The organism is Chryseobacterium sp. TB1-D10 (assembly GCF_059803555.1).
The window spans coordinates 115,344-173,014 of record NZ_JAPFHB010000007.1; the positions used below are offsets into that span (position 1 = coordinate 115,344).

52 protein-coding genes and 1 tRNA gene (2 of these 53 cut by a window edge) are annotated in these 57,671 nt (G+C 36.1%); 30 read left to right on the forward strand and 23 right to left on the reverse strand.

Going from position 1 to position 57,671, the window contains the following annotated elements; all coding sequences use genetic code 11:
- The 5 genes from nusA to OPU68_RS10990 form a co-directional block, all read left to right on the forward strand.
- A protein-coding gene (gene nusA, locus OPU68_RS10970; RefSeq protein WP_274275565.1) for a transcription termination factor NusA crosses the window boundary here: on the forward strand, nucleotides 1-1,165 show its 3' portion. Its footprint begins 71 nt before the window's first position; only the last 1,165 of its 1,236 coding nucleotides appear in the window; its start codon lies beyond the left edge, outside the window; it ends in the stop codon at nucleotides 1,163-1,165.
- A gap of 109 nt (nucleotides 1,166-1,274) precedes the next feature.
- Complete coding sequence (gene infB / locus OPU68_RS10975) at nucleotides 1,275-4,145, forward strand: translation initiation factor IF-2 (protein WP_498474026.1); 2,871 nt, start codon at nucleotides 1,275-1,277, stop codon at nucleotides 4,143-4,145.
- Between the two features lie 297 nt (nucleotides 4,146-4,442).
- Complete coding sequence (locus OPU68_RS10980; protein WP_498474027.1) at nucleotides 4,443-5,783, forward strand: T9SS type A sorting domain-containing protein; 1,341 nt, start codon at nucleotides 4,443-4,445, stop codon at nucleotides 5,781-5,783.
- A gap of 956 nt (nucleotides 5,784-6,739) precedes the next feature.
- Nucleotides 6,740-9,673: a SusC/RagA family TonB-linked outer membrane protein gene (locus tag OPU68_RS10985; protein WP_498474028.1), complete on the forward strand. Its 2,934-nt coding sequence runs from the start codon at nucleotides 6,740-6,742 to the stop codon at nucleotides 9,671-9,673.
- A 13-nt stretch (nucleotides 9,674-9,686) separates the two neighbouring features.
- Nucleotides 9,687-11,267, forward strand: coding sequence for a RagB/SusD family nutrient uptake outer membrane protein (locus tag OPU68_RS10990; RefSeq protein WP_498474029.1), 1,581 nt, complete (start codon nucleotides 9,687-9,689; stop codon nucleotides 11,265-11,267).
- 84 nt (nucleotides 11,268-11,351) lie between these two features.
- On the opposite strand, the gene OPU68_RS10995 is transcribed toward OPU68_RS10990, so the two are convergent.
- Nucleotides 11,352-12,023: a hypothetical protein gene (locus tag OPU68_RS10995; RefSeq protein ID WP_498474030.1), complete on the reverse strand. Its 672-nt coding sequence runs from the start codon at nucleotides 12,021-12,023 to the stop codon at nucleotides 11,352-11,354.
- A gap of 130 nt (nucleotides 12,024-12,153) precedes the next feature.
- Between OPU68_RS10995 and OPU68_RS11000 the strand changes: the two genes are divergently transcribed.
- The 6 genes from OPU68_RS11000 to pckA all read left to right on the forward strand — a co-directional run bounded on the left by OPU68_RS11000 (nucleotide 12,154) and on the right by pckA (nucleotide 21,539).
- Complete coding sequence (locus OPU68_RS11000; RefSeq protein ID WP_498474031.1) at nucleotides 12,154-14,076, forward strand: putative porin; 1,923 nt, start codon at nucleotides 12,154-12,156, stop codon at nucleotides 14,074-14,076.
- 157 nt (nucleotides 14,077-14,233) lie between these two features.
- Complete coding sequence (bshC, locus tag OPU68_RS11005; RefSeq protein ID WP_498474032.1) at nucleotides 14,234-15,808, forward strand: bacillithiol biosynthesis cysteine-adding enzyme BshC; 1,575 nt, start codon at nucleotides 14,234-14,236, stop codon at nucleotides 15,806-15,808.
- 37 nt (nucleotides 15,809-15,845) lie between these two features.
- Nucleotides 15,846-17,822, forward strand: coding sequence for a LysM peptidoglycan-binding domain-containing protein (locus OPU68_RS11010; RefSeq protein WP_498474033.1), 1,977 nt, complete (start codon nucleotides 15,846-15,848; stop codon nucleotides 17,820-17,822).
- A 33-nt stretch (nucleotides 17,823-17,855) separates the two neighbouring features.
- Nucleotides 17,856-18,731: an ACP S-malonyltransferase gene (fabD, locus tag OPU68_RS11015; protein WP_498474034.1), complete on the forward strand. Its 876-nt coding sequence runs from the start codon at nucleotides 17,856-17,858 to the stop codon at nucleotides 18,729-18,731.
- Between the two features lie 173 nt (nucleotides 18,732-18,904).
- Nucleotides 18,905-19,807 carry a GYDIA family GHMP kinase gene (locus OPU68_RS11020; RefSeq protein ID WP_498474035.1) on the forward strand — a complete coding sequence of 301 codons (903 nt, stop codon included), beginning with the start codon at nucleotides 18,905-18,907 and terminating at the stop codon, nucleotides 19,805-19,807.
- Between the two features lie 118 nt (nucleotides 19,808-19,925).
- Nucleotides 19,926-21,539, forward strand: a complete 1,614-nt coding sequence (pckA, locus tag OPU68_RS11025) for a phosphoenolpyruvate carboxykinase (ATP) (RefSeq protein ID WP_498474036.1) — start codon at nucleotides 19,926-19,928, stop codon at nucleotides 21,537-21,539.
- Between the two features lie 389 nt (nucleotides 21,540-21,928).
- On the opposite strand, the gene OPU68_RS11030 is transcribed toward pckA, so the two are convergent.
- Nucleotides 21,929-22,333 (reverse strand): OsmC family protein, encoded by a 405-nt coding sequence (locus tag OPU68_RS11030; protein WP_498474037.1) that lies wholly within the window; start codon nucleotides 22,331-22,333, stop codon nucleotides 21,929-21,931.
- A gap of 117 nt (nucleotides 22,334-22,450) precedes the next feature.
- Nucleotides 22,451-23,299 (reverse strand): hydroxymethylglutaryl-CoA lyase, encoded by an 849-nt coding sequence (locus OPU68_RS11035; RefSeq protein WP_498474038.1) that lies wholly within the window; start codon nucleotides 23,297-23,299, stop codon nucleotides 22,451-22,453.
- Between the two features lie 328 nt (nucleotides 23,300-23,627).
- On the opposite strand from OPU68_RS11035, the gene pepT reads away from it, so the two are divergent.
- From pepT to OPU68_RS11055, 4 genes are read left to right on the forward strand one after another with little or no spacing between them, the layout of a single operon-like run.
- On the forward strand, nucleotides 23,628-24,878 hold the full coding sequence (pepT, locus tag OPU68_RS11040) for a peptidase T (RefSeq protein ID WP_498474039.1): 1,251 nt from the start codon (nucleotides 23,628-23,630) through the stop codon (nucleotides 24,876-24,878).
- A 29-nt stretch (nucleotides 24,879-24,907) separates the two neighbouring features.
- Nucleotides 24,908-25,327: a SufE family protein gene (locus OPU68_RS11045; protein WP_498474040.1), complete on the forward strand. Its 420-nt coding sequence runs from the start codon at nucleotides 24,908-24,910 to the stop codon at nucleotides 25,325-25,327.
- Complete coding sequence (locus OPU68_RS11050; protein ID WP_498474041.1) at nucleotides 25,328-26,293, forward strand: glycosyltransferase family 9 protein; 966 nt, start codon at nucleotides 25,328-25,330, stop codon at nucleotides 26,291-26,293.
- Nucleotides 26,290-27,195: a glycosyltransferase family 2 protein gene (locus OPU68_RS11055; protein ID WP_498474042.1), complete on the forward strand. Its 906-nt coding sequence runs from the start codon at nucleotides 26,290-26,292 to the stop codon at nucleotides 27,193-27,195. Before OPU68_RS11050 ends, OPU68_RS11055 begins: the two co-directional genes overlap by 4 nt.
- On the opposite strand, the gene OPU68_RS11060 is transcribed toward OPU68_RS11055, so the two are convergent.
- Nucleotides 27,167-27,634, reverse strand: a complete 468-nt coding sequence (locus tag OPU68_RS11060) for a VanZ family protein (protein ID WP_498474043.1) — start codon at nucleotides 27,632-27,634, stop codon at nucleotides 27,167-27,169. The two genes, OPU68_RS11055 and OPU68_RS11060, sit on opposite strands and share 29 nt — an antisense overlap.
- A 378-nt stretch (nucleotides 27,635-28,012) precedes the next feature.
- On the opposite strand from OPU68_RS11060, the gene OPU68_RS11065 reads away from it, so the two are divergent.
- Nucleotides 28,013-28,378, forward strand: a complete 366-nt coding sequence (locus tag OPU68_RS11065; RefSeq protein ID WP_498474044.1) for a CoA-binding protein — start codon at nucleotides 28,013-28,015, stop codon at nucleotides 28,376-28,378.
- 7 nt (nucleotides 28,379-28,385) lie between these two features.
- Here the strand turns inward: OPU68_RS11065 and OPU68_RS11070 are convergent, their stop codons facing one another.
- Together OPU68_RS11070 and OPU68_RS11075 are read right to left on the reverse strand one after the other, a co-directional pair.
- Entirely contained in the window at nucleotides 28,386-29,267 is an 882-nt protein-coding gene (locus tag OPU68_RS11070) for a helix-turn-helix domain-containing protein (RefSeq protein ID WP_498474045.1), read from the reverse strand.
- A gap of 97 nt (nucleotides 29,268-29,364) precedes the next feature.
- Complete coding sequence (locus OPU68_RS11075; RefSeq protein WP_498474046.1) at nucleotides 29,365-30,273, reverse strand: alpha/beta fold hydrolase; 909 nt, start codon at nucleotides 30,271-30,273, stop codon at nucleotides 29,365-29,367.
- Nucleotides 30,274-31,035: 762 nt separating this feature from the next.
- Here OPU68_RS11075 and OPU68_RS11080 point away from each other — a divergent pair.
- A complete protein-coding gene (locus tag OPU68_RS11080) occupies nucleotides 31,036-32,226 on the forward strand; it encodes a condensation domain-containing protein (protein ID WP_498474047.1) in 1,191 nt (396 codons plus the stop codon).
- A gap of 82 nt (nucleotides 32,227-32,308) precedes the next feature.
- Here the strand turns inward: OPU68_RS11080 and OPU68_RS11085 are convergent.
- The 8 genes from OPU68_RS11085 to OPU68_RS11120 all read right to left on the reverse strand — a co-directional run bounded on the left by OPU68_RS11085 (nucleotide 32,309) and on the right by OPU68_RS11120 (nucleotide 37,211).
- Nucleotides 32,309-32,383: transfer RNA gene (locus tag OPU68_RS11085), tRNA-Val, on the reverse strand.
- 47 nt (nucleotides 32,384-32,430) lie between these two features.
- Nucleotides 32,431-33,669, reverse strand: a complete 1,239-nt coding sequence (locus tag OPU68_RS11090) for a bifunctional folylpolyglutamate synthase/dihydrofolate synthase (RefSeq protein WP_498474048.1) — start codon at nucleotides 33,667-33,669, stop codon at nucleotides 32,431-32,433.
- A 124-nt stretch (nucleotides 33,670-33,793) separates the two neighbouring features.
- Complete coding sequence (locus tag OPU68_RS11095) at nucleotides 33,794-34,438, reverse strand: hypothetical protein (protein ID WP_498474049.1); 645 nt, start codon at nucleotides 34,436-34,438, stop codon at nucleotides 33,794-33,796.
- A gap of 64 nt (nucleotides 34,439-34,502) precedes the next feature.
- On the reverse strand, nucleotides 34,503-35,144 hold the full coding sequence (locus OPU68_RS11100) for a MotA/TolQ/ExbB proton channel family protein (protein ID WP_498474050.1): 642 nt from the start codon (nucleotides 35,142-35,144) through the stop codon (nucleotides 34,503-34,505).
- Between the two features lie 92 nt (nucleotides 35,145-35,236).
- Nucleotides 35,237-35,377 (reverse strand): hypothetical protein, encoded by a 141-nt coding sequence (locus OPU68_RS11105; RefSeq protein ID WP_498474051.1) that lies wholly within the window; start codon nucleotides 35,375-35,377, stop codon nucleotides 35,237-35,239.
- Nucleotides 35,378-35,436: 59 nt separating this feature from the next.
- Nucleotides 35,437-35,736, reverse strand: a complete 300-nt coding sequence (locus OPU68_RS11110; RefSeq protein WP_498474052.1) for a TlpA family protein disulfide reductase — start codon at nucleotides 35,734-35,736, stop codon at nucleotides 35,437-35,439.
- A gap of 14 nt (nucleotides 35,737-35,750) precedes the next feature.
- Complete coding sequence (locus OPU68_RS11115; RefSeq protein WP_498474053.1) at nucleotides 35,751-36,680, reverse strand: ferric siderophore ABC transporter substrate-binding protein; 930 nt, start codon at nucleotides 36,678-36,680, stop codon at nucleotides 35,751-35,753.
- 72 nt (nucleotides 36,681-36,752) lie between these two features.
- Entirely contained in the window at nucleotides 36,753-37,211 is a 459-nt protein-coding gene (locus OPU68_RS11120; protein WP_498474054.1) for a hypothetical protein, read from the reverse strand.
- A 219-nt stretch (nucleotides 37,212-37,430) separates the two neighbouring features.
- On the opposite strand from OPU68_RS11120, the gene OPU68_RS11125 reads away from it, so the two are divergent.
- The 3 genes from OPU68_RS11125 to OPU68_RS11135 are packed head-to-tail and all read left to right on the forward strand — an operon-like array spanning nucleotide 37,431 to nucleotide 40,062.
- On the forward strand, nucleotides 37,431-39,230 hold the full coding sequence (locus OPU68_RS11125) for a DUF885 domain-containing protein (RefSeq protein ID WP_498474055.1): 1,800 nt from the start codon (nucleotides 37,431-37,433) through the stop codon (nucleotides 39,228-39,230).
- Between the two features lie 7 nt (nucleotides 39,231-39,237).
- The gene (locus tag OPU68_RS11130) at nucleotides 39,238-39,834 is read left to right on the forward strand and encodes an HPP family protein (RefSeq protein WP_498474056.1); all 597 of its coding nucleotides are present in this window, start codon (nucleotides 39,238-39,240) and stop codon (nucleotides 39,832-39,834) included.
- Nucleotides 39,835-39,840: 6 nt separating this feature from the next.
- Nucleotides 39,841-40,062 carry a hypothetical protein gene (locus OPU68_RS11135; protein ID WP_498474057.1) on the forward strand — a complete coding sequence of 74 codons (222 nt, stop codon included), beginning with the start codon at nucleotides 39,841-39,843 and terminating at the stop codon, nucleotides 40,060-40,062.
- Here the strand turns inward: OPU68_RS11135 and OPU68_RS11140 are convergent.
- Both OPU68_RS11140 and OPU68_RS11145 read right to left on the reverse strand, forming a co-directional pair.
- The gene (locus OPU68_RS11140) at nucleotides 40,034-40,456 is read right to left on the reverse strand and encodes an SDR family NAD(P)-dependent oxidoreductase (RefSeq protein WP_498474058.1); all 423 of its coding nucleotides are present in this window, start codon (nucleotides 40,454-40,456) and stop codon (nucleotides 40,034-40,036) included. The two genes, OPU68_RS11135 and OPU68_RS11140, sit on opposite strands and share 29 nt — an antisense overlap.
- A 22-nt stretch (nucleotides 40,457-40,478) precedes the next feature.
- The gene (locus tag OPU68_RS11145) at nucleotides 40,479-41,459 is read right to left on the reverse strand and encodes a quinone oxidoreductase family protein (protein WP_498474059.1); all 981 of its coding nucleotides are present in this window, start codon (nucleotides 41,457-41,459) and stop codon (nucleotides 40,479-40,481) included.
- 156 nt (nucleotides 41,460-41,615) lie between these two features.
- On the opposite strand from OPU68_RS11145, the gene OPU68_RS11150 reads away from it, so the two are divergent.
- Together OPU68_RS11150 and OPU68_RS11155 are read left to right on the forward strand one after the other, a co-directional pair.
- On the forward strand, nucleotides 41,616-42,212 hold the full coding sequence (locus OPU68_RS11150; protein WP_498474060.1) for a Crp/Fnr family transcriptional regulator: 597 nt from the start codon (nucleotides 41,616-41,618) through the stop codon (nucleotides 42,210-42,212).
- 116 nt (nucleotides 42,213-42,328) lie between these two features.
- Complete coding sequence (locus OPU68_RS11155) at nucleotides 42,329-42,691, forward strand: hypothetical protein (RefSeq protein ID WP_498474061.1); 363 nt, start codon at nucleotides 42,329-42,331, stop codon at nucleotides 42,689-42,691.
- Nucleotides 42,692-42,713: 22 nt separating this feature from the next.
- On the opposite strand, the gene OPU68_RS11160 is transcribed toward OPU68_RS11155, so the two are convergent.
- Nucleotides 42,714-43,337, reverse strand: coding sequence for an endonuclease III domain-containing protein (locus OPU68_RS11160; RefSeq protein WP_498474062.1), 624 nt, complete (start codon nucleotides 43,335-43,337; stop codon nucleotides 42,714-42,716).
- Nucleotides 43,338-43,370: 33 nt separating this feature from the next.
- Between OPU68_RS11160 and bcp the strand changes: the two genes are divergently transcribed.
- Nucleotides 43,371-43,817 carry a thioredoxin-dependent thiol peroxidase gene (gene bcp, locus OPU68_RS11165; protein ID WP_498474063.1) on the forward strand — a complete coding sequence of 149 codons (447 nt, stop codon included), beginning with the start codon at nucleotides 43,371-43,373 and terminating at the stop codon, nucleotides 43,815-43,817.
- Nucleotides 43,818-43,956: 139 nt separating this feature from the next.
- Here bcp and OPU68_RS11170 read toward each other — a convergent pair whose 3' ends face one another.
- The 5 genes from OPU68_RS11170 to OPU68_RS11190 form a co-directional block, all read right to left on the reverse strand.
- Nucleotides 43,957-44,424 (reverse strand): GyrI-like domain-containing protein, encoded by a 468-nt coding sequence (locus OPU68_RS11170; protein ID WP_498474064.1) that lies wholly within the window; start codon nucleotides 44,422-44,424, stop codon nucleotides 43,957-43,959.
- Between the two features lie 3 nt (nucleotides 44,425-44,427).
- A complete protein-coding gene (locus tag OPU68_RS11175) occupies nucleotides 44,428-44,940 on the reverse strand; it encodes a GNAT family N-acetyltransferase (protein ID WP_498474065.1) in 513 nt (170 codons plus the stop codon).
- A gap of 28 nt (nucleotides 44,941-44,968) precedes the next feature.
- Complete coding sequence (locus OPU68_RS11180; protein ID WP_498474066.1) at nucleotides 44,969-45,472, reverse strand: GNAT family N-acetyltransferase; 504 nt, start codon at nucleotides 45,470-45,472, stop codon at nucleotides 44,969-44,971.
- A 38-nt stretch (nucleotides 45,473-45,510) separates the two neighbouring features.
- On the reverse strand, nucleotides 45,511-46,581 hold the full coding sequence (locus OPU68_RS11185) for a calcium:cation antiporter (RefSeq protein ID WP_498474067.1): 1,071 nt from the start codon (nucleotides 46,579-46,581) through the stop codon (nucleotides 45,511-45,513).
- A gap of 109 nt (nucleotides 46,582-46,690) precedes the next feature.
- Entirely contained in the window at nucleotides 46,691-48,826 is a 2,136-nt protein-coding gene (locus tag OPU68_RS11190) for a S46 family peptidase (RefSeq protein ID WP_498474068.1), read from the reverse strand.
- 89 nt (nucleotides 48,827-48,915) lie between these two features.
- Here OPU68_RS11190 and OPU68_RS11195 point away from each other — a divergent pair, with 89 nt between their 5' ends.
- Together OPU68_RS11195 and OPU68_RS11200 are read left to right on the forward strand one after the other, a co-directional pair.
- Nucleotides 48,916-49,356, forward strand: a complete 441-nt coding sequence (locus OPU68_RS11195) for an META domain-containing protein (RefSeq protein ID WP_498474069.1) — start codon at nucleotides 48,916-48,918, stop codon at nucleotides 49,354-49,356.
- 81 nt (nucleotides 49,357-49,437) lie between these two features.
- Nucleotides 49,438-49,851, forward strand: coding sequence for an OsmC family protein (locus OPU68_RS11200; RefSeq protein WP_498474070.1), 414 nt, complete (start codon nucleotides 49,438-49,440; stop codon nucleotides 49,849-49,851).
- 5 nt (nucleotides 49,852-49,856) lie between these two features.
- Here the strand turns inward: OPU68_RS11200 and OPU68_RS11205 are convergent, their stop codons facing one another.
- Nucleotides 49,857-51,416 carry a tetratricopeptide repeat protein gene (locus OPU68_RS11205; RefSeq protein WP_498474071.1) on the reverse strand — a complete coding sequence of 520 codons (1,560 nt, stop codon included), beginning with the start codon at nucleotides 51,414-51,416 and terminating at the stop codon, nucleotides 49,857-49,859.
- 244 nt (nucleotides 51,417-51,660) lie between these two features.
- Here OPU68_RS11205 and OPU68_RS11210 point away from each other — a divergent pair, with 244 nt between their 5' ends.
- The 5 genes from OPU68_RS11210 to OPU68_RS11230 form a co-directional block, all read left to right on the forward strand.
- A complete protein-coding gene (locus OPU68_RS11210; RefSeq protein ID WP_498474072.1) occupies nucleotides 51,661-53,805 on the forward strand; it encodes a T9SS type A sorting domain-containing protein in 2,145 nt (714 codons plus the stop codon).
- A gap of 168 nt (nucleotides 53,806-53,973) precedes the next feature.
- Complete coding sequence (gene hflX / locus OPU68_RS11215) at nucleotides 53,974-55,188, forward strand: GTPase HflX (RefSeq protein ID WP_498474073.1); 1,215 nt, start codon at nucleotides 53,974-53,976, stop codon at nucleotides 55,186-55,188.
- Nucleotides 55,188-55,817 carry a DUF4919 domain-containing protein gene (locus OPU68_RS11220; protein WP_498474074.1) on the forward strand — a complete coding sequence of 210 codons (630 nt, stop codon included), beginning with the start codon at nucleotides 55,188-55,190 and terminating at the stop codon, nucleotides 55,815-55,817. The genes hflX and OPU68_RS11220 overlap by 1 nt, the downstream gene beginning before the upstream one ends.
- A 31-nt stretch (nucleotides 55,818-55,848) precedes the next feature.
- The gene (locus tag OPU68_RS11225) at nucleotides 55,849-57,120 is read left to right on the forward strand and encodes a cation:proton antiporter (protein ID WP_498474075.1); all 1,272 of its coding nucleotides are present in this window, start codon (nucleotides 55,849-55,851) and stop codon (nucleotides 57,118-57,120) included.
- Nucleotides 57,121-57,130: 10 nt separating this feature from the next.
- Nucleotides 57,131-57,671 carry the 5' portion of a CatA-like O-acetyltransferase gene (locus OPU68_RS11230; protein WP_498474076.1) on the forward strand. The gene runs 89 nt beyond the window's last position, so 541 of the gene's 630 nt are visible here — the first part of the coding sequence; the start codon lies at nucleotides 57,131-57,133; the stop codon falls past the right edge of the window.

Below are 57,671 nucleotides of genomic sequence, written 5' to 3' on the forward strand. Positions count from 1 at the left end.
AATGGCTATTATCGAAGATTCTCTAAAGACTCTTCTTAGAAAAAGATATGACTCTGATGACCATTTTGATGTGATCGTAAATCCTGACAAAGGGGATTTTCAGATTTTCTTGAACAAAACTATTGTTGAGGACGAGATGTCTGAAGATGATGACTTGGAAATCGAGATTTCTGAGGTTAGAAAAATCGATTCAACTTTCGAAGTTGGTGAGGAATATACACAGGAGATCGAAGTTGCAAATCTTGGTAGAAGAAGTATCTTGACTTTGAAGCAAATCTTGGCTACGAAAATTCAGGAGCATTTCAATGCTTCTTTATATGAGCAGTTCAAAGACAGAATCGGAGAGATCATCATTGGAGAAGTGCACCATATTCGTCACAAACACGTGATTCTTTTGGATGATGAAGACAATGAATTTATCCTGCCTAAGGAAAATCAAATTCCTTCCGATTTCTTCAAAAAAGGAGAAACGGTTAAAGGTATTGTAGAAAGTGTTGATTTCAGAGGTTCAAAACCGCAGATCATCGTTTCCAGAACAGCACCGAAATTCTTAGAAGAATTGTTGGAGCTTGAGATTCCTGAGATCCAGGACGGAACTATTATACTTAAAAAGGTTGTAAGAATTCCTGGTGAGAAAGCGAAAATCGCAGTTGATGCTTATGATGACAGAATTGATCCTGTCGGCGCTTGCGTCGGTGTGAAGGGTTCAAGAATCCACGGCGTTGTAAGGGAACTTAAAAATGAAAATATTGATGTTATCCAATGGTCAAAAAACCCTGAGATCTTTGTAAAGAGAGCTTTGGGAAATATTATCATCAATAAAATTGAAATAAACGAGGAGTCAAACTACGCATTGGTTTACACACCAGTTGAAGAGATTTCCAAAGTAATCGGTAAACAAGGACAAAATATCAAGTTGGCATCATGGTTGACAGGTTATGAAATTGATGTTTACAGAGAAACTTCTGATGACGATGATGTTGAATTGAGAGAATTCTCAGATGAGATCGAAGCTTGGATTATCGACGAGTTTAAAAAAGTGGGGCTTACGACTGCAAGAAGCGTCTTGGACAAAGATACAGATGCATTGTTAAAAATCGTAGATCTTGAAGAAGAGACAATCGATGATGTGAAAAACATTCTGAGAGAAGAATTAGAAGGATAATAGAATGAAAGATAGTTGTCTGGAGTTTCCGGAGAATTAAAAATTTAATAAAAAGAAAAAAAATAAAGCAAAAGCTTAAAACGCTAAAGCCAAAAGCAAATTTATATTTATGCCAAAAATAAGATTAAATAAAGCCGTTAAAGAACTTAACATTTCTATCCCAAGAGCTGTAGAATATCTGCAGGGAAAAGGGATTGATGTGGACAGTAATCCTAACGCTCTATTGGAAGAACAGGCATTTTCTGCATTGGAAGCTGAGTTCCGAAAAGATGGAGAACAGAGAAAAGCTTCTCATGAGGTGGTTATTTCTAAAGTTCCTGACGAAAAATTAGCGATCGAAGAAAAAGCACCTGAGGTTATAAGAGCCAAATCAAACGCAAGACCCGAAACAAGAATTTTGGGAAAAATCGACCTAAATCCTACAGCTAAGCCTGTGGAAGAGGTTGCTCCTACGCCAGAACCGGCAGTAGAAGAGAAAAAAGAAGTGCAACCAGAGGTTGTAAAGAAAGAAGAAAAACAAGAGTTCAAAGTTTTAGATAAAATTGATCTTTCTACAATAGACACCGGACGACCAAAAGTTTCTGAAAAACCTAAGGAAGAGGCAAAACCTGTTGCAAAGGAAGAGCCGAAACCTGAAGCTAAACCAGAACCTAAAATTGAGGCAGAAACAGCGAAACCGATGGAAATCGTTCAAGGTCCGGATTCTGAAGACTCTCAAAAAATAGAAACTGTTTACCAAAAATTAGACGGTCCGAAAATCGTAGGTGAAAAAATAGATCTTGCACAGTTCGCCAGAAAACCATCTGCAAACTCTAATAATAACGCGGCCAAAAAGAAAAGAAAGCGTATTACTAAAGATGTTCCTGGTCAAACCAATACCAACCAAACTGGAAACAACCAAGGTGGTGCCAACAGACCTGCAGGGCAGGGTAACCAAGGTAACAGACCGTCAGGACAAGGAGGTGGACAAAACCGTCCGGGAGGAAACAACAACCGTCCGGGAGGGAATAACAATCGTCCGGGCGGAAACAACAGAGGTGGACAAGGACAAGCTCGTACAATGCCAGTTGAACTGACAGATGAGCAAGTTAAAAATCAAATTAAAGAAACTTTAGAAAAACTAACCAACAAGGGTGGTAAATCTAAGGGATCTAAACATAGAAAAGACAAAAGATCTTGGAGAAGAGAGCAGGACGAAATCCAGCAGGAAATCGATGCACAAGACAGAACTCTTAAAGTGACTGAGTTCATCACCGTTAGCGATCTAGCTAGTTTGATGAATGTAAGCGCAACAGAGGTAATTTCTGCTTGTTTCTCTCTGGGTGTAATGGTTACGATGAACCAACGTTTGGAAGCTGATACCTTATTATTGGTAGCTGACGAATTTGGTTTCAAAATCGAATTCTCTGATGCCGACGTTGAGGAAGCTGCGGCCGATGATGTAGAAGATTTGGCAGAAGATCTATTACCAAGAGCAGCCGTTGTAACAGTAATGGGACACGTAGATCACGGTAAGACATCATTACTGGATTATATTAGAAAAACAAATGTTATCGCTGGGGAATCCGGAGGTATCACACAGCACATTGGTGCTTATAACGTGAAATTGGAAAGTGGACAAAGAATTACATTCTTGGATACACCAGGTCACGAGGCCTTTACAGCGATGAGAGCCAGAGGTGCTCAGATTACGGATATCGCAATTATTGTGGTAGCTGCCGATGATGACGTAATGCCACAGACGAAAGAGGCTATTGCTCACGCACAAGCTGCTGGAGTTCCAATGATTATTGCAATCAATAAGGTTGATAAGGCTGGAGCAAACCCTGATAAAATCAGAGAGCAGCTTTCTGCAATGAACGTTTTGGTTGAAGAATGGGGCGGAAATGTACAGGCACAGGAAATCTCAGCTAAATTTGGTAACAATGTAGAATTGTTATTGGAGAAAGTTTTACTTCAGGCAGAAATGTTGGAATTAAAAGCAAATCCTAACAAGCAGGCAAGTGGAGTCGTAATAGAAGCAGCCTTGGACAAAGGCCGTGGATATGTTGCAACAATGTTGGTTCAAAACGGAACTTTAAAAGTTGGAGATTATGTACTTGCTGGTAAAAATCACGGTAAGGTAAAAGCAATGCTTGACGAACGTGGTAAAGCTATGGAAAGTGCAGGACCATCTATTCCGGTTACAATTTTAGGATTGGACGGTGCACCAACTGCTGGAGATAAATTTAGAGTTTTTGCTGATGAAAAAGAAGCTAAAACCATTGCAAATAAAAGAGAACAGCTTCAAAGAGAGCAGTCTATCAGAACTAAGAAACATCTTACTCTTGATGAGATCGGTCGTCGTATCGCTTTAGGTGATTTCAAAGAATTGAATATTATCTTGAAAGGTGACGTGGATGGATCTGTGGAAGCATTGGCAGATCAATTACAAAGATTATCAACTGAAGAGATTCAGGTTAACATTCTCCACAAAGGTGTTGGTCAGATCACGGAAAGTGATGTGTTATTAGCTGCTGCGTCTGATGCGATTATGATTGGATTCAACGTAAGAGCAAGTGTAAATGCAAAAGATATTGCTGATAAAGAAGAGGTTGAGATCAGAACGTATTCTATCATCTACCGAGCTATCGACGAAGTGAAAGAAGCAATGGAGGGACTACTTTCTCCGGAGATTCAGGAACAAGTTATTGGTAATGTTGAGATTAGAGAAGTTTTCAGAATTTCCAGAGTTGGATCTATCGCAGGTTGTATGGTTCTTACCGGTAAGGTTACCAGAAATTCAAATATCAGACTTCTAAGAGACGGTATTGTGAAATTTGATGGCCAGCTAGAAAGTTTGAAACGTTTCAAAGATGATGTGAAAGAAGTGACCAAAGGTTACGAATGTGGACTTAACATCAAAGGCTACAACGATATTGAAATCGGCGATATTCTTGAAGTTTACGAAGAAGTAGCTATTAAGAAGAAACTTAAATAAAATATTTACATTTAAAACCGCCAATGAGGCGGTTTTTTTATTGTTAAAATAATTATTTATATCAATTATAAATAATTATTTTTGTATTAATTATTTTTTGCATAATTAAAGATCTAACTATTATAATATTCTTATTAATTAAAATAAATATTCAAATAAATCATAAAATTATTAGCATTTTTTGATTCTTTATTTCGATATTTAATCAATTTGGTAATTAATAGTTCCTGCATTTCTTTGCTGTGTTAATATTTTTTAACATATTTGCATAATATAATTACAATTAAAAAAAATATTATGAAAAAAGTTTTACTTAGTTGTGCAACTTTAATGTTAGCAAACAGTGCAATTGCACAGTATTGGACACCTCAATTTACTGGTTTTACAGAAGATAGTAGGGGTTTGTCAAGCATCCATATTAAAGATAAAAACAACGTATGGGCGATTGCTTACGACGGGGTAGCGGGGGCTGATATTCAAGAATTTACTAAAACAAGTGATGGAGGATCATCTTGGACGGCTGGTTTGATAGAATTGGGAGATCCTGGATTAGCAATCCAAACCATTGTTGGAGTTGATGCAAATACTGCTTGGGTTATGGCTTCTAGAGAAGCTGATGGGTCGGGAGGTGTATACAAAACTGCAGATGGTGGTGAGACGTGGGATTATCAAGATGGTGGTACAGTTGCAGGTGAATCTTGGAACAATTGGGCTCATTTCTTTGACGCTAATAACGGTGTATATATGAGCGATCCTGTAGGAGGTTTTTTTGAAATTTATACAACATCTAATGGCGGAAATAGCTGGACTAGAACGCCATCCTCAAATATTCCTGCACCATTAGCTTCCGAATATGGTTATACAGGAGGTTATACTTTTGTAGGTGACACTGTTTTCTTTTATACAAATAAAGGGAGAATTTTAAGATCTACTGATAAAGGTGTCACTTGGACAGTAGCATTGCCTGCGGGGTTTGTAACTGATTTTGGTTCTGCTGCAAATAATGGATTAATGGCCTTTAGTTCACCAACACAAGGCTTAGTTTTTAGAAAAACATTTAGTGGAACTACTCCAACAGCATTATCAATTTTTAGAACAGTAGACGGAACAAATTGGACACCCGTTACTTTTTCAGGAATTAGTGCAGCAAGCAATATTACAGCTATCACTTACGTTCCTAATACTAATATTTTGCTTGCTACAACAGCTGCAACTGCAACTGCGGGATCATGGAAAAGTGTTGATAATGGTACAACTTGGACGGCTATTGATGCTGGTGTACAGCATGTTGGTGTGAAGTGTTTTGATGATATTACTTGTTTTTCAGGAGGATTTTCAGATCCTGTAAATGGAACCGGTATATATAAATCTTCGCAATCGTTAGCTGTTAACGAATCTTCTTCTACTTTAAATACGCTTAATGTGTACCCTAATCCTGCAAATGATTTCTTCAAAGTAGATTCGAAAGGATTCGATTTGTCAAAAGTTAAAATTACAGTTACTGACACTTCTGGTAAAATTGTAAAAACATTTAATTCTCAAGATTCTTATAATGTTTCAAATCTTGAAAAAGGTATTTATATTATTAACGTACGTGATAATAATAAGTCTGAATCTAAAAAATTAATAAAAAAATAAATTATTTTTATTATTTAAATTCCAAAATAGATTACGGGACAGAATTAATTAACCAAAGCAAAATATTTTTTGCTTTGGTTTTATTTTTACAGGTTTTCCTTATTAGTACTTCTTATTCGTGCGTTTGATATTAGAAAATAATTTGAAAAATAAGGTATTATTTTTCAATAAATATTAATTCGTTTTATCAAGCCCAATTTATTTCTATATCGTATATTTTGATGTCAAAATATTTTCAAATATATATTAATTCTTTTTGCTAAAGCATTCTTATCATGATCCAAATAAATTCCATAATTTTATGTTGCTTCGATTTCTGAGCCAATTGATCATGGTGAAACGGAAATCACATGTTATTTCAACATTCCGTAATTCCCAATTTATCTGCTTGATTTCTTTAAAATCTTAAGAGCTTCAAAATCAAACAAATTATAATGTTGCTATGTATCCTTTAAATAAAGTGGCTATAATGGGTTTTTACATATAATTTTTTTTATCAGAAATAGGATAAGTAAAATTCGACACTTGTAAATCAGGAAAATATCATTAACAAGCTAAGCAATTATTTGTCGATATACAACTGTTTATTTATTTATGAGTGAATTAGGTTTTGCTATTTATACTAAAAAATTGAAAATTATTTGCTTTAGTACAAAACCTTAAGAGAGAAAATTTGAGAGAAGTAATATTTGTTTTGTTCGTAAATAAAATTTTACCTAAAACAGTAGCCCCCAGTTCTAAAAACTTTTTTAATATATATTTTCTCTGTTAAATTTTGTTATTACTGATGTATTGTAAAGAATCAGTAATGAGTTCATACTGATAAATATTATTAATATGGTAATAAAACATATCTAATATTACTTATATTTTTTTTTTAAATAATAATTGTTAAAAATTTGGTAATATTAGGATTTATTAACATATTTGCAGAGAATAATATAAATAGTGTTAATATGAATGTAAAGTTACAACTTTTGACTGTAGGAGTTTTGTTTTTTTCGGGACAAACTGTTATCGCTCAAAAAACAAAAGGCGACACTGCTACCGTTAAAAACATTGATGAGGTCGTAGTACTAGGCTATAGTAAAATTACTACTAAGCCTAAGGATGTTTCAGCAAATACAACAATATCTTCTGAAATGTTAGAGAATAGACCAAATGTTTCGTTCTTGAATTCCATTCAAGGATCTGCTCCTGGAGTCACTATAGCATCAGGATCTGGATCTCCAGGGTCTGCAAAAATTGATGTTGTTATCAGAGGTGTTTCCTCGTTAAATGCTAGTACAGATCCATTAATTGTTATTGACGGAGTACCGACAAATGCAAATCAATTTAGAAACCTTAATGCTGATGATATAGATGCTGTGAGCATTTTACGAGATGCTGCTGCAACATCAATCTACGGTAATAGGGGAGCAAACGGTGTTATAATAGTTAAAACAAAAGGTGGAAAATTTAATGCACCTCTCGCTTTTAGTTATAGTAGCACTACAGGTGTGAGTGTTTTACCTCAAAACAGATATCATCTGGCAAATGCTAAAGAATTTTTAACTATTCAAAAAAACTTAGGCGTTACTGAGGCGGCAGCAATGACTGATGAGGAAATCGCTAACTATCCAATAAACACTGACTGGAATAAAGAATTTTTCAAACCGGATCTAGTACAGCAGCATAATCTTAGCGCGACTTTCGGAGGGGAAAATGTAAGTGTTTATACATCTTTAGGTTATTTGAATCAAGGTGGTATGATTCCTAACACCAATTTTCAAAGGATGACTTTTAGAAATAATATCACTGGCAAGTCAAAAAATAACAGATTTACCTTCACTACGCAATTAGGATTAGCTTATTCTAAACGTAATCAGTTGAATCAGGAGACTCAAGATATTAACAATTTTATTTTGCAAAACCCATTGCTAGGAGCCTTAATGGGTAATCCTGCAACACCAGCATCAATAGCAAATACTGGCCAGGAACTATTTAATATTCTTACTGAAAATCAAACAATTACGCCAAATTATAATAGAGGCGATTTTGTTTACGTTTTACAAGATATTCTTAAAAATAAAAGTGTATTTCATCAAATACAGGATACCAATGTTTTCACTGGTGCAACAGTTTCTTACAAATTAACAGACAAGTGGAGTGTGACAAATAGATCCGGTTTAGATTATAAGGTTACTAATGGTGATGCTGGACGTGATCCTAATGGCTTTTTATCTTTAATTGTCGCATATACAAGCAAACTTGCAAATGGAGATATGCCTTTTGGTGGTAACGAACAGTTATATAACAGTAGAGAACTAAATTTCAACTCTGTTACAAGTACTAACTATTCTATGGAGTTTGGAGATAATCACACCTTAGATTTGGGTGGTTATTTAGAATATACAAAAGTACATTATCTATATAACTCTCAAAACCATGCAGGATTAGACCCTAGAGTATGGAGTATGGGAACCGGACAAGGGTATGTGCCAACAACTATTGATGGAACCGGAACAGGTGCTACTATCAGATATCTAAATACTGTAAGCGCTCAAAAAATCAATGCCGGTTCTTTGGCTTATTTTGCAACATTAGAATATGATTATGCAGGCAAATATGGTGTAAGTGGGGTGATCAGGAGAGATGGTACTTACAGGTTCGCATCAGATTACCGTTGGGGTACATTCTGGTCCGTAGGTGCAAGATGGAACATAGATCAGGAAGGTTTTATGAGCGGTTCTCCTTTTCAGATGCTAAAATTGAGAGGATCTTATGGTACGCAAGGTAATCAAAATGTTGTGGCTCCAGCTTATGGGTTTAATGCAATGATAACATCTGCAAATTTAATTAGAGATGTATTATCAACAAATAATACAGAAAATCCAGTTTACAATAATGGCTCATCCGGTTTTTATTTGTCACAATTAGGTAACTCTGTTTTGCAGTGGGAAGAAATTGCACAGGCAAACATAGGTTTAGATTTTAGAACATTAAAAGGGAGATTGGAAGGAAATATTGATTTTTATAATAAACAAACGACAAAGCTATTCACAGATGTTCAAGTTTCAGCTATTAATGGTTTGTATGAGTACAATGGTAATTTGGGGGGGATTAGAAATAGAGGAGTCGAATTACTTTTAAGATACAAAGTATTTGATAAAAATTTCAAATTATCAGTTTTTGCAAATGGATCTTATAATAAAAATACAATTACTGATCTTCAGATCCCTTTATTGACAGGATCACTTATTAATGAAGTAGGAGGGACTGTATACCAATGGAATGTGGTGCCATATATGGGAATTAATCCTGAGAATGGTAAGATGATGTACATGGATATTAATGGTAATATTACAGACAATAACCCAACAGAAGCCGACAGAAGAGCAACGGGGAAAAACTATTTTCCTGCATACATTGGAGGTTTTGGTTTCAATGCAGAATACAACGGATTTTTCTTAGATACATTATTCTCTTTTCAGGCAGATTATTATAGAACAGACAACCAAGAATATTGGGCATATTTAGGACAAGGATATGCAATGGATGGATTCAATGTGTCATCACATTTATTGAATGCCTGGACACCTGATAATCCAAATACAGATGTGCCAAGTTGGGATGTGTTAAAAGGTTCTGATAATAGCTCTATATCAGACAGATTTTTAAGAGATGCTTCTTTTATCAGGTTTAAATCTTTAACGTTAGGTTATTCGCTTCCGAAAAGATTCTCTGATAAAGTATTTGTTAAAAATCTCAAAATCTTTTTGCAAGGAGAAAATCTATATTTGTGGAGAAAGGAATACAATGGTTTTGATCCTGAAGGTTTGGGGACATTTCCTTTGGGTAGTTATCCAAATCCAAGAACGATTTCATTAGGTACAAGTTTTGAATTTTAAAAAAAAGAATACAATGAAAAAGCATATTATAAAAATAATTTTTTGCTCTATTGCAATAACATCCCTGAGCTCATGTAGTGATGCTCTAGATATTATTCAAGAAGGAGAATTGACAAATGATAATGTCTACAAATCTACTTCAGATTTACAGAGAGTATTGGATGGAGATATATATAATACTATATCTCAAACTGACAAAATCAGTTTTACAGCCTTATTTACAGATGAAACAGGTATTGGACCATCTAATTCAAGCTTTGGGACAGGAATTCATCAGTTTTATTTAGATACAACAACACCTGAAGCATCAGGTATTTGGGGTAATAATTACTATGTGATAAATAGGGTTTTAAGGTTGCTGGATGGAGCGAAAAAAATTGTTCCTGCTACTTCTGAGCTAGCTGCTTACAATTCGTATTTAGCTGAAGCACGTGCATTGAGAGCATTCGCATATTTAGAACTTTTATCACTTTATTCAACAAACATTTCAGACCCGAATGCATTAGGGGTAATATTATTGGATCATATTCCGACGTTCTCAGAACAATTACCGAGAAGTACAAATGCTGAAATTTATAGTGTAATTGAATCTGATCTTAACTTTGCAGAAAGTAACATTCTAACAACCTCAGACAGGTATAATTCTAAATATTTTGTTACAAAATCAATGATTTATGCTACGAAAGCTAGATATTATTTATATACAAAAAAATATGCGTTGGCCAAGCAGTATGCACAGAAAGTAATTTCAGAATCGGGCTTGATTCTAACAGTTGCAACTCCTGTTCCAACTCCTACGGGCACACAACCGGAAAGCACTTTTGGAAATGCTTGGCATAGAGGTATAAATGCCTACACAACAACGAATTCTTACACAAGAATGCTACAAGATACTGATAGAGGAGAAGTTATATTCTCGTTGAGTAGGCCGACAGTAGGTACGTGGGAAAATATTGCCTCACTTTTCGCTACAAACTCGTCAACTGTTAGTGGATCTAATTATGATATGGGAAGAAATCTATTTAATATTTTGAATAGTAAAGTTGGAGATATTAGAAAATATGCTTACGTTGATCCGACTTCTAGGATTAATGCAAATTATTTGACTATACCTGACTATAAACGTGATGATGCTTTAGTTATAGACAAATATCCTGGGAAGACAGGTGTTATTTTAAGAAATGATATTAAAGTTTTTAGACTATCAGAAATGTATTTTATATTGGCAGAGTGTGCTGTGGGCGAAAGTAATTTTACTGCAGCTGCTGGGTACATTAAAGCTATACGAGATGCTAGAAGTTATAAGGGTGCTACTGTAATACCTATTTATACTTCTGTTAAAGATGCTTTAGCTGATATCTTATTAGAGAGGAGAGCTGAGCTTTGTTTTGAAGGTCATAGATATATTGATCTAAAAAGACTTGGTGCTGCAGCCGGAGTTAGTATTGATAGAAGTATTGTTGATGATTTTACTAAAAATGATCCTTTGACAATACCTATTGATGATTATAGATTTACTTTGCCAGTTCCACGAACGGAATTGCAAGCAAATCAAGTAATCCAACAAAATCCAGGTTATAAAACAACTCCTTAATTTTATGGCATTGCAAAAAGAAAGCCGAAGAATACAATTCTTCGGCTTTCTTTTTTGTTTTATAAACTCTGCAAATGGAACTAATTATTTCTCAGAAATTATTTTTGCAATTTCTTTCATTGCATTCTCATCTTTTATAAATGATCCATTTTTTTTAATAAATTGTTCCAAATTAGGATTACTAGGGTATTTTGCAAGCAGATCTTTCTTACTTTTAGGAAACTCGATAATATTTTGATCGGTTTTTAAAAAATAATCTGTTTTGAGTGATGAAAATTTGGGAGCTGTTGCCTCTCTATACCCGTCAGTCGGTTTTGCTTCTAATAGATTTACTTTATATTTTTTTAGTAGTGATACACTGTTATTTTGGTAAAGTTCAGAATAATAACCTAAATTTCCATCATTCCCGCTAGCTAGAATTATTTTTGTATTGTCATTTAGAATAATAGGAGAATAGGTAACATCTTTAGGTAGTTCGTATATATTATTTCCATCCTTAAATTCAATCACATCTTTATAAGCGTTAATTTTAAAAATAATATTAGCATTAATGCTCGGAATATTTCCATTTAAAAATTCTGTAGAACTGTAAGGATTACCAGCAATAGAATTATTACTTTTATTTGGATCATAGACATTATTGTTTCTCAAAGTCGCAGCAATTCTGGGATCCGAATCTAACATTCTCATAATTGCAGATTGAGAACTAATGTATATATTGTTTAACACAATAATTGAAAATAATAGTTTCTTCATTTTCGTGGATTTTATTTGTGGCTATAAATATAGTAATTATTTTTTGCTTTTTTTAGAACACAAAAATGAGAATACAAAAATCCTTAGTCAATACAAAAATAACTACTATTTTTGTACTCAAATTTCCTTGATGAAATATTTATTTTTACTGTCATTTGTTTTAAGTGTTTTTATAAATGGACAACAGGTAAACAAAACAGACTCCAACAAAATTTCTTCAGATACCCTGAAAGTAGACTCCGGAGAGAAAGACTCAATGGAGATCTACAAACCTACAATCAACGATTACCAAGTTAAAACCAGGTTTTCTGAAAAGAAAATCTATGATACTACGTTTACAATTGATAGATCATACATCGTTACCCAATACAATAAAAAAGACAATTTTGGTAAGATTCCATCGTCCAACGTAGGTTCTGGATTTCAAAATTTGATCTACGAAAAAAATGCTGAACAAAACCTAAATCTTCTCCCGGAAAATAAATCGTTCTACATCAAAGGCGAAAATGACATCAATTATTACGATGTCAAAACCCCAACGACAACTTTTTTCTATAACAACGCCATGAAAAATGGTGGTCAACTTCAAACAACCTATACTCAAAATATCGGCAAAAATTTCAACTTTGCCTTAGAATATATGGGACTTAGGTCTCAGGGATTTTACACAAATAGCCTTGCATCCAGTAATAATACTATTTTCAGCGGACACTATATTTCAAATAATGGCAAATATGAAGCTTATGCGCATTACATTCATCAGAATATCAACAATCAGGAGAATGGCGGCGTTGCAGATATCGATGCTTTTCTTAGTGGAGATGATAACTTAAGCAATAGACAAAATATAGAAACCAATTTAACAGGCGCAGAATCCCGTTATTCTTACAGAAGATATTACTTCAGCCAAGAATTTTCCCCTTTTGATCCTGCAAAATATCCTTTCAAACTTAGACACACGATTTACCATCAGGGAAACAAATATTATTTTTCCGAGACTACACCAGACACCGAATTTTTCAATTCCGAAAGCATTACAAATTTTCCGCTCTACAACAAAAAGTTCACAAACAATCTAAGCAATACTTTCAGTTTGGTTTGGGATAATGAGAAATTCAAATTAGATGCAGGATTTCGCCATCAGTATTTGACATTCGGAAACAAAAATGCATATCCATTATTAAATATTCCGGGCTATTTCAAAGAACAGAGAATCGGTGCTGTCGGAAATTTGCAAATCAAATTGCTGGACAAAATCCAACTGAAATCTTTCCTGGAGATCTCCAAAGGTTCACAGTTCGGAGATTATATTAGAACAACAAACCTTCTGGTTTTTGAACCAATCAAAGATTATCTTGTAGAAGGAAGAGTCAATTTCCAGTCGGCTTACCCTAGCTTTAATTATCTGGTAAATTCTTCACATTATCTGGATTACAATTATTACCTTCAAAATCCCAACAACGAAATAGTTACTCAACTCGGGGGAACAGTAAGATTAGCAAAATGGTTTGATACAAAACTGTTTGTAGATTTTTTCAAGATCGATAATTACACCTACTTCAACAGCAGTTCTCTGCCACAACAGAGTTCTTCATCACTCAACATTTCCCAAATTGGCGGAGAAAGTACAGTGAAATACGGCAAGTTCAATCTGAACGGAAAAGTAATGTTCCAAAAAGCATTGAACAACCAGGATCTTTTGCCAATGCCTGATTTTATTGGTAGAATTAATTTGTTTTATCAGGCGCCGGCGTTCAAAAAAGCAGCGGAAGTGCAGGTTGGAGTCAAAGTTTACTATTTCTCAAAATTTGCATCCAGAGAATATTCGCCAATTCTGAACGAATATATTTTACCAGGAACAAATGGGTATTCAATTGGCGGACAGCCGATTGCAGATGTCTATTTCAACATGAGAGTCAAGCGGATGTATTTTTACATAGAGGGGCAACATATCAACCAGACTTTTATGCAGAACAAATCCTTCACATCGCCAAATTATCCGATATATGATTTCAGACTAAATTTAGGCGTTGTGTGGTATCTTTTCCATTAATTTTGAATGATAATTATGGCAGCTATTTCCGCCTTCCGTTCCCAATCTTTTTTGCCTACCTTTTCCAGCCACAAAAAAGGATTTTCACTCAAGTCGGGCTGCAAATCTAAACAGAAACAAGATTTGTTATCCAAATTTTAACTTCCACCATCTAACAATGAATATCGATTTCGAAAATATAAACAGCATTCCAAAACTCATCAAAGATTTTTTAGGACAGAAACTGGACGGATTTCAGAATAAAGTTTTTGATCTGGAAAACTTCAAAAATCAAATTGCTGAAAAACAAAATTCATTTTCTGATGAGAAAAGAGAAGTTCTTTACAACACCATCATTTCACAAAACCAAGAAGAGCAATTATCGCCTAAGCAATTAGAGAACCTTTTCTTACTAAAGGAAAACAGGACATTCACGATTACAACGGGACATCAGCTCAATCTTTTTACAGGTCCGGTTTTCTTCGTTTACAAAATTTTGCAAACCATAAAGACCGTAGAATTCTTAAAATCAAATTTCCCGATTCACAATTTCGTTCCCATATTTTGGATGGCTACAGAAGATCACGATTTTGAAGAGATAGATCATTTCAAAACGCGCGAACATTATTACGAGATCAAAGGAAACGCAGGACGTGATGTTGGAAATATTAAAATCGAGGATCAATATTTCATTCAGGAATTTGAGAAAGAGTTCAAAGATAATCTCTACGGAACCGAGTTGATTCTTTGGATAAAAAATGCTTATAAGAAAGGAAATTCACACACACAGGCAATTCGTTACCTCGTAAATCAATTATTTGCAGATTACGGATTATTGACTATAGATGGCAATTCCAAAGCGTTAAAATCTCAGATCAAAGATATTTTCAGGAAAGAATTAGTATCAAACCAACTCTTTGAAACTACAAAAACTCAGAGAGAATTCCTTGAAAAAAAATATCATAAAGTTCAGGTCAATCCGAGAGAAATCAATCTATTCTATCTTTCAGAAACCAGAAATCGAATTGAGAAAATCAATGAAGAATATTTTATTCTCGACACGGATTTGAAATTTTCTCAGGAAGAAATTATGGACGAATTGGAAAACCATCCCGAGAAATTCAGTCCCAATGCGGTTCTTCGTCCGGCTTATCAGGAATCGGTTTTGCCAAATCTGGCTTATGTTGGCGGAAATGCTGAGATTATGTATTGGATTGAGTTGAAAGATCATTTCGAGTCCATCAATCTTCCGTTTCCTATTTTGGTTCCAAGAAATTCAATGTTATTTCTCGAAGAAAAAACGATCAGAAAAATAGAAAAATCCGGACTGAAAATAGAAAACTTTTTCGAAAATTTTGCCGAAGTTTTGAATCAGAAAATTCTTGAGAACAACGATATCAAATTGCTTCTTACAGAAAAAGAGCTGCAATTAATCGGTTCATTTTCAGAACTTAAAATCAAAGCTTCTGAAACAGAAAAAACATTCTTGAACTTAGTAGAAGCAGAAGAAACACGACAATTAAAATCTTTCCGAAGAATGCAGAAACGCCTTCTGAAAGCTGAAAAAATAAAACAGTCCGAAAGATTTGATCAGATGCAAAACTTGTTTCTGAAAGTCCATCCAGGCGGAAACTGGCAGGAGAGAGTTTTCAATTTCAGTGTGTTCTACGCAGATTTTGGCAAGCAATGGATTGATGATTCCTACCAAAAAATGAATGTTCAAAAATCCGAATTAATAATTTCGCCCATTTAATCTGAAAGCATTATTTTTGTATCATTATTAAAAAAGAATGATAAACAAAATTTTCATTTTATCCGCAGTTATTGCCTTCTTGGGCTTATCCGCACAGAAAACGCATACTGTTGCGCCAAAAGAAACGCCTTACGGGATTTCCAAACAATACGGTTTGTCCATCGATGAATTGTACAAATTGAATCCGTCCAAAAAAGACGGAGGTTTGAAGATTGGTGATGTTTTGATAGTGGCTAAAACTGGAAGTTCAGCAAAAACTGTAACGACAAAAGTAACGCCAACGACTGTTGTGTCCACATCTGGGAAAACAGGAACAATTATCCTGCAGCCAAAACAAACCGTTTACGGCATTACAAAACAATACAAAATCTCCGAAGCTGATCTCAGAAAACTTAATCCAGAATTGGATTCTCATCTGAAAATCGGGGATAAGATCACTTTACCATTGGATAATATTCAAAAGTATTCGGGTTCTTCTGCCAATATTACTCAAACAACAACTATTGCTGAAACAAACCCTGCTACAAAAACGGAGACTTTAACGTCTCAAGCTGGAAAAGGTTTATATGTTGTTCAGGCAAAAGATAATTACTACAAAATTTCCAAGCAGTTCAATCTGACCCAGAAACAATTATTTGCACTCAATCCAGGCTTGGAAACTACAGGTTTGAAACCTGGCGAAACCATCAAAGTTTCAGGTTCTGAAATGATTAATGTTGAGGATAATTCTCAGAATAATAGCACCTCTGCTCCGGTAACAAAAACTGTTGCTTCAAATCAGACTTCTGCACCAAGTGCAACGTCTTCAGCTTCAGGAAATACTTCTACTTCGGAGGATGACTATGTGACTTACAGCGTTCAAAGTGGCGACACAATGTTCAGCATTATGAACCATTTCAACGTGACTTTGGATCAGTTGATTTCACTTAATCCAAATCTAGTTGACGGACTAAAAGCCGGAATGACTCTGAAGATCAAAAAGCAGGATCCGATGTATTCCAAAAAATCAGGTGATGTCTTGAGCGTCGTTTTGATGTTGCCTTTCGGTTTTGATGCTAATGATGCCAAGTATAGAACAATGTCTATGGATTTCCTGACTGGTGCTAAATTGGCCGCTGAAAGAAATGCGAAAAGCGGACAAAAACTGGACATCAAAGTTGTAGACGCCGGAAACGAGAATACTTTTAAAAATAGTCTTTCTCAGATCAATCAGGATAATACCGATCTCATTGTTGGACCGTTTTTCAAATCAAGTATTTTGGAAGTTCTTAATTATGTGAACGACAAAAAAATCCCTGTAGTTGCACCTTTTGCGAATTCTGAGGATCTTTTTGATTATAATAATCTGATTATTATCGAAACGGAAAACTCTGTATATTCAGACAGAATCGTGAAGGAAGTAGCGCAGGTTTATCAGGATCAGAAAATATACATTGTTGCAGATAATTCCAAAGCAAACGCTAATGCGATCAAAGCTGGTTTGGAAAAATCTCTACCAAAAGCAAACGTTGTGATCGTGAATTCATCCAATGATATTCAGCTGGAAAATAATATGATGACAGGACAATCTGTTCCTGTAATCGCAGTTTTGGCGGATGATGACGAGTCTGCCGGAAGTGCATTCGCTTCTAAAATTATTGCTTTAGGAAAGCAGACGGAAGGCGTGAAAGCGTTCAGTATGTTTTACAATGCAAGTTTTGAGAAAAATGTAGATGATCTTTCCAAAGCAAGTCTGGTTTATCTGATGGACAGAAAAATCAATTATGACGGCGATTTTGAAAAAGAAATTCTTGCAGATTACAAAGCAAAATACTGCAAAGCACCTTCCAAATACGCTGTTATTGGTTTTGATGTGATGAATGATATGCTAACAAGAGAAAACAAGAAAGGAGAAATTTTTAAACAAATCAATAAATCGCAAACTCAGCTTGCAACAAAATTCGAATTTGTAAAAGCGAAACCAAATGGGGCATATATCAACAATGGTTACAGAGTAGTTAGATTGATGCAATAATTTAAAAAGTTAATAAGATTTAGATATAATTAAATGAAAGCACTTGTATTTCCTGGTCAGGGTTCACAATATGTAGGAATGGGAAAAGAATTGTATGACTCCCGAAAAGATGTGAAAGACTTGATGGATTCTGCCAATGAGATTCTTGGTTTTGACCTCGTTTCTATAATGTTCAGCGGAACAGATGAAGACCTCAAAAAAACCAGCGTTACTCAGCCTGCGATATTTTTACATTCTGTTGCAACAGTTAAAGTGGCCAATGGTTTGGGCGCAGAAATGGTTGCCGGACATTCTTTAGGAGAATTTTCCGCTTTGGTTGCCAATGGCGTTTTGTCTTTTGAAGACGGACTGAAGTTGGTTTACGAAAGAGCAAAGGCAATGCAAATGGCTTGCGACATCAATCCAAGTTCTATGGCAGCAATTCTTGGTTTGGAAGATTCTAAAGTAGAGGAGATTTGCGCTGAGATTGAAGGAATCGTGGTTCCTGCGAATTACAACTGTCCTGGACAATTGGTGATTTCCGGCGAAACAACTTCCGTGGAAAAAGCTTGTGAAGCTTTGAAAGCGGCTGGCGCAAAAAGAGCTTTGATCTTGCCTGTGAATGGCGCTTTCCACTCACCTTTGATGATGCCTGCTCAGGAGAGATTGGCAGCTGCAATAGAAAAAACTAATTTCCGAAAAGCGACAATTCCGGTTTATCAGAATATTACTACAACTGCGGTTTCTGATCCGGAAGAAATTAAAAAGAATCTGATTGCACAATTGACAGGTCCTGTAAAATGGACGCAAAGTGTGCAGAATATGATTAAAGACGGCGCAAGTAATTTCATCGAAGTTGGACCTGGAAAGACACTTCAAGGTTTGATTAAGAAAATCAATCCGGAAGTTTCCGTAGCTTCAGCGATGTAATTTTTTAGCTTCTAAGAATAAAATGTCTTTAGAAATTGATTGAACATCTTTTTTTAAAAGCTCCGAAGGAGTGGAATGTTTGTAGAAAATGATGGTTCCTTTTAGAAAAAGCTCTGAAGGAGCGACACGTTAATTTTCTAGAGTTCTTTATAAATTAAAATTGAACAGCACGTATGAAGAGAATTTTTTCTCCCGGTAAATTGATGCTGACCTCAGAATATGTTGCTGTTGATGGTGCTCTTGTCCTGGCTGTTTCCACAAAGCTAGGACAAGAGTTTTTTTTTACTGAAGAAAATGATAGCAAATCGTTGATCTACTGGAATGCTTTTCATCAAAACCAATTGTGGCTGGAAACAATCATTGACTATCAAAATTGGGAAATCCTCGAAACTAATAATCAAAAAGCATCTGAGTTCATCCTGAAAGTTCTGAAAAATGTTCAGGACCTTTCTGATATTAAATTTAAATCTAATACTTCTTATCAGCTTAAAACCAATCTGCAGTTTCCACCAGATTTTGGGTTAGGAAGCAGTTCTACTTTGATGAGCAATCTCGGCGAATGGGCGGAAATCGATCCTTTTGTCCTTAATGAAATAAGTCTTGGCGGAAGTGGATACGACGTTGCAGTGGCGAAAGAGAAATCTGCAATTTTGTACAGCCGTTTTCCGGAAAGAGTTTATGAGAAAGTGATTTTTGATCCAATTTTCAAAGATGAGTTGATATTCATTCATCTCAATCAAAAACAAGATACGCGGGAAGGAATTTCTCATTACAAATCAAAACCGACTTCAACGGAATTAATCAATCAATATTCTGAATTAACTAAAACGATTGTCAAAAGCCGAACTTTAGAAGAATTTTCACAATTGATGACTCTTCACGAAGAAAAACTTTCCGATTTTCTTGGAATTGCAACTGTAAAAGAAAAATATTTCCAAAACTGTCCCAGCTTTGTCAAAAGTTTGGGCGCTTGGGGTGGAGATTTCGTTCTCACGTCCAAATTTGGAGATTATGAAGCCTATTTTAAAACACAAGGTTTCGATAAAATATTTTCTTGGCAAGATTTAATTGATTGATTATTAATTATTTATGAATAAATTTTAAACTGATGAAAATCAGTTAATAAAAACTTTCATAGTTCGCTGATATTTTTACATTTGTCCCAACACCTTTAATCTTCAAAAAAAATTAAAAATGGACAAGCTAAAATCTTATCTTGAACGTCAAGGCATTTTCAATCCCAAAGAAATCTTCCACAATCCTACTTACGAAGAAATTTTCCAGGCAGAAATGGATCCTAAAAATTCCGGCTTTGCCAAAGGAGTTTTGACTAAATCGGGAGCAGTTGCAGTAAAAACAGGGATTTTCACAGGCAGATCTCCAAAAGATAGATACATCGTGAATGACAAAGTTACGCAGGATACGATCTGGTGGGATGGAACCATCAACCGCCCTACAACCGTGGAAATTTTTGATGAGCTGAAAGACATTGTCACCAAAGATCTTTCCGATGAAAGTATTTACGTGGTCGATACTTACTGCGGATCAAACGAAGATACAAGACTTAAAGTAAGATTCGTAACCAAAGTGGCTTGGCAAGCGCATTTTGTGATGAATATGTTCATCCGTCCTTCTCATTATGATCTTCAGAACTATGGTGAGCCGGATTTTGTAGTGATTAATTCTTCCGAATCCGTAAATCCAAACTGGGAACAACAAGGATTAAACTCCGAAGTTTTCGTAATGTTTGACTTGACCAAGAAAATGCAGATCATCGGCGGAACTTGGTACGGCGGTGAAATGAAAAAAGGAATGTTCGCCATTATGAATTATTACCTTCCGCTGAAAGGAATGGCGTCAATGCACTGCTCTGCAAACGTTGGTGAGAAAGGCGATGTTGCCGTTTTCTTCGGACTTTCCGGAACAGGAAAAACGACACTTTCCGCAGATCCAAAACGATATTTGATTGGCGATGATGAACACGGCTGGGACAACAACGGTGTTTTCAATTATGAAGGTGGCTGTTATGCAAAAGTGATTGACCTTAGCAAGGAAAAAGAACCGGATATTTATGGCGCAATAAAAAGAGATGCACTTTTGGAAAATGTTGTAACAGATGACCAAGGAAATGTAGATTATGCCGACGGATCTATCACAGAAAATACAAGAGTTTCCTATCCAATTTATCACATCAGCAAGATTGTATTGCCATCGAAAGCTGGCCACGCAAGTAAGATTATTTATCTTTCTGCTGATGCATTTGGAGTTTTACCGCCGGTTTCAATTTTAACAGAATGCCAGGCACAATATCATTTCCTTTGCGGATATACTTCCAAATTAGCAGGAACAGAACTCGGAATCACAGAACCGACGCCATCTTTTTCTCCGGCATTCGGTGAGGCATTTTTGACGCTTCATCCAACAATGTATTCCAAAACTTTGATTGGAAAAATGAAAGAGCACAATGCAAAAGCTTATTTGGTAAACACCGGCTGGAACGGAACAGGCAAAAGAATTTCGTTGAAAGATACAAGAGCAATCATAGATGCAATCATAGATGGAAGCATTGATAAAGCCGAAACAGATCACGTTCCAATTATGAATCTGGAATTCCCCACTTCTCTTCCGAATGTTTCCGAACATATTTTGGATCCCAGAGATACTTACGAGAATAATTCTGATTGGGAGAAGAAAGCTAAAGATTTGGCAAAAAAATACATCAAATATTTTGAGCAATTTGCCGATAATGATGAAGCTCGTGAACTGATTTCTTCTGGTCCGGTTTTGTCAAAAGTTCATCAGGATTAGAAAATAAATAGTTGTAAATCAAATGCTTGAATAAATGAACTGCCCCAAAAAGTGTTTAACTTTTTTGGGGTATTTTTTTATGGGAATATCAAAATATGGTTTAGAGTTTAAAGATTTGTAAAGATGAGATTCTTGATTATCTCGTAATAAAAATAGGATCAGTAGGGGGTGCTTTGGATAAAACGGTGGCTCGCATTTTAAAATAATGATTACAGATAAAATAAAGGAAGTCGGGCAGCATTGATTCCAAATAAGAACTTTTTGGTATTAATATACAATCTCGACAGATATAATTAAACTAAAAAAAGAGTCCGGTACAGTACCTAACTCTTTCCTCTAATAATTTTGTCTAATCTTTTGGCTCCGATTTGATCTACGGGATTTTGTTTTTAATCTTTATATTCAAAAAGTAATATTTTCTTGATGTCCGGATGCAAGCTCAGATAAACTGCGCTATTCTTTACCGTATGCTCGATAAAATCCTGCTCTTCTGCTGTATAAGATTTTGGAAATTTGAATACTGCGAAAATCTCACCAATTCTTCTTGGTTCAAAATACATTGTTTTTTTAAGTTCGCAAGTCGCTCCTGTAATATCAACGTGTCTGTCTTTCCCCAAAACTACGAGGGATGCAAACGCACTTTCTGCCAATGCCGTTGCAAAAATATCTGTTGGAGAAAAATGTTCTCTTACAGTGAAGTCGTTAGAAGGAACATAAGTTGAGAAAACTTCGCCAGAAGCTTCGTGTACAGATTCAATTTTTGAGTCGCCTAAGTAAGTTGTTTTTGAAGTCATAACGATAGTTTTTTAATTTGTTTTTCTGTAATAAATTTACGCCATTTTTTCGGATTTCTAAATTTCAAATATTAATTATTGTCAAAATATGATAAAATTTATATTTGATTCATCAATCTAAAAATGAAAAATATCCTTCGCCATATTGTAAGCACTTTCAAAATGAAGTAGATTCTGATGAATATCTAATTTCTCCGATGACATAAAAGTAAAAACCTTCTCCGTCGGCATATTTCCAACCAGATCATCCTTCGCCATAGGACAGCCGCCAATGCCTTTTATTGCACTGTCAAACCTCCTGCAGCCTTCATCATAAGCTGCTTTTAATTTGATGTAAGAATCCTCATACCGATTATGGAAATGGGCTCCGAAATTAATCTCAGGATATTTTGAAGGAATTTTATTAAACAAAAGCGAAATTTTCTCAACATTCCCAACGCCTGTTGTGTCAGAAAGTAAAATATCTTTAATGCCGATTTCTTCAAAACGTTTCGCCCAAAAATCCACATCTTCCCATTTCCAGCTTTCGCCATAAGGATTCCCGAATGCCATAGAAAAATAAAGATTCAGTTGTCGGCTTTCAGATTTTGCTAATTCCAGAATTTGTACAACTTCAGAAAAAGCTTCTTCTCGACTTTTATTAGTATTCCGATGTTGAAATGTTTCTGAAATAGAAAACGGGAATCCCAAAATATCAACCTGCTCATGACTTAATGCCTTTTCTGCACCTTTAAGATTGGCCACAATTACGGATAGTTTCGTATTGGAAAGAGATTTATCAATTTCGTCCAGCACAGTTCCGGAATCCGCCATTTGAGGCATCGTTTTCGGGTTCACAAAGCTGCCGCAATCCAGCACATCAAAACCGACTTCCATCAGCCTGTTGATGTAATCTATCTTCGTTTGCGTGGGAATCATTTCTCCCCAGCCTTGCATCGCGTCTCTAGGACATTCGGTTAAGAACATTTGTCTATTTTTAAATTTAATTTGGGCAGCTATTTGACTTCGTCGAAAGCTATTTATTGTTTTTTTATGGCAGCTTTTCCGCCTTCCACTCCCAAACCTAACGGAGTGGTTCGACGAAGTCAATCTTTTTTGCAGAAAATTTCCATTTCAATAGAACTTTTGGACCACGCAAAAAAGGATTTCCGCTCAAGTCGGGCTGCAATTACAGGAAATAACAAATTTTCAATGAACTTAGAAGTTTTCTATTCTATTCATCTTTCAACTCTGTCACGAATTGTTTGTTGTTCACTCCATAAATATATAACTTTGCGGAGATATAGCAAATTATATGGAAAACATCCAATTGGACGGCGTTTGGAAAGAAAAACTCCTGAACAGATTCATCACATACATCAAGATATTTTCAACCAGCGACGCAGAAAGCGAGACCACGCCTTCTACGGAAAGACAGTGGGATATTGCGAATTACCTTCACAAAGAATTGCAGGAACTCGGTTTGGAAGACGTCAGTATCGATGACAAAGGCTATATTTTTGGATTCATTCCTTCCAATATTGAGGAAACCGTTCCACAAGTTGGATTCATTGCCCATTACGACTCTTCTCCCGATTTTAATGGCGAGAATGTGAATCCGCAGATCTGGGAAAATTATGACGGCGAAGATTTGCTATTAAATAAAGAAACAGGATTTACATTGTCTTCAACCAAATTTGAAGCTTTAAAAAAATACATCGGACAAACCATCATCACGACAGACGGAACCACATTATTGAGTGCCGATGACAAAGCCGGTGTTGCAGAGATTGTAACAGCCGCAGAATTTCTTTTAGCAAATCCTCAAATCAAACACGGACGTATTTCAATCGGATTCAATCCGGATGAGGAAATTGGAAGAGGTGCGCATCATTTTGATGTAGAAAAGTTCGGAGCAGAGTGGGCTTACACAATGGATGGCGGCGAAATAGGGGAGTTAGAATATGAAAACTTCAACGCCGCAGGGGCAGTTGTAAAAATCCACGGATTATCTGTTCATCCAGGTTATTCATTCGGTAAAATGCTGAATGCAGGATTGGTGGCTTCAGAGTTTATCAGTTCATTACCAGAAAATGAAACACCGGCAACAACAAAAGGTTTTGAAGGATTTTTTCACTTGACAGATTTCGAAGGTGATGTTTCCGAAGCTAAACTTCAATATATCATCCGCGACCACGACGATCAGAAATTCGAAGAAAGAAAAAAAATAATCACTGAAAAAGTACAGGCAATCAACCAAAAATATGGAGAGAAAACGGCTGAGATAGAAATCAAACCGCAATATCTTAATATGAAAAAACAATTCGAAGGCAAAATGCACATCATTGATATTGCTGAACAAGCATTAAAAAATGCAGGTGTTGAACCTAAGATCAAAGCCATCCGGGGAGGAACTGATGGTGCGCAATTATCTTACATGGGATTACCTTGTCCAAATATATTCGCTGGAGGACATAATTTCCATGGTCCTTACGAATTCGTACCTTTGGAGAGCATGATTGCCGCAGTTAACGTTATCGTTCAAATTGCACAATTGGTAAAGTAATTGATTCATTAAATCAAATAAAATTCTGAATGACAATCAAAGAAAATCAACAAGAATTAGTAGAAGAATTCTCCTTTCTGGAAGATTGGGAGCAGAAATACGAATATATCATAGACTTAGGAAAGGAACTGAAAGGACTTCCTGAAGATAAAAAAACAAATGACAATCTCATCCGGGGCTGCCAGTCCAAAGTATGGATAGATGCAGAACATAAAGATGGGAAATTGTTCTTCAATGCGGATTCTGACGGGATTCTGCCGAAAGGAATCGTTTCGCTTCTGGTAAGAATTTACAGTGGACATTCTACGCAGGAAATCCTGGATTCTGATTTTGATTTTATTTCACAAATCGGATTGCAGGAATTTCTCTCGCCATCCAGAGCTAATGGGCTAATGGCTATGACAAAACAAATCAAATTTTACGCAGTTGCATTTCAACTAAAGAAGTAGGTGAAGACTATTTTAGCATATCGTTTTTCCGCATTTGGAGATGTCGCGATGACCGTTCCTGTCTGCATCGAGTTTCTGGAGCAGAATCCTGATGTAGAAATAATATTTATCAGCAGAGAACATTTTAGAGATCTTTTTACTGGTCATCCAAGACTTACTTTTAAAGGCATCAGCTTTGATGATTACAAAGGCGTTTTTGGTATCAGAAAATTGACGAGACAGCTGATCAAGGATTTCAAACCGGATTACGTTGCTGATCTTCATGATGTGATAAGAACAAAGATGGTGAATTCTATTTTCAAAAGGCACCGTTACAAAGTTTTTAAAATCAACAAAGGCAAGGAGGAAAAGGAGAAATTGACCAATGTTTGGAATCTAGATAAAAAACCACTTAAAAGAACTGTGGAACGCTATGCAGACGTTTTTCGCAAAATGGGTTTCTCCTTGGAATTATCACATAAATACCGCTCGACTTCCAACGAAAAAAGTGGAATTGGTTTTGCGCCTTTTGCTCAGCACAAGGGTAAAATGATGCCTTTGGAGAAGTCTTTTGAATTGGCGAGGATTCTTGCAAAAAAACATAAAATCTATTTCTTTGGCGGTGGAAAAGAAGAAGACGAAATCCTGCGAAAATGGGAAAGTCAAATTCCCAATACATTGAGCCTTTCCGGAAAATTATCTCTGAAGGAAGAATTACAGAAAATCTCAGAATTGGAAACAATGATTTCTATGGATTCGGCAAATATGCATTTGGCAAGCCTTATGGGAACCAGATGCGTTTCTGTTTGGGGATCTACCCATCATTTTGCAGGTTTTTTGGGTTATGGACAAAGCGAGGATGATATTGTCCACGTCAAAGATCTGTCGTGCAGGCCTTGTTCGGTTTTTGGCGATAAGGAATGTTTCCGGGGAGATTATGCATGTCTTGAGGAACTTAATATTCAGAAAATTATCGACAGAATATGAAGCTAAGTATTTGTATTCCTGTTTTTAATTTCGATGTTAATCAATTGGTTAATGACCTTTATGATCAAATCAGTGCTGACCTTTTGGACGCAGAAATTATTCTGATAGATGACGCTTCTGGTAAAGAATTTTGGTCAATCAACAAAAATTTGGAGGAGAAAGTAAGTCAATTTATTTTTCTAAAAGAAAATATTGGACGATCTAAAATCCGAAATTCATTCTTAAAATATGCTCAGTCAGAATATTTACTTTTCCTGGATTGCGACGGAAAAGTCATTCATAAAAATTTTCTAAAAACCTATTTTGATTTCATTAACAGGCGAAATCCGGATGTCATTTTTGGAGGCAGAAAGGTAAGTAAAGTAAAACCACCTTCGGAATACGGATTGCGATGGAAATTTGCAACAGAGAGAGAGAATCTGCCTGTAAAACAACGTCTTAAGGAGCCGTATTTAGATTTTCAAACCAATAATTTCGTTGTTAAAAAATCTATTTTACAGAAAATCCAATTCAATGAAGCGATTACGCAATACGGATATGAAGATCTTGTTTTTTCCAAAGATCTGTGCGATCATCAGATCAAAATTGATCATATCGATAATGCTATTTTTAATAATGATGTGGAAAATAATATTGTTTTTCTATCAAAAGCTGATCAGTCGGCAAAGAGTCTGGCGCAATTGATTATGACGGATCAAAATTTCAAAAAAGTGTCACAAATCAGATTAGCAAAGGCATATCTCATTATGAAGAAAACTGGGACTATATATATTTACAGGCTGATATATAACTTATTGAAATCCCAAATTGAAAAAAAACTGCTAACCGGAAATTCTTCATTGAGGCTTTTGGATCTTTATAAATTGGGCCAGCTTATTGGTTATATGAATAAGGTGATTTAATTTGCTCATAACTAAGCTCCAATCCAATATTAGCAACATTCAGCAAAGTCGCAAGTTTGAAGGCGTAATAGCCCACAAGCATTCCAAAAGTATTTAAGAAAACATCATCTATATCTGCTGTTCCTCTTGCTGTATAATATTGAGTCAATTCTATCAAAGAAATTCCACAGATAAAAAGAAAAAACAAAAGCGGTAGATTGTTCAGTCTTTTAATTAATAATCCTAACCAGCCAAAAGGAATAAATACCAATATATTCCCTACGATATTGACCATAAATTTTTGCGAGAAAAAATCATTGTATCGTAAAAAGTAGGTAATGCTTTGAAGCGGATTAAGTTGCAAAATACCTAACTCCGGATGTCTTCCGCAACCGTAAAACATCATGTATAACAGAAAGAAAGTGTAGATGGGTAGTAACACTGCATAATATCTTTTCATAGGTTTCCTTTTGAGGATTAGTAATAAAAAAAGGAGTTTTTCTACACCATATATGTTTTTATAATTTTATCTGCAACACACATCAAAAATCTTTCCTAAAATCGAAAGTTAAACAATTGATTAATTTTATTATAAAAACTTTAACATTTATATTAATTATAGGTTAATAAATTAAGAAAATTTTAAGAAATATGAGTTGTGACTTCTTTTTAAAAATGAAAGTTCACATGTTTCCTGCAACTTTTCATGTCTTAATTATGGCTTTTGGTTTCATTGGAACGAATACAAGTCAGGAAAGATATGCCATAGATTACTGCTTTTGTCTATTTTAAAATACAGCATTTGTGACAAATTTTGCATGCCGTATAAAAAATAATTATGATCAACAAGAAGACGTTAATATTGGGAGCCACAACAGATTCTACAAAATATGCATATTTGGCTGCGGGGCGACCCATCTGTTACGGTTATTCTATAATTAATATCGGATTAAAATCCGGAAAAGTTGCCGGAGTTCCAATTGAAATGGCTGAAGTGATCTATACAGATATTCATACGATTACAATTTATATCGGTCCCGAAAAGCAGAAAGATTTGTACGATTATATCCTTAAAACAAATCCAAAACGAATCATTTTCAACCCAGGTACAGAAAATGACGAACTTCAAAAACTGGCCAACGCAAGTGGCATCGCTACAGAAAATGCCTGTACATTGGTCTTGTTATCATTAGATCAATATTAATGTAAATTCAGCTTTTAAAATCCTCCACCTCAGCGCCTTGATGGTTAAGGTATTTGGTTTTAAAGCCTAAAGGTGTATCTCCTGTTTTTATAAAAAAGAGTCGGCTGAAATAGGCAGGATCTTCATAGCCCAGATCATAGGCAATCTCCTTGGCACTTTTAGGAGTATAAATCAAGAGTCTTTTGGCTTCCAAAATAATACGGCTTTTGATGATTTCATTAGGCTGAGGCAGATTCATCCGCTTAAATTTATGGGTCAAAGTTTTTGGGGCAATAGCAAGTATATCGGCGTAGTCTGCAACGCTGTGTTTTTCTTTGTAATTTGCCTCAACCAGTTGGGTAAATCGTCTGAAAAATTCAATATCATGATTGTGCTGAGCCAAGTTACTATTCAGATGCTGCAATTTCCATAGCCTTGTGGACTTAATGAAAAGCTGTTTAAGGTAAGTACGGAGCATTTCTTCCTGTGAGGATTCATTCAAAATAAACTCATTTTCGATCTGAAAAAATAAATTATTTATAAATTCAGATTCGGGATGAGGCACTGCTGTCATCGGCATATTATGAATGTTGTTGTACAGCAGCCCGTCACACGCCACCTCATCATCATGAATCTGGATGCAGTAAAAATCCTGATTATAAAAGATAAGATGACCCGGTTGATCACAAAGTTCTTCAATACTCAGCATCTGGTTCGGGCTTATAAAAAATAGAGAAGGACCTGCAGTTTCATATACTTTAAAATCTACCTTGATCTTACAGTCTTTCGACAGATACAGAACTTTGATGTACGACTGGTAAGCTTCGGAATTAATCACATCCAGGCTTTTGCTGTCCACCAGCACCATACCTATTTTCTTTAGGCTTACATCAAAAATATGTTGTTTCATCTTAGCTCTTGGTGTTAAAAGCCTGTCCGTGTTAGGGACAAGCTCAGTTGTTAATTTAAAGGTCTGGAAAACTTATGAAAGTAAAGACAAGTAAGGATTATTTTCTTGCAAACTTTTCTAGTTCTGTATTGAATTTTTCCATTTCTTCTATGAATAAAGCATGTCCGCTTTTTTCAAATTTCACGATATATGAATTTTTGATGCCTTTATGCAGCTGTTCTGCAAAGACAAAATCACATAATTTATCCTTAGTTCCGTGGAAGATGGCAACTGGAACTTTTATTTTTGATAATGCCGGGCGAAGGTCAAGATCACGCAGTGCAATTATTGATTGTGTAGTTGCATACGGTGAAGCATCAGCATTGATACTTGCCAGCCATTGTGACATTTCCGGAGAGATTGAATTTTCAGAAGCTCCGAAAGCTTTTCCAAAATCGGCAATCAATTGCTGTCTGTTGGTTTTTGTGGTTTGGATTAATCCTGCAGCAGCCTCATCTGAAGCGCCATATTGAAAACCTTCGCGCTGTTTCCAAGATGGAGCAGCAGCTGCAAAGAGCGCAAGTTTGCCTACGTGGGCACCATTGTATTTGTCCATATAGTGAAGGACAACAGCACCGCCCATAGAAAATCCGCCCAGGACAGCATTGTTTATTTTTAATTTTTCCATTACCACTTTGATGTCATCGGAAAAAACATCAAAATCATATTTGCCGTAAGGTCTGTCTGATTTTCCAAAGCCTCTCAGTGAGATTCCGATTACCCGGAAGCCTTTCTCTACAAAATATTGGTACTGATATTCATACATTGCGTCATTTAATGGCCATCCGTGTATCAGTACAATGGGTTGACCATTACCAAGATCTGTAACATGAAGCTTCACATTAGGCTCAACCTCTACAAACTCCGATCTTCCGGCGGATGCAACTGGTCTCTTTGACTGTGCAAATGCTGATTGGTTAAAAATAATTGCACAAAGCAGGACTAAAGTTGAAATAATTGTTTTCATTTTGTTTCTAATTAATGTTAATATTTAGTTGAATAATTACATTGCAAAGATGGGCAGAACAACTAATCGATGAAATGGATAATTAGATGAGTTTATTGTATATTTTTCCCTATGTCAGAATGTACTATAATCGATAAATGAAAAATTACCTCTTTTAAAATTGATCTCAATAGTAGATTCGCATTGAAATATCAAATGTAAAAAAATATTAATTAATTGAAAAACAATAATTTGTGTTTTGTTTAAGAGGGATTTCCTTGGAGCTTATTCCAAAATTTGACTTGACCGTTTAAAAACAAATAATAAATTGCGATTTGTATATATTTCCTATTTTATATTTGAGGTTCTCTTGTTCAATCATTTATTACGGCTTTTCGAAAAGTCTTGTGAAATTTAGGAAGTATGTTACTTTTTCACAAGTATGGAATAAAGATTCGTAACTGGATAAATTATTCCCTTATGCTATTTTAGAGAAACCATTCATAAAAGGCTCAGATAAAATTTAATAACTGGATTTCATTTTATTAATTCTGTTTTTTAATGCCTGTCATCATTAGACAATGTTTGTATTACCGGATTTCGAAAGGAAAAATCTACCATAGTAACCGAATTATATCCATTTCCCATACAGTGACCTTTATGGACTTTTGCACAGGAGAATTTTGTCTCGCTGAAATAATTGGCGTGTCAATTTAGAACCCTTCGAAAAATGAGTATCAATTAAAAAGTTTTCAAAAAATGACAAATCAAAAAAAACGCACCTTGGGTGCATTCGAAAAAACATTCTGGTTACTGGATCAGATCGACTCCAAAGACTTTGCCTTGGCTGCAGAGGTGGAAGGCAAGGTGTCTGTTGCTGCCTGGCGATTGGCCATTACTCAGGTGCAGAAGAGACATCAGAATCTTTCGGCAAGAATCAAAATGGATGAATTTAACAGACCTATTCTGGAGTACAAAGACTCATTAATTATTCCACTTCGTGTACTGGATGTAGAAAATGACTTCAGATGGGAACAAGAAGTTGAAAAAGAATTGGCAATAAGATTCGATACCGACAAGGGTCCGCTCTTACGGATTGTTTTAATTCAAAAACCAGAAAATACCGTATTGATCCTGGTGGCAAACCATACATTGGCGGATGGCGGTTCACTTAATTTTTTATTCAGAGATTTACTAAATGCAGCTACAGGTAAGAAGCTGGAAACACTGCCTCAGCAAAAGTCTAACGATGAAAAGCTGGGATTCCCTGATGATATCGCTAATAAAGATGTTGAAACTGTGCCTTACATCTTTAAAAAAATTGAGCCAGCCTATCCAAAGGTTGAGAGTATCAAGTTTTCTTTTGAAAGTACTTCAAAAATCCTGGAGAGATCCCGCCTGAAAGGTACAACTGTGCACGGTGCAATTTGCGCAGCAGCGGTAATTGCTGTCAGAAAGCTTCGCAGTGAGTGGACTGACAAAAAAATTGAATTGATTTCTCCTATCTGTACAAGGAGTGCTCTGCAAATGGATGACAATTTCGGACTGAACATTACGACACATCCGGTATATTTTGAGAATGCGCAAAATCTTTCCTCTTGGGATATTGCCAGATTTGCAAAAGAAGGTCTGAGGGGAACTGAAAAAGCGGAACACGTAGAAAATTATATCGATTTTTTCAGAAAGCTAACTTTTAACAGTAGTGATATACCGCAGATGATTAATATCTTAAAAGAAGCGTTCAATCATCAAATCATGGTTACAAATCTGGTTAGGGTAAAGTATGACAGTGATTTTGGAAAACTTAAGCTAAAATCGGTTTATGGTCCTATGGTACGATCAGGTAAGGGGATGGAACAGACTATTGGAGCCATAACCACCAATGGTCAGCTTTGTCTTACCAATACAAGTGATCATCCAATAGCAGGAATACTTAGAGAGGTGCAGGGTATTCTGGAAAATGCTTGTGGTTAGAGTCCCCAAGTTTGAATTATGGTAAATGAAAGAGATGGTAAAACAAATAAAGCCACTGAAAACAGTGGCTTTATTTGTTTTGTGGGCCCTGAGGGATTCGAACCCCCGACCCTCTGGGTGTAAACCAGATGCTCTGAACCAACTGAGCTAAGAGCCCCACTGAACGGCTTACCGTTTTGAGTGGTGCAAATATACAACTTATTACTAATTCAACAAATTTTTTTCTAAAAATTCTCCCACTACAAAGTTGCTTCCGCCAATAAAAATCATTTCGTCGGCGGTACAATTCTGTTTTGCAGAAAGATAACCATCCTGAACGGTTTGAAAAATTTTATATGAAATTTTACTTTTTTTCAACAAGTCTTCGTAGGTTTCAGGATTTCGACCCCGGTTGACGGCTGGTTTTACAAAATAATATCGGTCATCTTTGGGCAAAAGGACTAAAACTTCCTCAATTTTTTTATCAGTTACGAATCCTAGAACAATATGTTTCTTTTGAGAATATTCTTTTAATTGTCCAAAAACCTCCATCAATCCATCCTTATTATGCCCCGTATCACAGATTGTCAAAGGATTTTTCGAGAATTCGAACCAGCGGCCAATGAAGTTGGTGTTGTTATAGACATTTAGAAGACCTGATTTTACATTTTCATCAGAGATTGTCAAACCTTGCTTTCTCAACCCATCTACTAAAGCTAAAACCACACGGATATTTTTTTTCTGATATTTTCCTTTGAGGTCAGACTCTAAAGATGTTTCAATAGTTGTCGCATCAATGAATTCCGAATTTAATTCTTTTGCTTTATTAATGATAATTTCTTTCACAGAATCTTTTTCATCTCCGGAAATTACAGCGATTTTCTCTTTGATAATTCCCGCTTTCTCAAACGCGATTTCTTCAATCGTCTCACCGAGTAAGTCCTGATGATCCAATTGAACATTCGTAATCGCAGAAATCAAAGGTTTGATGATGTTCGTAGAATCTAATCGTCCACCCAAACCAACTTCAATAATTGCAAAATCTACATTTTTTTTATAAAAATATTCAAAAGCCATTATGGTTGTGAATTCGAAAAAAGAAGGCTGAATTTCGCTTGGCAGCTGTTTCAGTTTTTGGATGAACTCATAGACAAATTCTTTGTCACAATTCTCACCATTCACTTTGATTCTTTCAGTAAAATCTACCAAATGCGGCGAATTATAAAGTCCGATTTTATAGTCCGATTCCTGAAGAACAGAAGCCAGCATATTGCTCGTAGAGCCTTTTCCGTTGGTTCCGCCAATGTGAATTGTCTTGATCTTATCCTGTGGATTTCCGAAAAAATCACAAAGTTTTTTGATATTGTCCAGTCCAGGTTTGTAAGCGGACGAACCATCTCTCTGATAATTGGGAGCCTGAGCAAAAAGCCAGTCTACAGCGTCTTTATAGTCTTGTGAAGTCATATTTTATGAAAACACAAATTTAAAAATTAGAAATAAATATAAGAGAAAAAGTATTTAGATTTTATAGTTCTGGATTAATCTAAATTTGTGATTTCGGTTACAATTGAAATTAGCAAAATTAAAATTAAAAAACAATCGTATAAGTTCCCTGAGAAATGTTTTGAGACTTCTTTGCTTTCACGTATTTCTTTGTCCAGATAACCGCTGCTGTGACGTTGCAGGCATCTTTGATTCCGCTGCTTCGTCCAGCCGATGTTACGTTTCCAGCTTTGTCCATCGTGATGAACATTATCAATTGGCCTTTGGCTTTACAATTATGAGAAGGTAATTTCCCGGCTTTTCCCATCGTTCCGGGAATGAATGCTGTGAGGAATCTGTCTTTTCCTATTCTGGTAATTTTGTCATCCTTTGGGTCTGTTGTCGGTGTTTCTTTTTTCTCATCTTTTTTCGCCAGTTTTTTGTCCTCAGTTTCAGATTTTGCAGTTTCCTTTTTATCATCTTTTAAAGGCGCAATTTCTTTAGCGATAGAAACCGTGTCTGCAGGTAAAACTTCAACATCTGGAACGTAGATTTCTGGTTTTACGACAGAATCTTGCTCCGGTTCAGCTTCTATTGGTTTTGGAGTTTCTGCTATAAAAGGTTTCGGCTGTTCAGAAACTTTATAATAAAAGGAGTTGAAAGAAAACAAAAGCACAAAAAACAGAAGCGCAACCACATAAAATGCAATCGGCAATCCGGATAATCGTTTTGTTCTTCTTCGGAATTCCATTTATTTTTTTAATTTAAAGCATTAATGATCTTTCTGACTTCTAAAGTCTAATATCTAATTCTATCTACGCAGGTTTATTGATAATGTCCAAAAATTCGTTGGTATGAAACTGAATTTTCATGAGTAAATAATCAACTTTTGAAACCAAAATATTATGAAAGATATAAGATAAAAATCCAACGATCAACCCAATAATTGTAGGAGCCAGAGCTTTATAAAATTCTGCGGCCAAAATATTCTGAGAAACGATTGTTTCTGTTTTTGACAAATTACCAAAAGTGGAAGCTAATATCAAAACGCCTCCCAGAAGTCCAAGCATTGGTGCTGCACCAGAAAGTGTTGCAAGGAAACCAATATTTTTCTCTGCTTTATTAAGTTCTATCTGTGCGTGCGTTTCCATTGCGTTGGCAATTTCGCTGATCGGTCTTCCCAATCTGTTCAGTCCTTTTTCCACGCTTCTGGATTCGGGGGAATTGTCTCTTCTGCAAAAATCAACAGCTGAATGTACACGTCCATCATTCAGAAGGTCGTTTACGTTTTTTAGTAAATAAGGATCAACCTGATTTTCCCGGTTGAGTGAATATAATTTCTGTCCAAAGAAAACGATGGCTGCAATTCCGGAAAATATTAGAATGATGATAAACGTAACGCTTAACAATCCGCCACCAAATAGGAATTCCCAAATAGAAATATGTTGCTCTGCCATAGTTTTTGTTTATTTTTTCTGTTTCAAATTTATGAATAACTTAAGTATTTAAAAGAAGATAAAGTGTCGAATTTGGATCATAATTGAAATTATCAAGTTTGTTTCAAGGTTTCAAAAATCTGTATCACTTCATTAATTTCTGTTTCATCAATTCCGCCAAGAATTCTTTTTACATTTCCTTTTTCATCAAGAACAAAATTTAAAGGATATTTATAAATTCCATTCTTTTCCAAATCCTGAAAAGTAACATTTAGATGCTTAAACTTAAATTGATGTTTTAATAAAAATTTTTCTACTTTCTCTTGCTATCGAAAGTGATTGCTACAAAATTAACGTCTGAACTTAGTTTATTTTGTAATTCAGTTAAGTGTGGCAGCTCTTCAATGCAAGGTCCGCAAGTTGTAAACCAAATATTGATGAATGTTGGCTTTCCGTTTAAACTTTCTATTTTAAAATCTAAATTATTTTCATCTTTCAAATTTTTAACAGGAAACTTTTTGTCTAATAATTTACTGAGAAACGGATCTATACTTTGTGAGCAGAGTAGATTAAAAATCAATACTGTAAAAGTGATTATAAGTTTGTTTTTCATTTTAAAATCAAATTCTAAAAAACAATCTTATATGTTCCTTTGGATAATACAGATGAAGCCTCAGCTTTCACATATTGTTTCACCCAACTTACAGCTGTACTCGCCACGCAAGGGTCAGAAACTCCGCTGAGACGTTTTGCAGAAATTACTTTTCCGGATTTGTCCACAGTATATGATATGCTGATGCTTCCGCTGGCTTGGCAATCGTGGTTGGGCTGTGCGCCGCCGCGTCCCATTGTTCCGGGAATAAAACCAATTAATTTTCTATCAATTCCTATTAAGCTGTTTCCGTCGCCATCGCCGCCGAGAGGGTCGCCATAATTTCCAGGGCCAGTTCCGTTTCCTTGTGAGCCGGATTTTGTACCTCTTCCTTTTAATAAATTTCCTATGGCAGCATTACCACGGCCATCTCCGGTTGCATTTTCTTTTTTAATATCACCTTTAGCGTTGGTCTTTCCGGCTGTTGTTTTGGTAGAGTTTGCAACGGCGGGAGAATTGGTTTTTTCATTTGCTTTTTTGGTTGCAACTGGTGGATTCTTGGTTCTGGTTGGGATTGGAACAGTGTTTTCAGGAATGTCTTTTTCTACTTTTTCCTTGGAAACTTTCGCAACTTCCGCCACAATTTCTTTTTCCTCCTTCTTTTCTACAAGCGGAGCCGGGCTTCCTTCTTCCTCTTTGGGCTCTTCAGGGTCTTTGCCGTTTCTGTTGTCACCGTAGTTGATGCGCATTTCGGTAAGATCAACAGGAATAATTGTTTCGCTGCTTACCGCCGTTTTTTTTGTTGATTTGATAAAGGATATTGGAAGGAAAAATAAAACTGAGAAAATAAAGATACCCACAACCAAAGCTTTGGTCAGCGTAAAGTCATAATGTTTCCGGAATGCGTATGCACCATAAGCCTTATGTCTGTCTTCGAAAATAATATCATCCAGATCCTGATACATAGGAAAAACTTGTTTGCGTTATAAATTAATTTTATAACGATTCGTAAATATAAATATTATTTCCTGAAAAAATTAGTCGTCCACCTCTATCTCGTCCGGGCGGAAGTGGCATTTCAGCTTAAAAGGGATGGGATCTTCGGAACCGGTATAGAAATCTGTGATATTTCCTTTCCAGCAAAGCTGAAGATCCCCAGTTTCATTTGTGTCAAATGCCAGTTCGTTTTCAAACAGAAAAGCATCGTCATCATCAAAAAGGTCAACCTCTGTATAGATCTCATCATCCGTATCTTCTATGACAAAAGTCTGCCCTTCCAACTCCGAAGTTGCAACAGGAAACTCGATAATGTCTAATGACAGCTGAGGAAATTTGTATTGCAGAGAGTCGTCGTCAACGTGATCCAGTGAGTCATCCGTGATGATTTCTACTTCCAAGAAATTCTGCGAATTGATGTAAACAGATTTGCAATAAGTGTTCTTGATAAAATACTTCAGAGTTTCCTCTGGGTGATAAATCTTTAATATTCCTTTCATTATAAGGATAATAAATTATGAAATGATGATTTTGAATTGATGAACAAAGATAAAAAATAGAATGAATTACAGAAATTTTTATGAATTATTTTTAATAATAATCATGAAACGCAACTTATTTATTGATATTGTGTTAATCTAAAATGCCATCCCCCAAAAAATTAAGGGCAATTTTTATAATCATTAAAATATTATCTTTACACTGCTAAACAATTTAGAATGAAATCTTTTTACACCATATTAATTTTATCCAGCCTTCTTTTCACCGTTTCCTGTAAAAAAGGAGATTCTCCTATGATGAAAGTTATAGAATCATCAGGTTCAAATCTGGATACAATTGCCGCAAAATATTATGAAGAATATCTCAAGCTTTATCCTTTGGAAGCCACTTCGCAAGGAGATGAAAGGTATAATGATCTCTTACCAAATAATCTAAGCCAGGAATTTATCAAAAATGAAATAGCGTTTTATAACTCGGTTCAGAATCAGCTGAAATCTGTAGATTATAATAGCCTGGACAATGATCAGAAAGTGATTTACGATGTTTTGGAATATACACTGATAGACAAGCAGGAGCGATATGCCTACTACCCGGAATATATTCCGTTTACTCAATTTGGCGGACTTCCATTGGACTTCCCGATGTTGGGAAGCGGAACCGGAATCCAGCCCTTCAAAACGGAAAAAGATTATGACAACTGGCTGAAAAGAATGGAACTGTTTCCTGCCTGGATGGATGCTGCGATAGAAAACTTCAGAGTTGGGATGAAAAAGGATGTCGTTCTGCCAAAATCATTAGTGATAAAAATGATTCCACAGATGAAAGCTGAAGAAATCACAACTTTTGATATTAATAAAAATATTTTCTACGGTCCAATCAAAAATTTACCGAAAGATTTCAAACCTGTGACGGCTAATAAATACGCCAAGCTTTATCAGGAAGCCATCAAAAATAAATTAATTCCATCTTACCTCAAAATGGCAGAATTTCTTGAAAAAGAATATTTGCCAAAAGCAAGAACTACTGATGGTTACAGCGCCTTGCCAAACGGCGTGAATATTTATAATTACTATGTGAAAAGCTGGACTACGACGAATAAAACGCCGGAAGAAATCCACAAAACAGGACTTTCAGAAGTGGAAAGACTACGTAAGGATATGGAGAAAGTGAAGAACCAAATTGGTTTCAAAGGTTCTTTGGAAGAATTCCTTAATTATGTAAAAACCGACCCGAAAGCAATGCCTTACAAGACTTCAAAAGAGGTTTTGGCCGGATTCCAATCAATCCTGGATAAAATCACGCCGAAGTTGAAAACAATGTTTAATGTAACACCTAAAACACCTTTCGAAATTCGTCAAACCGAAAAATATCGTGAGGCAAGTGCAAGTGCAGAATACATCCAGGGAAGTCCGGATGGTAAACGTCCCGGGATTTTTTACACACCAATTCCTGACCCGACAAAATTCAATGTCACTTCCGGAATGGAATCTCTTTTCCTTCACGAGGCCATTCCTGGTCATCATTATCAAATTTCCCTGCAACAGGAAAATCTGAAATTACCAAAGTTTCTGAGATTCGGTTGGATTGGCGCTTATGGCGAAGGTTGGGCTTTGTACTGTGAATCGCTCGGTCCGGAATTCGGACTTTACACCGACCCGTATCAGAAAATGGGTTCTTTGAGTGACGAAATGTTACGCGCCGTTCGCTTGGTTATAGATACTGGAATTCATACCGGACAAATGTCACGAGAAGAAGCGATTAAATATTTCTTGAGCAACGTTGCCTACGATGAAGCTGGCGCAACGGCAGAAGTGGAGCGTTATATGGCAATGCCCGGACAGGCATTGAGCTACAAGACCGGTGCAATGAAAATCCGTGAACTGAGAGAAAAATATAAATCGGAATTAGGAAAGAAATTCAATATTGCAGATTTTCACGATGAAGTGTTGAGTCAAGGCTGCCTTCCGCTTCAGGTTTTGGAACGTAAAATGGATTTGTGGGCGAAAGATGTAAAGTAAGAATTAGATGAAGAAACAAATCAGAAAAGGATTTAGACAAACCAAATATATTTTTTACCAGGAAACTTTAGTCGATTTCAAAGACCACTTTTGGTCATTCTTAGGCGCCTTTTTCGGAATCGGATTGATTGCTTTCCTACAATCTCAAAAGATTTCTGAAATTGAAAATATCTTTTTAATAGGCTCATTCGGCGCATCAAGTGTTTTGATTTATGGTGCGGTCAATAGTCCGTTAGCGCAACCAAGAAATCTGATTGGCGGACACGTTCTGTCTGCTTTGGTTGGTGTTACGGTTTTTAAATTCTTACCGGAGATTCTTTGGTTAAATGCTTCTGTTGCAGTAGCTTCTTCGATTGTCGTCATGCAAATCACAAAAACAATGCATCCTCCGGGCGGCGCGACGGCTTTGATTGCGGTTCTTCCATCGGAGAAAATTCAGGAGCTGGGATATTGGTACGCTTTGTCGCCGGTTTTGAGTGGCGCAGTTATTTTATTAATTGTTGCTTTGATTTTCAATAATATTCCGAAAGGAAGAAAATATCCGCATCACATCCGGCAATCCAAATATGTTCATATGAGAAGAATGCTGAAAGGAAAAGATTAAATTACTATGACAAAAGATACTTTAAAATCACTATATACAAGAGATTTAAACAAATTAAAAGCAGAAATTGAATCTTACCAAGACGAACAATCGCTTTGGAAAGTAGATCAAGACATTTTAAATTCAGGAGGAAATCTTTGCCTTCATTTAATTGGAAATCTTAAACATTTTTTCGGAGCAATCCTTGGAAATTCAGGATTCATATCAGTATTAATGAGACCTGGCTGAATAATAACATTAAAGGTAAAATGCTGCGTACCGTATGAACAACTCCGTGGACGTTGACTTCCCATTGCTGCTGTAGCTTTTGAAGATCATTTTCTTTGTCAATTTCTCCGGTTACAAATAATCCGGCACTGTTGACCAGAATATCAATTCCCCATTCAGAGGCTTCTTTGATGGCAAAATCTACTCCTTCCTTATTTCCTGTATCTGCCTTTACAGCTTTTGCTTTTACGCCCAATAATTTTATTTCATCCACAAGAGCTTGTGCTTTTTCTTCAGAATTCACATACGTGAAAATCACATTTGCGCCCTCAGCTGCAAGCTGTCTTACGATTCCTGCACCAATACCGCGGCTCCCACCAGTTACGAAGGCTGTTTTGTTTTTTAATTTAGACATTATTTTAGATTTTTTTATAGAATTAAATATGAAAAATGACAGAACCTTTAGTGATTCCAGCTTCCAAATCCTGATGTGCTTTTGAAGCGTCCCTCAGGTTATAAATTGTAGGATTAATGGTTCCAAAAATTCCTTTTCCAAATGCGTCGAACATATCTTCGGAAGCCAGTTTTATACTTTCGGCATCATTAAGATAATTACCAACTGAAGGACGGATGAGTTTGATACTATTTTTATCTAAAAACGATTTATCAATAGCAGGTTCTCCCGAAGATGACCCAAAAAGTACCATTGTTCCGCCGTTTTTGAGAAGCGTGAGAGACTGGCTGAAGGTCGCTTTCCCAACACCGTCGAATACAACATCCACCCCTTTGTTTTCTGTGAAATGATTTACTTCTTTTACCATATCTTCAGAATCAAGAACCACAACGTGATCTATTCCGTGGCTTAAGGCGTAATTTTTCTTACCCGTACTTCCGACAGTTCCGATAACAGTTGCTCCCAACGTTTTTGCCCATTTGCTTACAAGCGAACCCACACCGCCTGCCGCTGCGTGAACCAGAACAATATCTCCTTTTTTAACAGAATAAGCTTGCTTGATGAGCATTCTTGCCGTTAAACCTTTCGCCATCATCGATGCTGCTTCGTCGAATGACATATTATCTGGCAATCTGATCAAGTCGGATGCGTTGATCAATCTTCTTTCAGCATAAGCTCCTAAAGAAAAGAAATAACCAACCCGGTCGCCGAATGCAAAGTCTGTCACACCTTCTCCTGTTTTCTCTATCACGCCCACTGCTTCCACGCCAATTGTGGCCGGAAAATTATTAAGTGGAAAATTCCCGTTGCGGAACATTATATCGACAAAATTCAACGCGATGGCTTCCTGACGAAGAACCACCTGATTTGCTGCAGGTTCAGCTATTATTGTACTTACAAATTCTAATACGGATGGCGAACCTTGTTTTTTCATCTGAATCACGCCGCTTTCTTGATGTATCATCTTTTCTAAAATTTTTAGTTATACTTTTTTAACAGGACAAAGTTGCGGAAGTGCGAAAACGTGTGCATTGACAAATGCAGTAAATTGATCTTGACATTTGTCAATCCCTTCGAGAGATTTTGTATTTTTACTTTCTAATTTTAATTGATATTTCTCTTGGCAACAATTTCCTTCGAAACGTTTTTTAAGTATGTAGAATCCAAATCTTCATTGGTTTTGAATGCGGAAGAAAAAGAACTTTTGCAATCTGCTTTCAAGAAAAAACATCTGCGCAGAAAACAATATCTGCTGCAGGAAGGTGAGGTTTGTAAATATATGTGCTTCCTGATAAAAGGATCCGGACGAATGTATTCTGTCAACGAAAAAGGCCACGAACACACCATTCGGTTTGCTATAGAAAACTGGTGGCTGGGAGATTATGAAAGTTATAATTATTTGACACCTTCACGTTACAACATAGAAGTACTGGAAGATTCTGAAGTACTGATGATTGACCATAGCGGAATGCAAAAACTCATCGCCGAAATACCTGCAATAGATCTGATGGTGAAGAATATAGATCAGAAAGGAACAGTAGCCACGCAAAATCGAATTCATTCTTCGATAAGCCAAAGCGCAGATGAGCGTTACGATCAATTGATCAAATCCTATCCGGAATTTCTGAACCGTTTTCCTCAAAGTCTCATCGCTTCCTACCTCGGAATCTCGCCCGAAACGCTGAGCAGAATCCGAAAAAATAATCTGAAAAAGTAGATTAATAGAACTTTTCTTGATAAAAGTCAATTCATTAATTTGATAAATGTCAAGTGTTTGTCAAGGATGCAATTGATAATTTTGTTCCTATAAATTAATCAAAAAAAATAATTACAATGAACACATCATCAACACTTTTACAGGACAGTTTATTATTAATCTGGAACAACCGCAATTCAGCCGAAAGACTTGAGCTGATGGAAAAAATCTATGCTCCCGATATTTCATTTTTCGAAAGTGATGAGAGTGAACCTTTTGTAGGATTTTCAGCGATTGACGAACTTATTCAAAAAATACAGCAAGACTGGCCTTCAGATTTTGAATTTATCTTAACAGAAGCTTCGAAATCGAATCACAACATTCAGCATATCGTTTGGCAATTGGGTATTCCCGGTCAACAGCCGGTTGCGAAAGGCGAAGATATAGCAATCACAGATGGCGGAAAAATAAAATCCTTGTATTTGTTTTTAGGAAGTTAAATGAAGTTTTGGCAAAATGCTTTTATGATTTTTCAAAAAGCATTTTCGTCAGAAAATCTTTCTCACCTTTTCCTCTTGCCGGAGAATATTCTCTTCCGTAAAAGATGATCTGTAAATGAAGTTTATTCCAAACCTCTTCTTTCCAGATACTCTTGGCATCACGTTCGGTTTCTACCACATTTTTTCCTTCGGTTAATTTCCATTGTTTCATCAATCTATGAATGTGCGTGTCGACAGGAAACGCCGGAAACCCAAAAGCCTGACTCATTACCACAGAAGCTGTTTTGTGACCAACTCCTGGAAGCGCTTCGAGTTCTTCATAAGTTTGCGGTACCACTCCATTGTGCCTTTCCAATAAAAGTTCAGCCATTCTTTTCAGATTCTTGGCTTTCGTATTGGAAAGTCCGATTTCTTTAATGAGTTCTTTAATTTGATACTCTTCCAATTTCGCCATCCTTTGCGGCGTTCCCGCAACAGCAAAAAGTTCGGGAGTAACCTGATTGACCTTTTTATCAGTTGTTTGAGCAGAAAGTGCAACTGCGACCATCAAAGTGTAAGGATCGGTGTGGTCTAAAGGAATAGGAACTTGCGGATATAATTTCTCTAATTCTGACTGAACGAGCGCCGCTCTCTGCTTTTTTGTCATTTAATCATTAAATTTGAACAAAAATAAATCATTATGCTGAAAGTTGGAGATAAATTACCACAATTTGAAGGAACAAATCAAGATGGAGAAACCATTAATTCTGAAAAATTATTAGGAAAGAATTTAATTATTTTCTTTTATCCACAAGCAAATACACCAACTTGTACAGTTGAAGCTTGTAATTTAAGTGACAATTATTCACAATTGGAAAAAGCAGGATTTCAACTGTTGGGAATCAGTGGAGATTCTGTGAAAAAGCAAAAAAATTTCCACAGCAAATTTGCGTTTCCCTATGATCTGATTGCGGATGAAAATCGTGAAATCATTGAGAAATTTGGGGTTTGGCAGGAGAAAACGACTTTTGGAAAAACCTATATGGGAATCGTGAGAACAACTTTTATTTTCGATGAAAAAGGAATCTGCACAAGAGTGATTGAGAAGGTGACTTCGAAGACTGCAGCTGCACAGATTTTGGAGTAAAATGACAGATTATGCTTTAGTCAAAATCAACCATCAGTTTTGACTAAAGTTGATTTGAAATTTAATTTTTTTTTTTAAATCGGACCAAAATAATAATCTGTTGATAATCATTTGTAGAGAAAGGTTTCTTTGCTATATTCTATTTTATCGGAATCCAGATTTCCTCTTCGGCGAATTCACTTGCAGGATTGTAATCGTCTCCGAAAATCTCAAAATGTGGTCTATTATCAACCTCAAAATCGTTTTCAGGAATGAAAGTCTGGAAAATATATTTGAAAAGTTCAGGACCCTTTTCCGCTTTTCCTTTGTAAGCGAAAACCAAATATTTTCCACTTTCTAATTGGAATTTTTCAAATGCATTAGGAAGATTGACAAAATCGTAAACCTCTGCAAGCGCGTATTTTGTAAATAATTGATCAGGTGTAAAATCGTGAGGATAGATTTGAAGCGAAAATAATTTGTTAGAAATCCGATTGGTAATTTCATTTCTTCGCATCATGAATTTTCTCCAGACAATCGGCGTTTTGTCTTCCTGAAAAGAAGTTGCAATGCTGAAACCAATCAGTTTTTTGGATTCAATAATTTCGATTCGGTGTGGTAAATTCATTACTTACAAATTCAATTCATAAAGATTCAAATCCTCAGTGTCATTAGGAATTCTCACGACTTCTTTGAATTTTAAACCTAATTTTTCAATTAATTTGATTGATGAAAAATTCTCAGGCAAAGTTATCGCGCTGACTTTCTTAATGCCAAAATCATTGATTCCAATATCCATTACTTTTCTCGCTGCTTCGTAAGCATAACCTTTTCCTTCATATTCTTCTAAAAAAGCAAAACCAATATCAACACCGTCAATTCCTTCACGGTCGTACAATCCAACGGTTCCGATTTTTTCATTATTAGATTTCAGAATCACAACGCAATTTCCGTAACCTAACTTTTCAATATTAGGCAGGTTCTTTTCACGAACATATTTCTGAGCATCTTCCAGATTATGAATATTCCTGTCGCCTATATATTTGATCCATTTTTCTGTGTTTACCAATTGCATCAGAAATTCTGCATCGTCGATATCAACGAGTTTAATAATTAGACGTTCGGTTTCGTAAGTTTTTGACATTAGTTTTAAATCTTATTTAATCAGTAAATTAATTCTCATAATATCTCAATTCCTCGTTATCATCAGGAAAAATAACGTATTTTTTGAATTGAAGCCCAAGTCTTTCAATTAGTTTTTGGGAAGAAATATTTTTATCAGAAGTCATTGCTGAAAGTTTTTCTATTCCGAATTCTGTTTTAACAATTTCCATCAGATTGACGGCTGATTCATAAGCGAAACCTTTTCCTTCGAACTCAGGAAAGAAGGAAAATCCAATATCCGGAACAGCAATTCCTTCACGTACGAAAACACCGACTGCGCCAATCTTTTCATTCAATTTTTTGTGAATGACGACGTAATTTCCGAATCCCATTTTTTCTATCTGAGGAAGAAATCTATTCGAAATATAGTTTTCGGCATTCTCTTTTGTTCGAAGATTTCGGTCGCCAATATGTTTTATGAAAGAAGGTAAATTATATAATTCCAAAAAGAAATCTGCATCTTCTAGATCTGCAGGTTTTAAAATTAATCTTTCGGTTTCGTAATTTTTCATATGCAACTTTGTGATTTCATTAATCAAAAATAAAAAAATTAGGGAACGATTACAGTAAAAATATAGGCGAAAAGATTCACCAACAAGACAACGCCATAGAGAATATTGGTTTTTCCCCTGCTTAGTGAAAGCATTACGGTATAAAGTGATAAAGCTAAAAGAACCATCGATTTGATGTCAAGCCCAAGGACCAAAGGCATTTCGTAAATAATTGATACTACCGCAACGCAAGGAATCGTCAATCCGATACTCGCAATCGCAGACCCCAAAGCCAGATTCAAACTGGTTTGGAATTGATTTCTTCTTGCTGCTTTTATCGCTGCCATTCCTTCCGGCAACAGTACAACGGCTGCGATGATGACACCGACCAATGCCTGAGGTGCGCCAAGACTATGAACAACGCTCTCAATAGTTGGAGACAATGCTTTGGCCATTACGATAACCACACCGAGACATATAAGTAGAAATATCAGACTCAGTATGCTTTCGACATTCGTTGGTGGTTCGGCGTGTGGCGCATCATCATTTTCGGGAAGAAAATAATTTCTGTGTCGTACGGTTTGAACCATCAAAAATGTACTGTAAATGACTAATGATGCAACGGAAAAGAATATCAGCTGCGCTTTGCTGAAGGTTGCGGATAGCTCGGTGGTCGTATAATTTGGTAAAATCAAGGTCATTACTACAATCGCAACCAAACTGATTAATGCCATATTTCCTGAAGTTCTGGCGAAGAATTGTTCTTTGAATTTGATTCCGCCAACTAAGAGACAAGCACCGAGAATTCCATTCAGAATCAACATTACGGCTGCGAAAACGGTGTCTCTTGCCAGTGTGCTGGTTTCTTTACCGCCGGCAACCATCAAGGAAACAATTAATCCTACTTCCAGAACTGTAATTGCGATTGCCAGGATAATTGTTCCGAACGGTTCACCTACTTTGTGCGCCACAACTTCGGCGTGATGCACGGCTGCCAAAACAGAACTAATCAGAAGAAGACTCCCTAAACTTGCCAGCCAGGCATTGTCATCAACAACACCAAATAAATAGTAAGCAAGGGATAATAAAGGAAAAATATAAGACCAATGAAGTAAAGACTTTAAACTCATAAAAAATGATTTCTCTAATTTACAAAAAAATAATTTACCAAGGTTTTGTCAGTTTAGTCCAACAAAAAAGCCACCAAAATAGGTGGCTTGTATAATATTTGATTAAAAATTATTTTACCAAAGTAAGTTCGCTAATCAATCTTGTTGCGCCAGCGTATTTGTCGATTATCCAAAGTACGTAACGAACATCCACATTGATTGTTCTTTGTAAATTCGGTTCGAAAACGATGTCGCCGCTTAAAGCTTCACTGTTTCCATCGAAAGCAAGACCTAATAAGTTTCCGTTTCCGTCAATGATTGGAGAACCAGAGTTTCCGCCAGTGATATCATTGTTTGACAAGAAATTGATTGGCATAAATCCACCTTTTTTATCAGCATATTGTCCGTAATCTTTTTTCTTGGCAAGGTCAAGAACTTTTTTCGGAAGGTCAAACTCCTCGTCACCTTTTTTGTATTTGGCAACCATTCCGTTGATATCGGTGTAATAGTTTTCTTTGATGCCTTTGTAGTTTCTGTCAGACCTTTCTGGAAGTGTTTGTACAGTTCCGTAAGTCAGTCTCATTGTAGAGTTAGCGTCCGGATAGAATACTTTTTCCGGCTGTGCTTTTCTAAGTCCGTCTAAGAAAAGTCTGCTGTTTTTAGCAAAATTTTCATCGATTTTCGCATACTTCTCAGCACCTAATTTTTGCTCTTCTACAATTCCATTTACAAATTGTCTTAGTTTATCAGCATCAATTTTCAACCTGTCTGGATTTTCGATGAAATTTAAAGCAGATTTTTTATTAGCAAAAACTGATTCGTAAGCCAAAGTTGAAAGATTATTCACATCTGCTGCGAGGATTGTTGGCGAAGCAAATTCCTTAGAAACTTTCGCTTTGTAAAGAGAAGTGAGAGCTACCAGCATGTCACCTTCCACATTGTCGTGGAAACCGTCGTACGCTTTTTCAACAGCTTCTAGAACTTTCTGTTTCATAGCAGTTTTCCCGGCATCGTCCTGATCAGCATACGTTTTGAACAGGCTTCCCAATTGGTAAGCTGTTGCAATATAATGTGCGTTTCTTTGCAAAATAGAAGCGTAATTACGTTCTACATTTCTCCCGGAAATCTGCTGATAATAAGCTTTTATTTCCGGTAAGACAGCATAATATGTTTGCTCGTTTGGAGACTGAGCTGCCCATTGAGTGTAGATCTGCTCCGTTTTTTGTTTTTCAGCAACAGTTCCGTTTTTCTTTACAGCGTCAATAGTTCCTGCTCTGTTTTTCCAGTAGTTGGCCACACTTGCGTATTGGGAAGCATAATCCAACTGAGTCGCTTTGTCTTTGTCCATATACTTTTTCAAAACGTCCATTGTTACTTTTGAAGCTTCTACCCATGCCGGATAATCTTTGTCCACCATTTGCTCGATTCCGTAAGAAGTCAAATAACGGTTGGTTCTTCCGGGATATCCAAGAATCATTGTGAAATCTCCGGGCTTGTAGCCTTTAAGCGAGATAGGTAAATGGTGTTTTGGTTTTAGAGGAACGTTGGTTTCAGAGTATTCTGCAGGATTCCCATTCGCGTCTCCATAAGCACGGAATACCGTGAAATCTGCAGTGTGTCTTGGCCATTCCCAGTTGTCTGTATCACCACCGAATTTCCCTAACGAGGAAGGTGGTGCACCAACTAGTCTGATATCTTTATAATCTTGGTAAACAAAATAATAGAACTCATTTCCGTTAAAGAAATCTCTAACAACAACCGTATATTTTCCATTCTCAGAATTTTCTGTCTGGATGGCTTTATATTCCGCATCTATCACTGCTTTTCTGTCTGCAGCAGACATATTGTTATTCAATTTCGCATTGATTCTTGCAGAAACGTCATCCATTCTTACAAGGAATCTTACGTAAAGTCCTTTCGCATTGAACTCATCTTTTGGCATCATTGCCCAGAATCCGTTTTTCAGGTAATCTTTTTCCGGCGTAGAAGCTGCCGCAACAGCATCATAACCACAATGGTGATTGGTGAAAATCAAACCTTGGTCTGAAACCATTTCGCCTGTACAGAAACCGCCAAAACTTACGATAGCGTCTTTCAGACTGGAGTTGTTCACAGAATAGATTTCTTCCGGCGTCAGGTGCAGACCTTCTTTCTGCATATCCACGCCGTTCAGACGTTTTACAAGCATCAGAAGCCACATTCCTTCGTCTGCCCGCATCTGCGTATAACCTATAAGCAAGGTTAAGACTAATAATATTTTTTTCATAAGTAAAAATTATTTTAAAGGGCTAATTTAATCATTATTTTAAATCTAATGGTATGAATTTGGCTAAGAGATTAGGCAAAATTCAAAGTATGAAATTTCTACAGTCAATCGCTATTTTATCATTAATATTACTTCTTACAGTTTCTTGTAAATCATCAAATAATCCTATGTCAGGAATGCAGAATCTTCACAAAAAATGGATGCTTGTTGAATACAAAGATTTTACTAAGGAAGAATTGGTAAAACTGGAAGCCAATATCGATTTAACAAAAAATGCTGAATCGCCTGATCGTTACACTGCGAAGATGGGTTGCAACAGCATGTTTTTCACGGCAGAATTTAATAACGGAAAAGCGAAATTATCAGGCGTTGGTTCTACGATGATGTATTGCGAAGGGAGAATGAAGTTGGAAGAATTGTTTGGTAAAGATTTTCCTAATATGACACAGTACAAAATTGAAGGACATTTCTTAACTTTATCCAACGTAAACGGTGACAAAATGAAATTTGTTGCAGCAGATTGGGATTGAGAGAAGACGCAAGAAAAAAGGTAAAAGATTCAAGAGTAAGAACATCATTAAATCAATTTAATAAAATCAAATATTAAAATTATGAAAAGAAGTGCAAAAGCAGTCTGGAAAGGCACAGTAAAAGACGGAAGCGGCGTTTTAACCACTCAGAGTACAACGCTTAATGAAACTCAGTATTCCTTCAAAAGCAGATTTGAAGACGGCGTTGGAACCAATCCGGAAGAATTGTTGGCAGCAGCGCACGCAGGTTGTTTTACGATGAAAACTTCAGCATTGTTGTCAGAAGCTGGTTACAATCCTGAAACTTTGGAAACAGATTGCAAAATCAGTCTGGTAGATGGGAAAATTACTTTGTCAGAATTGACATTGACTGCTAAAATTCCAGGAATCTCAGAAGATGAGTTTCAGAAAATTGCTAAAGATGCCAAAGAAAATTGTCCGGTAAGTCAGGCTTTCAGTTTCGAGAAAACATTGACTGCGACTTTGGTTAGCTAAGGTGCCTAATATTTAATCAAAAAATTATTGAGACTTTCCGAATTGGAGAGTCTTAATTTTTTTCTAAGTCTGGATCTCGCAACCACAATACTGTGCGGGCTTTGATGCGTGATGTCGGAAATCTCCTTGGAAGATAAATTAAGTTTGAGAAAAGCGCAAAGCCGCAATTCGTTCTTCGTCAGGTCAGGAAATTCATTCAGCAGTTTTTTATAGAATTGGTCTTCGGTTTCCATAAAAATCTTGTAGAATTCGTCTTTTCCGAAGCCTTTTGAACTTTTTTTGAGTTCAGAAATAATGTGAAATATCTTGTTGTCAGACATTTCTGTTCCCGAATTCAGTTCGCTCAATTCTTTTTGAGTGGATTGGATTATTTCGGAAGTCTGAAGCATTTGGATGGCACTATTCGTAAGTTCCTTGTTTTTTTCCTCTAATTTCTTTTCCAATAATTCATTTTCTGCAGCTCTTTTTGCGGTTTTGCTTTTTTGTAATTTGAACATCAGAAAGATAATGACTGAACAGAATAACAGCAATACAATTCCGAAAATGAAAAACCTTTCTCTCTTGGTTTGAGAAGCCAAAAGCTCATTTTGTATCATTTTCTCATTGAACTCAATTTCCAATCGGTTCACTTTTTTATCGTTTTCCTGATTGATGGAGGCTTCGGATAATGATTTTGCCGTATGAAGATATTGCAGCGCATTTTTGTAATCTTTTTCTTTTTCAAAAAGTTTGACCAGACTTTCTGATGAATAAAGCTTGATGTCGGAAAAACTGCTCTTTTCTGCAATGTTGTAAGCATTTTTCAAATAATATAGTGCAGAATCTCTGTTGTTTAGATTATCGAGATTGATTTTTCCGAGGATATTATAAAGACTTGCGATGTCATAAGGCGATTTTATTTTCTTCGCTAAAGTGATCCCCTGTCTCAGATTTTCTACAGCAATGTCAGTTTCTTTTAATTTCAAACTGACATCGGCAATATTCTCATACGCCATAATAATATTGAGTGTGTCTCTTAAAACGGTATTCCTGCTCTTGAATTCTTTCAGCATTTCCAATGCTCTCGCATAGTTTCCCTGTTCTTTTTCCAGTACGGCAAGGTTGTTATAAATAATAGAGCCTTCTACAGATTTTTGGCTTTGCGCACTGTTTTCAAAATTTTTAAGTGATTTTTCCCAGTATTGTCGGGCTTTTTTGTAATTGCCCATCATATAGTAGCAACCTCCAATATTATTCAGGATAGAATAAGAATCACGTGCCTTTATTTTGTTGTTGATTTCTAATCCTTTATAATAATAATTGAGCGCCTGATAGTAAGATTCCTGGTCTTTGTATGTATTTCCTGCTGTTACGTAAAGACTGATTTTTGTGCTGTCGGCAAGTTTATTTTCTAATTTCAGAGCTTCCTGCAGATAACTCATAGCTTTTGTTCTGTTATTCTGCATATAATCCACGGTCTGTTTTAGAAGTGTAGAGGCATACCTGTCCGGGTCTTTGGAAAGACTGGTCTGACCGGAAATCAGTACTAAGTTAAAAGCAAAAAGTAAACAAAAAGCCCAACGCATTTTCGGAAATATGACCCGAAGATAGGAAGAATAATTTTCAAAAAAAATAACTTTTTTAGTTGTTTGTTTTTCAATATGTTAGCCCAAATGTATATATAATGTTACCTCTTAATTTCAGTTAGTAGTTATATTGTTATCTCAACAAATATTTAAATTCTTTGATGATATTCTAATATTGTCTCAATAATTATAAAATATTTACAAAATGAATGTGAAATTACTTTTTAAGTGCTTGTTTGTATTTATGTTCGGCATAAGTACAGCACAACAGATTACATTGGATACTTCTTTGGTTTCTGATGACGCGAATACAATTGAAGAATTCTGGTATTGGTCCGGAGGATTTCCTGTATTGGGAAGCGGATTTACACCCAATTCAACAGTTACGGTTTACGATACCGATGCAAATGGAAAAAGATGGAGAGATTTTATAGGAACTGTAGATTCTCAGGGTAAATTTTCTGTTCAGATAAGCGCTAAAATGATTCATTCTCTGAAAGGTGCCCACACAGTGAAGGCAACAGACGGACAAGGAAAAACTGCAAATGCCACGTTAAATGTTGTCGCAAATGAAAATGAAGTAATAGAAGCTACACTTTCAAATAAGATATTGACAATGGCGCAGTTCTTTGATTTTGGAATAAAACTGCACGCCACCAATATTGAACCAAATGCACAAGTTGTGGTTCATATTTTCTCTCCCAATGAATCTGGCTCCGGAATTACCGGACAATACTATGCAGATGCAAACGGAAATTTTGATATTGATTTCAATGGAAATACACCAACTTATCCTTGGGGCGATACAATGCCTGATATTGCTGGAACCTGGAGAATCAATGTAGAGCAATATGGTACAAATTACTATGGTACTACAGAATTCAGAATCTTACCAAACAATCCGAATCCACAGGCGTATGACCCAATTTCTAATGTTGACAATGGTATCCCGGCAACACCTATAACGCGTTTTGAGGTGAATGGCATAGGATACAATTCAGACCCAAACAGTTCTGCTTTCTATGAAGATATGACAGACAAAGTGTTCAGTCTACAGGCGGGTCAAACTTACAATGTAAAAATAAAAGGTAAAAATCGTTTAGATTTTGCACCGGATACTTATACTCTTTTTGTTGACTGGAATCAAAATGGTGTTCTGGATGATAGCAATGAAATCATCAGTGAAGGTTATATTTTCGCATCTTCCGGTGTAGATGATAAATTCACAGAATTCCCAATTACAGTTCCACAAAATGCAATCAACGGAAATACAAGGATAAGGGTTCTGAAAATGCAATCGGCTACGGAATATTCTCTGTTCTGGCCAACTGGTGCCTCAGGATATTATTACAATTCCGGACAGGCAGAAGATTACACGTTGAATATTTCTGGTGGTATTGCAGATCCCGGATGTAGTTTCACCTGTCCTGCAGACATCTATACAAATACACTTCCAGGTGCTGCAACTGCAATTGTAAATTATAATCTGTCTTTTAATTGTACGCCGACAAGCAATACAAGCTGTGGTATAGATTATCCCGGAAATAATTATGAGAACTGGATGCCAGCTTCCAACTTTAATACGGTTGCCAATGATTTTGTGATACCTGAAGGTAAAACATTAAAGATTGACAAAGTCATTCCACATCTTATCAGATTCTCTTACGGAGCAACTGTTGCGTTCTATAAGGATAATAATGGCAAGCCTGGAGAATTGATTATGAATTATGCCACTCCAACGATAGAATCACAAAACGTTATAGGAAATACAACTGGTGGTTCAGCGTATGAAACTGTTATAAAACTTCCTCAAACATTAGAATTGACTTCAGGAAAATATTGGGTTGCTATTAATATGCAGGGACCGCTGATTTCTTGGGAAACTAAATCTGCTTTATCAAACGGAACCACAGCGTTTACAACAGGAGATGGACAAAACTGGACGGCTAAAGAAGGTTTTGATGGTGTTTTCAAAGTAAGTTATGTTTGTGAATCACCAGAACCGCAAGTTGTTTTGGTTCAGGGATTAGAATCGGGAGCTGCGTTCCCGGAAGGCAATACTGTAGTTGTTCATAATTTGGTATATGAAGGTAGTGTAATAGATACTTGTGTATTTAATGTTAATGTGAACAAAGTGCTAAATACTGCAGAAGTTTCTAAAAGTCAAATCTCATTCTATCCTAATCCGGTAAAAGATATTTTGAAAATTTCTAACATCAAGGATATTAACACTATTAATGTTTACGATATGTCGGGTAAACAGGTTTTTGCAAAAGAGTTAAATCAAAAAAATGCAGAAATAAACCTTTCCAAACTGGCTTCCGGAATTTATATAATGAAAGTAAGCAGTGGAAATGAAGTGAAGGATTTCAAGCTTATCAAAAAATAAAAAATTAATTCATAATTGTGTTTTTGGGTCGTTCCTTTTGGGAGCGGCCTTTTTTTTGCAAGTAGAATAGCCATCACATCAAACCATTTTTGATAATTATCAGTTCTCATCTTTGGTTTTTTTGTCGAAAAATAGTATCTTGTCAGAATCAGAAATTTAATTTTATAAATGATAGAAAATAAAGAACATCAGTATGAAAAAGCGGTTTTGGTTGGTTTAATTACCCAAAACCAAAGCGAAGATAAACTGATAGAATATATGGACGAACTGGAGTTTCTGGCTTTTACAGCCGGCGCTTCTGTTGATAAACGTTTTACCCAAAGATTGACCCAGCCTGATTCCAAAACCTTTGTTGGTAAAGGAAAAATGGAGGAAATTCGTGATTATGTAAAAGAGCAAAAAATAGGAACGGTCATTTTTGATGATGAATTATCGCCTTCTCAACTTAAAAATCTGGAGCGTGAGATGGAAGTCAAAGTTCTCGATAGAACCAATTTGATTCTCGACATTTTTGCCCAAAGAGCTCAGACTTCTTACGCAAGAACGCAGGTAGAATTGGCTCAATACCAATATCTTTTGCCGCGATTGACCAGGATGTGGACCCACCTCGAAAGACAAAAAGGGGGAATCGGGATGCGTGGACCTGGGGAAACAGAAATCGAAACCGATAGAAGGATTATCCGTGACCGAATCACCTTGTTGAAAGACAAACTGAAGGTCATCGACAAACAAATGGGAACGCAGCGGAACAACCGTGGAAAAATGGTGCGTACAGCACTCGTTGGTTACACGAACGTTGGAAAATCTACCTTGATGAACGCTTTGTCGAAATCCGATGTTTTCGCTGAAAACAAATTGTTTGCAACGCTGGATACAACAGTTCGCAAGGTCGTGATTGGTAATTTACCTTTCCTTTTGACGGACACGGTTGGATTCATCAGAAAGTTGCCGACTCAGTTGGTAGAAAGTTTCAAATCGACTCTGGATGAGGTTCGTGAAGCGGATTTGCTGATTCATGTCGTGGATATTTCCCACGAAAGTTTCGAAGACCATATTAATTCGGTTAACGAAATTCTTCAGGAAATCGATGCGCATCAGAAACCGATAATTATGGTTTTCAACAAAATCGATGATTTCACTTATGAGAAAAAGGATGAGGACGATTTGACGCCTGGTTCCAACAAGAATATCTCTTTAGAAGAATGGCAAAAAACCTGGATGGCGAATTCAAAATTCCCAACCGTTTTCATCTCCGCTTTGACGAAAGAGAATTTCCCGGAAATGAAGAAAATGATTTATGATGAGGTTCACAGGATTCATATTTCCCGTTTTCCTTACAACGATTTGCTGTTCGAATATTTTGAAGACGAAGAAGAAAATTAATGAATAGAGTCTTTTTATTTTTCTTTTTATTGATTTCGGCTTTTGGGTTTTCTCAGAAGTCAAAGATTGATTTGGATAAAATCAAGAAAGAGGTCAACGATAAGGAATCGATTTATTTCTATGAAAAAATGGTCTATAAATTCCAAGGTCTTCCAAAATCGATTGACAGTCTGGAGGCAATTCATCTCTATTATGGCAGAAATTACATTCCCAAGACGATCTCGACCAGTGATGAAGCATTCAAAAATCTGTTAGAGAATTTCAAACTGGAAAAATATGATGAAGCTATCGTCAAAGGCAAGAATTTGCTTTCCACAGATCCAACCAATCTGGATTTGCTGATGATTATGTTGCAATGCTACGACAGGCAAAAAGATATCAAGAATTTTTCTCATTATTTAAGTCAATTTCAGATTCTTACACGAGCAATTATAGGCTCGGGCGATGGAAAAAGTGAGAAAACGGCTTATCTCGTCAATTCCGTGGGTGACGAATATATTTTAATCAATGCAATCCAAATTCCCAGAGAAGCTACGAGATCTTCAAAATCTGCAAAAGGCGGAATGTTTGACATTTGGGAAAGCAACAACAAAAAAACCTATATCAAGGTTATTTACAATGGCTTTTAAATTAAGTCAAAAACTATTATAAAAATAATTAATGGAGTTATATTACTCATTTTCAGTACTTATTGTTTTAGCTTCAGTATTTGCGTACATCAATCACCGCATTCTGAAGCTGCCCAGCGCAATTGGTATTATGGTGATTGCGATTGTCGTTTCTGTGACTTTGGTAGCATCTGGTGATAATTTTTTACCTAAAACAACAACGCACCTTACAGATCTCATCAACAACTTCGATTTTACTGAAGTTCTGATGGGCGCAATGCTTAACTTCCTTCTATTTGCGGGCGGAATTCATATTAATATCAAAGATCTCCGGGAACAGTTTGGTCCTGTTTTAATCTTTTCAACCGTCGGTGTCGTTATTTCAACGATTGCCGTTGGATTTGGAACCTATTATTTGCTGCCGTATGTCGGGATTACAATGCCTTTTATTTACTGCCTTGTTTTTGGAGCTTTGATTTCGCCGACTGATCCTGTTGCTGTTCTAAGTATTTTAAAACAGGCGAATGTTTCGAAAAGTCTGGAGACGAAAGTTGCCGGAGAATCATTGTTTAATGATGGTATGGCTGTCGTGGTTTTCACGGTGGTTTTACAATTGGCAATTGGGAAAGAAGTCGCTTTGAACGTAGAAAGTATAGGACTTTTGTTATTAAAAGAAGCTGGCGGCGGATTGGTTCTCGGTGTACTTTTAGGATATTCTGCGTCCCGCGCAATGCGTGTTGTGGATGATTATATTATCTCGGTTTTGATAACATTATCCGTCGTGATGGGTGGTTACTTGATTGCCCATGAGCTTCATATTTCCGCACCTTTGGCAATGGTTGCAGCCGGATTGTTTATGGGGAATTTCAGTGAGAGTTTCAAAATGAAATCCGAGACACAGGATTATCTGATTAAATTCTGGGAATTGATTGATGAAATTATGAATGCTGTTCTGTTCCTGTTTATCGGTTTTGAATTGCTTTTAATCAAAGACTTAAATGAATATTTGGTCGCTGGCGGAATTTGTATTTTAATCGTTTTACTAGCACGTTGGATTGCGATTTTTGTTCCGACTAAGTTTATGGCTTTTAAATACAGATTCAGTCCGCAAACTGTGAAAGTTCTGGTTTGGGGCGGAATCCGTGGCGGCGTTTCCATTGCCTTGGCATTATCGATTCCTCAGAATGAGTATAATAAAATCATTATCAGTATCACTTATTGTGTTGTGGTGTTTTCTATTGTAGTCCAAGGTCTTACAATTGGAAAAGTAGCAAATCCAAATAAGATTGCAGTAGAGGAAAAAATTTTAGAAGACGTCAAGTAATTATTTAAAAATGAAAGTCATAGACATCGAAAACTGGAAGAGAAAAGAACATTTCGAATTCTTTTCCAGAATGAAAAGTCCTTATTTTGGAATCGTAACCGAAGTTGATTGTACTAATACTTTTCTGTTGGCAAAAGATAAAAAAGAATCCTTTTTCGCTCATTACCTTCACAAATCAATGAAGGCAGTAAATTTGGTTGAAGAATTTGGTTATAGAATTGTAAATGATGAAGTTATAGCGTTCGATGTTGTACATGTAGGTTCTACGATTGGACGAAATGATGGAACGTTTGGCTTTTCTTATTTCGAATATTCTAATGATTTTCAAATCTTTAATGAGAATTTACAAAAAGAAATTGATGAGGTCCAAAATTCGACAAGTTTGAGAATCAAAAACGAATCACTTCCACCGAATCACATCCGACATTCCACAATGCCTTGGACGAATTTCACAGGTTTGCTTCATCCAACAGATTTTGACCCAAAAGAATCGATTCCTAAAATTGTTTTCGGAAAATTCTCTGAGAAAAACGGCCGAAAAATGTTACCAA

Coding starts and splice junctions, on each gene's coding strand:
- infB (WP_498474026.1), top strand. CDS start 1,275: ATGCCAAAAATAAGATTAAATAAAGCCGTTAAAGAACTTAACATTTCT.
- OPU68_RS10980 (WP_498474027.1), top strand. CDS start 4,443: ATGAAAAAAGTTTTACTTAGTTGTGCAACTTTAATGTTAGCAAACAGT.
- OPU68_RS10985 (WP_498474028.1), top strand. CDS start 6,740: ATGAATGTAAAGTTACAACTTTTGACTGTAGGAGTTTTGTTTTTTTCG.
- OPU68_RS10990 (WP_498474029.1), top strand. CDS start 9,687: ATGAAAAAGCATATTATAAAAATAATTTTTTGCTCTATTGCAATAACA.
- OPU68_RS10995 (WP_498474030.1), bottom strand. CDS start 12,023: ATGAAGAAACTATTATTTTCAATTATTGTGTTAAACAATATATACATT.
- OPU68_RS11000 (WP_498474031.1), top strand. CDS start 12,154: ATGAAATATTTATTTTTACTGTCATTTGTTTTAAGTGTTTTTATAAAT.
- bshC (WP_498474032.1), top strand. CDS start 14,234: ATGAATATCGATTTCGAAAATATAAACAGCATTCCAAAACTCATCAAA.
- OPU68_RS11010 (WP_498474033.1), top strand. CDS start 15,846: ATGATAAACAAAATTTTCATTTTATCCGCAGTTATTGCCTTCTTGGGC.
- fabD (WP_498474034.1), top strand. CDS start 17,856: ATGAAAGCACTTGTATTTCCTGGTCAGGGTTCACAATATGTAGGAATG.
- OPU68_RS11020 (WP_498474035.1), top strand. CDS start 18,905: ATGAAGAGAATTTTTTCTCCCGGTAAATTGATGCTGACCTCAGAATAT.
- pckA (WP_498474036.1), top strand. CDS start 19,926: ATGGACAAGCTAAAATCTTATCTTGAACGTCAAGGCATTTTCAATCCC.
- OPU68_RS11030 (WP_498474037.1), bottom strand. CDS start 22,333: ATGACTTCAAAAACAACTTACTTAGGCGACTCAAAAATTGAATCTGTA.
- OPU68_RS11035 (WP_498474038.1), bottom strand. CDS start 23,299: ATGTTCTTAACCGAATGTCCTAGAGACGCGATGCAAGGCTGGGGAGAA.
- pepT (WP_498474039.1), top strand. CDS start 23,628: ATGGAAAACATCCAATTGGACGGCGTTTGGAAAGAAAAACTCCTGAAC.
- OPU68_RS11045 (WP_498474040.1), top strand. CDS start 24,908: ATGACAATCAAAGAAAATCAACAAGAATTAGTAGAAGAATTCTCCTTT.
- OPU68_RS11055 (WP_498474042.1), top strand. CDS start 26,290: ATGAAGCTAAGTATTTGTATTCCTGTTTTTAATTTCGATGTTAATCAA.
- OPU68_RS11060 (WP_498474043.1), bottom strand. CDS start 27,634: ATGAAAAGATATTATGCAGTGTTACTACCCATCTACACTTTCTTTCTG.
- OPU68_RS11065 (WP_498474044.1), top strand. CDS start 28,013: ATGATCAACAAGAAGACGTTAATATTGGGAGCCACAACAGATTCTACA.
- OPU68_RS11070 (WP_498474045.1), bottom strand. CDS start 29,267: ATGAAACAACATATTTTTGATGTAAGCCTAAAGAAAATAGGTATGGTG.
- OPU68_RS11075 (WP_498474046.1), bottom strand. CDS start 30,273: ATGAAAACAATTATTTCAACTTTAGTCCTGCTTTGTGCAATTATTTTT.
- OPU68_RS11090 (WP_498474048.1), bottom strand. CDS start 33,669: ATGACTTCACAAGACTATAAAGACGCTGTAGACTGGCTTTTTGCTCAG.
- OPU68_RS11095 (WP_498474049.1), bottom strand. CDS start 34,438: ATGGAATTCCGAAGAAGAACAAAACGATTATCCGGATTGCCGATTGCA.
- OPU68_RS11100 (WP_498474050.1), bottom strand. CDS start 35,144: ATGGCAGAGCAACATATTTCTATTTGGGAATTCCTATTTGGTGGCGGA.
- OPU68_RS11110 (WP_498474052.1), bottom strand. CDS start 35,736: ATGAAAAACAAACTTATAATCACTTTTACAGTATTGATTTTTAATCTA.
- OPU68_RS11115 (WP_498474053.1), bottom strand. CDS start 36,680: ATGTATCAGGATCTGGATGATATTATTTTCGAAGACAGACATAAGGCT.
- OPU68_RS11120 (WP_498474054.1), bottom strand. CDS start 37,211: ATGAAAGGAATATTAAAGATTTATCACCCAGAGGAAACTCTGAAGTAT.
- OPU68_RS11125 (WP_498474055.1), top strand. CDS start 37,431: ATGAAATCTTTTTACACCATATTAATTTTATCCAGCCTTCTTTTCACC.
- OPU68_RS11130 (WP_498474056.1), top strand. CDS start 39,238: ATGAAGAAACAAATCAGAAAAGGATTTAGACAAACCAAATATATTTTT.
- OPU68_RS11135 (WP_498474057.1), top strand. CDS start 39,841: ATGACAAAAGATACTTTAAAATCACTATATACAAGAGATTTAAACAAA.
- OPU68_RS11140 (WP_498474058.1), bottom strand. CDS start 40,456: ATGTCTAAATTAAAAAACAAAACAGCCTTCGTAACTGGTGGGAGCCGC.
- OPU68_RS11145 (WP_498474059.1), bottom strand. CDS start 41,459: ATGATACATCAAGAAAGCGGCGTGATTCAGATGAAAAAACAAGGTTCG.
- OPU68_RS11155 (WP_498474061.1), top strand. CDS start 42,329: ATGAACACATCATCAACACTTTTACAGGACAGTTTATTATTAATCTGG.
- OPU68_RS11160 (WP_498474062.1), bottom strand. CDS start 43,337: ATGACAAAAAAGCAGAGAGCGGCGCTCGTTCAGTCAGAATTAGAGAAA.
- bcp (WP_498474063.1), top strand. CDS start 43,371: ATGCTGAAAGTTGGAGATAAATTACCACAATTTGAAGGAACAAATCAA.
- OPU68_RS11170 (WP_498474064.1), bottom strand. CDS start 44,424: ATGAATTTACCACACCGAATCGAAATTATTGAATCCAAAAAACTGATT.
- OPU68_RS11175 (WP_498474065.1), bottom strand. CDS start 44,940: ATGTCAAAAACTTACGAAACCGAACGTCTAATTATTAAACTCGTTGAT.
- OPU68_RS11180 (WP_498474066.1), bottom strand. CDS start 45,472: ATGAAAAATTACGAAACCGAAAGATTAATTTTAAAACCTGCAGATCTA.
- OPU68_RS11185 (WP_498474067.1), bottom strand. CDS start 46,581: ATGAGTTTAAAGTCTTTACTTCATTGGTCTTATATTTTTCCTTTATTA.
- OPU68_RS11190 (WP_498474068.1), bottom strand. CDS start 48,826: ATGAAAAAAATATTATTAGTCTTAACCTTGCTTATAGGTTATACGCAG.
- OPU68_RS11195 (WP_498474069.1), top strand. CDS start 48,916: ATGAAATTTCTACAGTCAATCGCTATTTTATCATTAATATTACTTCTT.
- OPU68_RS11200 (WP_498474070.1), top strand. CDS start 49,438: ATGAAAAGAAGTGCAAAAGCAGTCTGGAAAGGCACAGTAAAAGACGGA.
- OPU68_RS11205 (WP_498474071.1), bottom strand. CDS start 51,416: ATGCGTTGGGCTTTTTGTTTACTTTTTGCTTTTAACTTAGTACTGATT.
- OPU68_RS11210 (WP_498474072.1), top strand. CDS start 51,661: ATGTTCGGCATAAGTACAGCACAACAGATTACATTGGATACTTCTTTG.
- hflX (WP_498474073.1), top strand. CDS start 53,974: ATGATAGAAAATAAAGAACATCAGTATGAAAAAGCGGTTTTGGTTGGT.
- OPU68_RS11220 (WP_498474074.1), top strand. CDS start 55,188: ATGAATAGAGTCTTTTTATTTTTCTTTTTATTGATTTCGGCTTTTGGG.
- OPU68_RS11225 (WP_498474075.1), top strand. CDS start 55,849: ATGGAGTTATATTACTCATTTTCAGTACTTATTGTTTTAGCTTCAGTA.